General features: G+C 73.1%; 52 protein-coding genes and 1 riboswitch (2 of these 53 cut by a window edge). Of the genes, 22 read left to right on the top strand and 30 right to left on the bottom strand.

Features of this window, described 5'->3' with window-relative positions:
• Window positions 1-1,063: the 5' portion of a glycoside hydrolase family 20 protein gene (locus ACIBCJ_RS27065; protein ID WP_365980479.1), read on the bottom strand. It extends 554 nt beyond the left edge of the window; 1,063 of the gene's 1,617 nt are visible here — the first part of the coding sequence; it begins with the start codon at window positions 1,061-1,063; the stop codon falls past the left edge of the window.
• Between the two features lie 212 nt (window positions 1,064-1,275).
• Between ACIBCJ_RS27065 and ACIBCJ_RS27060 the strand changes: the two genes are divergently transcribed.
• The 9 genes from ACIBCJ_RS27060 (at window position 1,276) to ACIBCJ_RS27020 (ending at window position 7,799) form a co-directional block, all read left to right on the top strand.
• The gene (locus ACIBCJ_RS27060) at window positions 1,276-1,803 is read left to right on the top strand and encodes a 2-oxo-4-hydroxy-4-carboxy-5-ureidoimidazoline decarboxylase (RefSeq protein WP_399283472.1); all 528 of its coding nucleotides are present in this window, start codon (window positions 1,276-1,278) and stop codon (window positions 1,801-1,803) included.
• A 222-nt stretch (window positions 1,804-2,025) separates the two neighbouring features.
• Window positions 2,026-2,406 carry a succinate dehydrogenase, cytochrome b556 subunit gene (gene sdhC, locus ACIBCJ_RS27055; protein ID WP_133887798.1) on the top strand — a complete coding sequence of 127 codons (381 nt, stop codon included), beginning with the start codon at window positions 2,026-2,028 and terminating at the stop codon, window positions 2,404-2,406.
• A gap of 5 nt (window positions 2,407-2,411) precedes the next feature.
• Entirely contained in the window at window positions 2,412-2,894 is a 483-nt protein-coding gene (locus tag ACIBCJ_RS27050) for a succinate dehydrogenase hydrophobic membrane anchor subunit (RefSeq protein WP_365980478.1), read from the top strand.
• A gap of 19 nt (window positions 2,895-2,913) precedes the next feature.
• Window positions 2,914-4,668, top strand: a complete 1,755-nt coding sequence (gene sdhA / locus ACIBCJ_RS27045; protein WP_007444153.1) for a succinate dehydrogenase flavoprotein subunit — start codon at window positions 2,914-2,916, stop codon at window positions 4,666-4,668.
• Window positions 4,668-5,441 (top strand): succinate dehydrogenase iron-sulfur subunit, encoded by a 774-nt coding sequence (locus ACIBCJ_RS27040; RefSeq protein WP_362103573.1) that lies wholly within the window; start codon window positions 4,668-4,670, stop codon window positions 5,439-5,441. Before sdhA ends, ACIBCJ_RS27040 begins: the two co-directional genes overlap by 1 nt.
• Before the next feature lie 191 nt (window positions 5,442-5,632).
• Window positions 5,633-6,043 carry a VOC family protein gene (locus ACIBCJ_RS27035; RefSeq protein ID WP_362103572.1) on the top strand — a complete coding sequence of 137 codons (411 nt, stop codon included), beginning with the start codon at window positions 5,633-5,635 and terminating at the stop codon, window positions 6,041-6,043.
• Window positions 6,044-6,140: 97 nt separating this feature from the next.
• Window positions 6,141-6,548: a hypothetical protein gene (locus ACIBCJ_RS27030; protein WP_362103571.1), complete on the top strand. Its 408-nt coding sequence runs from the start codon at window positions 6,141-6,143 to the stop codon at window positions 6,546-6,548.
• 4 nt (window positions 6,549-6,552) lie between these two features.
• Window positions 6,553-7,041 (top strand): DCC1-like thiol-disulfide oxidoreductase family protein, encoded by a 489-nt coding sequence (locus tag ACIBCJ_RS27025; RefSeq protein WP_362103570.1) that lies wholly within the window; start codon window positions 6,553-6,555, stop codon window positions 7,039-7,041.
• A gap of 11 nt (window positions 7,042-7,052) precedes the next feature.
• Window positions 7,053-7,799: a TetR family transcriptional regulator gene (locus ACIBCJ_RS27020; RefSeq protein WP_362103569.1), complete on the top strand. Its 747-nt coding sequence runs from the start codon at window positions 7,053-7,055 to the stop codon at window positions 7,797-7,799.
• Here ACIBCJ_RS27020 and ACIBCJ_RS27015 read toward each other — a convergent pair.
• Complete coding sequence (locus tag ACIBCJ_RS27015) at window positions 7,790-9,220, bottom strand: metallophosphoesterase (protein WP_365980477.1); 1,431 nt, start codon at window positions 9,218-9,220, stop codon at window positions 7,790-7,792. The two genes, ACIBCJ_RS27020 and ACIBCJ_RS27015, sit on opposite strands and share 10 nt — an antisense overlap.
• Before the next feature lie 54 nt (window positions 9,221-9,274).
• Entirely contained in the window at window positions 9,275-9,514 is a 240-nt protein-coding gene (locus ACIBCJ_RS27010) for an SCO4848 family membrane protein (protein ID WP_133887790.1), read from the bottom strand.
• 172 nt (window positions 9,515-9,686) lie between these two features.
• Between ACIBCJ_RS27010 and ACIBCJ_RS27005 the strand changes: the two genes are divergently transcribed.
• Window positions 9,687-10,970, top strand: coding sequence for a D-alanyl-D-alanine carboxypeptidase (locus tag ACIBCJ_RS27005; RefSeq protein WP_362103566.1), 1,284 nt, complete (start codon window positions 9,687-9,689; stop codon window positions 10,968-10,970).
• Here the strand turns inward: ACIBCJ_RS27005 and ACIBCJ_RS27000 are convergent.
• The 4 genes from ACIBCJ_RS27000 to ACIBCJ_RS26985 are packed head-to-tail and all read right to left on the bottom strand — an operon-like array spanning window position 10,918 to window position 13,812.
• Entirely contained in the window at window positions 10,918-11,841 is a 924-nt protein-coding gene (locus tag ACIBCJ_RS27000) for a YihY/virulence factor BrkB family protein (RefSeq protein WP_362103565.1), read from the bottom strand. The genes ACIBCJ_RS27005 and ACIBCJ_RS27000 overlap by 53 nt on opposite strands.
• Window positions 11,829-12,335: a GtrA family protein gene (locus ACIBCJ_RS26995; protein ID WP_365980476.1), complete on the bottom strand. Its 507-nt coding sequence runs from the start codon at window positions 12,333-12,335 to the stop codon at window positions 11,829-11,831. The genes ACIBCJ_RS27000 and ACIBCJ_RS26995 overlap by 13 nt, the downstream gene beginning before the upstream one ends.
• On the bottom strand, window positions 12,329-13,261 hold the full coding sequence (locus tag ACIBCJ_RS26990) for a decaprenyl-phosphate phosphoribosyltransferase (RefSeq protein WP_365980508.1): 933 nt from the start codon (window positions 13,259-13,261) through the stop codon (window positions 12,329-12,331). Before ACIBCJ_RS26990 ends, ACIBCJ_RS26995 begins: the two co-directional genes overlap by 7 nt.
• A gap of 44 nt (window positions 13,262-13,305) precedes the next feature.
• Entirely contained in the window at window positions 13,306-13,812 is a 507-nt protein-coding gene (locus ACIBCJ_RS26985; RefSeq protein WP_362103563.1) for a phosphatase PAP2 family protein, read from the bottom strand.
• Between the two features lie 133 nt (window positions 13,813-13,945).
• Here ACIBCJ_RS26985 and ACIBCJ_RS26980 point away from each other — a divergent pair, with 133 nt between their 5' ends.
• Both ACIBCJ_RS26980 and ACIBCJ_RS26975 read left to right on the top strand, forming a co-directional pair.
• Window positions 13,946-15,352 carry an FAD-binding oxidoreductase gene (locus ACIBCJ_RS26980; protein WP_365980475.1) on the top strand — a complete coding sequence of 469 codons (1,407 nt, stop codon included), beginning with the start codon at window positions 13,946-13,948 and terminating at the stop codon, window positions 15,350-15,352.
• Between the two features lie 34 nt (window positions 15,353-15,386).
• On the top strand, window positions 15,387-16,142 hold the full coding sequence (locus ACIBCJ_RS26975; RefSeq protein ID WP_362103561.1) for a decaprenylphospho-beta-D-erythro-pentofuranosid-2-ulose 2-reductase: 756 nt from the start codon (window positions 15,387-15,389) through the stop codon (window positions 16,140-16,142).
• A 148-nt stretch (window positions 16,143-16,290) separates the two neighbouring features.
• Here ACIBCJ_RS26975 and ACIBCJ_RS26970 read toward each other — a convergent pair whose 3' ends face one another.
• Both ACIBCJ_RS26970 and trpS read right to left on the bottom strand, forming a co-directional pair.
• Entirely contained in the window at window positions 16,291-16,869 is a 579-nt protein-coding gene (locus ACIBCJ_RS26970) for a 2'-5' RNA ligase family protein (RefSeq protein ID WP_362103560.1), read from the bottom strand.
• 174 nt (window positions 16,870-17,043) lie between these two features.
• Complete coding sequence (gene trpS / locus ACIBCJ_RS26965; protein WP_133887781.1) at window positions 17,044-18,057, bottom strand: tryptophan--tRNA ligase; 1,014 nt, start codon at window positions 18,055-18,057, stop codon at window positions 17,044-17,046.
• Window positions 18,058-18,168: 111 nt separating this feature from the next.
• Here trpS and ACIBCJ_RS26960 point away from each other — a divergent pair, with 111 nt between their 5' ends.
• Window positions 18,169-18,828, top strand: coding sequence for a hypothetical protein (locus ACIBCJ_RS26960; RefSeq protein WP_399283462.1), 660 nt, complete (start codon window positions 18,169-18,171; stop codon window positions 18,826-18,828).
• A gap of 12 nt (window positions 18,829-18,840) precedes the next feature.
• On the opposite strand, the gene ACIBCJ_RS26955 is transcribed toward ACIBCJ_RS26960, so the two are convergent.
• The 4 genes from ACIBCJ_RS26955 to ACIBCJ_RS26940 form a co-directional block, all read right to left on the bottom strand.
• Window positions 18,841-20,286 carry a glycine hydroxymethyltransferase gene (locus ACIBCJ_RS26955; protein ID WP_362103559.1) on the bottom strand — a complete coding sequence of 482 codons (1,446 nt, stop codon included), beginning with the start codon at window positions 20,284-20,286 and terminating at the stop codon, window positions 18,841-18,843.
• A gap of 29 nt (window positions 20,287-20,315) precedes the next feature.
• Window positions 20,316-20,402: riboswitch (ZMP/ZTP riboswitch) on the bottom strand.
• A 116-nt stretch (window positions 20,403-20,518) separates the two neighbouring features.
• Window positions 20,519-21,703 (bottom strand): glutathionylspermidine synthase family protein, encoded by a 1,185-nt coding sequence (locus ACIBCJ_RS26950; protein WP_365980473.1) that lies wholly within the window; start codon window positions 21,701-21,703, stop codon window positions 20,519-20,521.
• A gap of 8 nt (window positions 21,704-21,711) precedes the next feature.
• On the bottom strand, window positions 21,712-22,074 hold the full coding sequence (locus ACIBCJ_RS26945; protein ID WP_362103557.1) for a hypothetical protein: 363 nt from the start codon (window positions 22,072-22,074) through the stop codon (window positions 21,712-21,714).
• 78 nt (window positions 22,075-22,152) lie between these two features.
• Complete coding sequence (locus ACIBCJ_RS26940) at window positions 22,153-23,553, bottom strand: PLP-dependent aminotransferase family protein (protein WP_365980472.1); 1,401 nt, start codon at window positions 23,551-23,553, stop codon at window positions 22,153-22,155.
• Window positions 23,554-23,600: 47 nt separating this feature from the next.
• On the opposite strand from ACIBCJ_RS26940, the gene ACIBCJ_RS26935 reads away from it, so the two are divergent.
• Genes ACIBCJ_RS26935 through ACIBCJ_RS26925 form a run of 3 tightly spaced genes read left to right on the top strand, consistent with a single transcriptional unit; the run spans window position 23,601 to window position 25,293 of the window.
• Window positions 23,601-24,119, top strand: coding sequence for a carboxymuconolactone decarboxylase family protein (locus ACIBCJ_RS26935; RefSeq protein WP_362103555.1), 519 nt, complete (start codon window positions 23,601-23,603; stop codon window positions 24,117-24,119).
• Window positions 24,116-24,562: a carboxymuconolactone decarboxylase family protein gene (locus ACIBCJ_RS26930; RefSeq protein WP_365980471.1), complete on the top strand. Its 447-nt coding sequence runs from the start codon at window positions 24,116-24,118 to the stop codon at window positions 24,560-24,562. The genes ACIBCJ_RS26935 and ACIBCJ_RS26930 overlap by 4 nt, the downstream gene beginning before the upstream one ends.
• Window positions 24,556-25,293, top strand: coding sequence for an isocitrate lyase/phosphoenolpyruvate mutase family protein (locus ACIBCJ_RS26925; protein ID WP_362103553.1), 738 nt, complete (start codon window positions 24,556-24,558; stop codon window positions 25,291-25,293). The genes ACIBCJ_RS26930 and ACIBCJ_RS26925 overlap by 7 nt, the downstream gene beginning before the upstream one ends.
• Window positions 25,294-25,296: 3 nt before the next feature.
• Here ACIBCJ_RS26925 and ACIBCJ_RS26920 read toward each other — a convergent pair whose 3' ends face one another.
• From ACIBCJ_RS26920 to ACIBCJ_RS26880, 9 genes are all read right to left on the bottom strand, one after another.
• Window positions 25,297-26,253, bottom strand: coding sequence for an ABC transporter substrate-binding protein (locus ACIBCJ_RS26920; RefSeq protein WP_365980470.1), 957 nt, complete (start codon window positions 26,251-26,253; stop codon window positions 25,297-25,299).
• A 1-nt stretch (window position 26,254) separates the two neighbouring features.
• Window positions 26,255-28,201 (bottom strand): ABC transporter permease subunit, encoded by a 1,947-nt coding sequence (locus ACIBCJ_RS26915; protein ID WP_365980469.1) that lies wholly within the window; start codon window positions 28,199-28,201, stop codon window positions 26,255-26,257.
• A complete protein-coding gene (locus tag ACIBCJ_RS26910; protein ID WP_365980468.1) occupies window positions 28,201-29,412 on the bottom strand; it encodes a glycine betaine/L-proline ABC transporter ATP-binding protein in 1,212 nt (403 codons plus the stop codon). Before ACIBCJ_RS26910 ends, ACIBCJ_RS26915 begins: the two co-directional genes overlap by 1 nt.
• Window positions 29,409-30,941 (bottom strand): GMC oxidoreductase, encoded by a 1,533-nt coding sequence (locus ACIBCJ_RS26905; RefSeq protein WP_365980467.1) that lies wholly within the window; start codon window positions 30,939-30,941, stop codon window positions 29,409-29,411. The genes ACIBCJ_RS26910 and ACIBCJ_RS26905 overlap by 4 nt, the downstream gene beginning before the upstream one ends.
• Window positions 30,942-30,997: 56 nt before the next feature.
• Window positions 30,998-32,527: an aldehyde dehydrogenase family protein gene (locus ACIBCJ_RS26900; protein ID WP_365980466.1), complete on the bottom strand. Its 1,530-nt coding sequence runs from the start codon at window positions 32,525-32,527 to the stop codon at window positions 30,998-31,000.
• A gap of 234 nt (window positions 32,528-32,761) precedes the next feature.
• On the bottom strand, window positions 32,762-33,751 hold the full coding sequence (locus tag ACIBCJ_RS26895) for a malate dehydrogenase (protein ID WP_362103547.1): 990 nt from the start codon (window positions 33,749-33,751) through the stop codon (window positions 32,762-32,764).
• Between the two features lie 412 nt (window positions 33,752-34,163).
• Window positions 34,164-35,573 (bottom strand): DUF2690 domain-containing protein, encoded by a 1,410-nt coding sequence (locus ACIBCJ_RS26890; protein ID WP_365980465.1) that lies wholly within the window; start codon window positions 35,571-35,573, stop codon window positions 34,164-34,166.
• Between the two features lie 455 nt (window positions 35,574-36,028).
• Window positions 36,029-36,745 (bottom strand): DUF3017 domain-containing protein, encoded by a 717-nt coding sequence (locus ACIBCJ_RS26885; protein WP_365980464.1) that lies wholly within the window; start codon window positions 36,743-36,745, stop codon window positions 36,029-36,031.
• Window positions 36,735-37,589: a bifunctional methylenetetrahydrofolate dehydrogenase/methenyltetrahydrofolate cyclohydrolase gene (locus tag ACIBCJ_RS26880; RefSeq protein ID WP_003974148.1), complete on the bottom strand. Its 855-nt coding sequence runs from the start codon at window positions 37,587-37,589 to the stop codon at window positions 36,735-36,737. The genes ACIBCJ_RS26885 and ACIBCJ_RS26880 overlap by 11 nt, the downstream gene beginning before the upstream one ends.
• 295 nt (window positions 37,590-37,884) lie before the next feature.
• Here ACIBCJ_RS26880 and ACIBCJ_RS26875 point away from each other — a divergent pair, with 295 nt between their 5' ends.
• The 4 genes from ACIBCJ_RS26875 to ACIBCJ_RS26860 all read left to right on the top strand — a co-directional run bounded on the left by ACIBCJ_RS26875 (window position 37,885) and on the right by ACIBCJ_RS26860 (window position 41,496).
• Window positions 37,885-38,469 carry a proline-rich domain-containing protein gene (locus ACIBCJ_RS26875; protein WP_362103544.1) on the top strand — a complete coding sequence of 195 codons (585 nt, stop codon included), beginning with the start codon at window positions 37,885-37,887 and terminating at the stop codon, window positions 38,467-38,469.
• Window positions 38,470-38,600: 131 nt separating this feature from the next.
• Complete coding sequence (locus ACIBCJ_RS26870) at window positions 38,601-39,347, top strand: FHA domain-containing protein (RefSeq protein ID WP_362103543.1); 747 nt, start codon at window positions 38,601-38,603, stop codon at window positions 39,345-39,347.
• The gene (locus ACIBCJ_RS26865; RefSeq protein ID WP_365980463.1) at window positions 39,344-40,927 is read left to right on the top strand and encodes a protein kinase; all 1,584 of its coding nucleotides are present in this window, start codon (window positions 39,344-39,346) and stop codon (window positions 40,925-40,927) included. The genes ACIBCJ_RS26870 and ACIBCJ_RS26865 overlap by 4 nt, the downstream gene beginning before the upstream one ends.
• 98 nt (window positions 40,928-41,025) lie before the next feature.
• Window positions 41,026-41,496, top strand: coding sequence for a hypothetical protein (locus ACIBCJ_RS26860; protein WP_362103541.1), 471 nt, complete (start codon window positions 41,026-41,028; stop codon window positions 41,494-41,496).
• A gap of 96 nt (window positions 41,497-41,592) precedes the next feature.
• Here the strand turns inward: ACIBCJ_RS26860 and purH are convergent, their stop codons facing one another.
• Both purH and purN read right to left on the bottom strand, forming a co-directional pair.
• The gene (gene purH / locus ACIBCJ_RS26855) at window positions 41,593-43,170 is read right to left on the bottom strand and encodes a bifunctional phosphoribosylaminoimidazolecarboxamide formyltransferase/IMP cyclohydrolase (RefSeq protein WP_362103540.1); all 1,578 of its coding nucleotides are present in this window, start codon (window positions 43,168-43,170) and stop codon (window positions 41,593-41,595) included.
• Entirely contained in the window at window positions 43,167-43,814 is a 648-nt protein-coding gene (gene purN / locus ACIBCJ_RS26850) for a phosphoribosylglycinamide formyltransferase (protein ID WP_362103539.1), read from the bottom strand. The genes purH and purN overlap by 4 nt, the downstream gene beginning before the upstream one ends.
• 295 nt (window positions 43,815-44,109) lie before the next feature.
• On the opposite strand from purN, the gene ACIBCJ_RS26845 reads away from it, so the two are divergent.
• Window positions 44,110-44,892, top strand: a complete 783-nt coding sequence (locus tag ACIBCJ_RS26845) for a hypothetical protein (protein WP_362502721.1) — start codon at window positions 44,110-44,112, stop codon at window positions 44,890-44,892.
• Between the two features lie 138 nt (window positions 44,893-45,030).
• On the opposite strand, the gene ACIBCJ_RS26840 is transcribed toward ACIBCJ_RS26845, so the two are convergent.
• Window positions 45,031-46,812 carry a DUF6350 family protein gene (locus tag ACIBCJ_RS26840; protein WP_365980462.1) on the bottom strand — a complete coding sequence of 594 codons (1,782 nt, stop codon included), beginning with the start codon at window positions 46,810-46,812 and terminating at the stop codon, window positions 45,031-45,033.
• 96 nt (window positions 46,813-46,908) lie between these two features.
• Between ACIBCJ_RS26840 and ACIBCJ_RS26835 the strand changes: the two genes are divergently transcribed.
• On the top strand, window positions 46,909-48,219 hold the full coding sequence (locus ACIBCJ_RS26835) for a helix-turn-helix domain-containing protein (protein WP_365980461.1): 1,311 nt from the start codon (window positions 46,909-46,911) through the stop codon (window positions 48,217-48,219).
• 95 nt (window positions 48,220-48,314) lie between these two features.
• Here the strand turns inward: ACIBCJ_RS26835 and sucD are convergent, their stop codons facing one another.
• From sucD to ACIBCJ_RS26810, 5 genes are all read right to left on the bottom strand, one after another.
• On the bottom strand, window positions 48,315-49,199 hold the full coding sequence (gene sucD / locus ACIBCJ_RS26830; RefSeq protein WP_030145560.1) for a succinate--CoA ligase subunit alpha: 885 nt from the start codon (window positions 49,197-49,199) through the stop codon (window positions 48,315-48,317).
• A 28-nt stretch (window positions 49,200-49,227) separates the two neighbouring features.
• Window positions 49,228-50,412 (bottom strand): ADP-forming succinate--CoA ligase subunit beta, encoded by a 1,185-nt coding sequence (gene sucC, locus ACIBCJ_RS26825; protein WP_362103535.1) that lies wholly within the window; start codon window positions 50,410-50,412, stop codon window positions 49,228-49,230.
• 908 nt (window positions 50,413-51,320) lie between these two features.
• Window positions 51,321-52,319 (bottom strand): hypothetical protein, encoded by a 999-nt coding sequence (locus ACIBCJ_RS26820; protein WP_365980460.1) that lies wholly within the window; start codon window positions 52,317-52,319, stop codon window positions 51,321-51,323.
• A 165-nt stretch (window positions 52,320-52,484) separates the two neighbouring features.
• Window positions 52,485-53,792: a VWA domain-containing protein gene (locus tag ACIBCJ_RS26815; RefSeq protein ID WP_365980459.1), complete on the bottom strand. Its 1,308-nt coding sequence runs from the start codon at window positions 53,790-53,792 to the stop codon at window positions 52,485-52,487.
• Window positions 53,789-56,362 carry the 3' portion of a DUF5682 family protein gene (locus ACIBCJ_RS26810; protein ID WP_365980458.1) on the bottom strand. Its footprint extends 24 nt past the window's final position, so 2,574 of the gene's 2,598 nt are visible here — the last part of the coding sequence; the start codon falls outside the window, past its right edge; the stop codon is at window positions 53,789-53,791. Before ACIBCJ_RS26810 ends, ACIBCJ_RS26815 begins: the two co-directional genes overlap by 4 nt.

The raw sequence follows: 56,362 nt of genomic DNA, 5'->3' as shown, positions 1-56,362 counted from the left end.
CGGCCAGCGTCGGGTAGGACGCCTCCGGGTTCGGCACCACGAGTGCCTGGTACTCGTCGGCGCCCAGGTGGAACTGGGAGCCGGGGAAGAGGTCGGCGTACTCGTTCAGCAGGTCGTCGACGATCTTCGCGGCCTCCGGCTCGGAGATGTCGATGGCCCCGCGGGTGGCCGTGCCCTGCGCGTTGCGCAGTTGCAGGTCGGGGTGGGCGGCGATCACGGCGCCGAGGTGTCCCGGCGAGTCGATCTCGGGGACGACGGTGATGTGCCGCGAGGAGGCGAGATCGATGATCTCCTTCATCTCGGCCTTGGACAGGTGCTCGTCCGAGACGATCTCGGGGTGCGAGTCGGACTCGATGCGGAAGGCCTGGTCGTCGGAGAAGTGCAGACCCAGCTCGTTGTACTTCAGGTCGCCCAGCTCGCGTATCCGGTCCTTGATCCAGTCGGCGTCGTAGTGCTTGCGGGCGATGTCCAGCGAGAAGCCGCGCTTGGGTTTGGCCGGCTCGTCGCGCACCACACCCTCGGGCACGGTGCCGCCGCCGTCCGCCGCCTGCTTGACGGTGCGGGTGCCGTAGTAGACGCCGGCCTCGGAGGGCCCGGTGACGGTGACCCGGCCGTCGCGCACGGTCATGGTGTACGACTCGGGGTTCGCCCCCTTGTCGGCCTTGACGTCGAGCAGCAGGTCCCCGGCCCGCTCGTCGTCCTTCTCCCCCGCGTACGTCATCCCCAGGTCGCCGGCGATCTGCTTCCCCTCGTCGGCGAGTCCGGCGTCGGCGACCACCACCCGATGGTCCTCGGCGGGCTGCCAGCCGGGACCGCGGGCCGCGGTGTGCTCGCGCACGGCGGGTATGGTGCGCGGCTCCTTGGACAGCGGGTAGGAGCGGCTGGGGCTGGGCGCGGCCGCCTCGTCCGTCCGGGTCGCCGCACCCTGTGGGCCGCCGCCGTCGCCGTCTCCGTCGGCGGCCCACAGCCCGGCTCCGACGCCCAGCGCGGCGACGACCGCGCCGGCTATGACGGCCCGCTGTCTCGTCTTGTGTGCCGGTGACCGGCTTCCGTGCTGGCTCACAGCGTCAACTTAAGGTCGCCGTTGCCATCATGCGTCCACCACATGTTCTGAAACTCTCCCGTTCGGGTGAAATTCGGGCATCGGACGGACACGTGTTGCCGTCACTCGATAACGTGACGCCACATCTTTCGCACAATCCCCTGCCGACACACACGTGAAGCCCACGAGGACCCACGCTGCCTGCGCACCGTCTCCCAGACCTCCCCCGCCGAGTGGCCATACCGGTACCGGAGCAAACACGCGCCACACCGGTGACGGCCACACCGCTGGGGCGCTTCAACACGGCATCCGCCGAAGAGGCCGCCCGGACCCTTCTCGCCTGCCTGAGCAGCCGCGCCTGGGCCCACCGTCTCGCCTCCCACCGCCCGTACCCGGACCTGCCCGCCCTCCTGGCGGCGGCGGACGAGGCGGCCTACGACCTCTCCCCGGACGACCTGACCGAGGCCCTGGCGGCGGAGACGCTGCCCGCCCTGCCCGAGGACACGTACGCGGCCGCCCACACGGCCCTGAGCGCGGCCCACGCGGCCTACGAGTCCCGCTTCGGACACGTGTTCGTCATCAGCCTGGCCGGCCTGTCCCCGGACGAGACCCTGGACCACGTACTGACAGCCATCCGGTCACGTTTGAACAACGACCCGGACGAAGAACGCCTGGTAGCGGCGGAGGAACTCCGGCACCTGGCGAGAGGCAGATTGATCAGCACGCTCAGGGGCGCGGGGAACTGCGCGACCAGCCACTGACCACCCGCACCCGGCAAACCACCCAAACCCCCGCCCCAGTGGCCGCCCGGCACCCACCCCACTGCTCCTTTGAGTGCAACTTTGATCACACAAGCAGGCCCCCCGTAAGCACCGCAGGTACACGTCGCTACCATGCTGGGGGCCGGTGGACCGTACCCGGCCGGGCCCGACCGACAAGGAAAGCCGGCGCGGCCCCAACCCCCGCTCCCGGAGGAAATTTCCGTGCCGGCTGGAACGCTGTACCGCGGCCGGGAAGGAATGTGGTCCTGGGTGGCTCACCGAGTCACCGGCGTCCTCATCTTCTTCTTCCTGTTCGTTCACGTGCTGGACACCTCTCTCGTACGGGTGTCCCCCGAGGCCTACGACACCGTCGTGGCCACGTACAAGACGCCGATCGTCGCGCTGCTGGAGTACGGCCTCGTCGCCGCCATCCTCTTCCACGCGCTCAACGGCCTGCGTGTCATCGCCGTCGACTTCTGGGTCAAGGGCGCCCGCTACCAGAAGCAGATGCTCTGGACCGTCGTCGCCCTGTGGGTCGTGCTGATGCTCGGGGCGATCTACCCCGTCCTCGGCCACGCCGCTCGTGAACTGTTCGGGAGCTGACGCCAATGTCCACGACTGAATCCCCCGCTTCCGGGATCGGCCCCGTCGAGGGTGCCTCCCTCTACTCGGCCGACAACCCGGCGCTGCTCATCGAAGCGCCCCGCGCCCGCACGAAGAAGTCCCCGAAGTCCACCCGGGGCAACTTCGAGATGGCCGCCTGGCTCTTCATGCGCCTGTCCGGCGTCGTGCTGGTCGTCCTGGTCCTCGGCCACCTGCTGATCCAGCTGGTGCTCGACGGCGGTGTCTCCAAGATCGGCTTCGCCTTCGTGGCCGGCCGCTGGGCCTCCCCGTTCTGGCAGGTCTGGGACCTCCTGATGCTCTGGCTCGCGATGCTGCACGGCGCGAACGGCCTGCGCACGGTCATCAACGACTACGCGGAGCGTCCGAACACCCGCCTGTGGCTCAAGGGCCTGCTCTACACCGCCACGGTGTTCACCATCCTGCTGGGCACGCTGGTGATCTTCACCTTCGACCCGAACATCCGCTAGGCACGGGGCTGCGAAAATCATGAAGGTACACAAGTACGACACCGTCATCGTCGGCGCCGGTGGCGCCGGCATGCGCGCGGCCATCGAGTCGACCAAGCGCAGCCGCACCGCCGTGCTGACGAAGCTCTACCCCACCCGCTCCCACACGGGCGCCGCGCAGGGCGGCATGGCCGCCGCGCTGGCCAACGTGGAGGAGGACAACTGGGAGTGGCACACCTTCGACACGGTCAAGGGCGGTGACTACCTGGTCGACCAGGACGCCGCCGAGATCCTGGCGAAGGAGGCCATCGACTCGGTCCTCGACCTGGAGAAGATGGGCCTGCCGTTCAACCGGACCCCGAACGGCACGATCGACCAGCGCCGCTTCGGCGGGCACAGCCGCAACCACGGTGAGGCCCCGGTCCGCCGGTCCTGCTACGCGGCCGACCGCACCGGTCACATGATCCTCCAGACGCTGTACCAGAACTGCGTGAAGGAGGGCGTGGAGTTCTTCAACGAGTTCTACGTCCTCGACCAGCTGATCACCGAGGTCGACGGCGTCAAGAAGTCGGCCGGTGTGGTGGCCTACGAGCTGGCGACCGGCGAGATCCACGTCTTCCAGGCGAAGTCCGTGATCTACGCCTCCGGCGGCACCGGCAAGTTCTTCAAGGTGACCTCCAACGCGCACACCCTGACCGGTGACGGCCAGGCGGCCGTGTACCGGCGCGGGCTGCCGCTGGAGGACATGGAGTTCTTCCAGTTCCACCCGACCGGCATCTGGCGCATGGGCATCCTGCTGACGGAGGGCGCCCGCGGTGAGGGCGGCATCCTCCGCAACAAGGACGGCGAGCGCTTCATGGAGAAGTACGCGCCGGTCATGAAGGACCTCGCGTCCCGTGACGTCGTCTCGCGCTCCATCTACACGGAGATCCGCGAGGGCCGCGGCTGCGGTCCCGAGGGCGACCACGTCTACCTGGACCTCACCCACCTCCCGCCGGAGCAGCTGGACGCCAAGCTGCCCGACATCACGGAGTTCGCGCGGACCTACCTCGGCATCGAGCCCTACACGGACCCGATCCCGATCCAGCCGACCGCGCACTACGCCATGGGCGGCATCCCGACCAACGTCGAGGGTGAGGTCCTCGCGGACAACACCACCGTCGTCCCCGGCCTGTACGCGGCCGGCGAGGTCGCCTGCGTGTCCGTGCACGGCGCCAACCGCCTGGGCACCAACTCGCTGCTCGACATCAACGTCTTCGGCCGCCGCGCGGGCATCGCCGCCGCGGAGTACGCGCAGAAGGCGGACTTCGTCGAGCTGCCCGAGGACCCGGAGTCCCTGGTCGTCGAGCAGATCGAGCGGCTGCGCTCGTCCACCGGCACCGAGCGGGTGGCGACGATCCGCCGCGAGCTTCAGGAGTGCATGGACGCCAACGTCATGGTGTTCCGCACCGAGCAGACGATCAAGACGGCCGTCGAGAAGATCGCCGAGCTGCGCGCCCGCTACAAGAACGTGTCGATCCAGGACAAGGGCCGGCGTTTCAACACCGACCTGCTGGAGGCCGTCGAGCTGGGCAACCTGCTGGACCTGGCCGAGGTGATGGCGGTGTCCGCCCTCGCCCGCAAGGAGTCGCGCGGCGGCCACTACCGCGAGGACTTCCCCAACCGCGACGACGTCAACTTCATGCGCCACACCATGGCGTACCGCGAGGTGGGCGACGACGGCGCCGAGTCCATCCGGCTCGACTACAAGCCGGTCGTCCAGACCCGCTACCAGCCGATGGAGCGTAAGTACTGATGGCTACCCCTGTCATGGAGAAGAGCGACAAGGCCCCCGAGCCCGGCTTCGCCGACTCCCCGTACATCACGGTCACCTTCCGCGTCCGGCGGTTCAACCCCGAGGTCGCCGCCGACGCGACCTGGGAGGACTTCCAGCTGGAGATCGACCCGAAGGAGCGCGTCCTCGACGCGCTGCACAAGATCAAGTGGGACCTGGACGGAAGCCTGACCTTCCGCCGTTCCTGCGCGCACGGCATCTGCGGCTCGGACGCCATGCGGATCAACGGCAAGAACCGTCTGGCCTGCAAGACGCTGATCAAGGACCTCAGCCCCGAGAAGCCGATCACGGTCGAGCCCATAAAGGGCCTGACGGTCCTCAAGGACCTGGTCGTCGACATGGAGCCGTTCTTCCAGGCGTACCGGGACGTGATGCCCTTCCTGATCACGAAGGACACCAACGAGCCGACGCGTGAGCGCCTCCAGTCCGCCGAGGACCGTGAGCGCTTCGACGACACGACCAAGTGCATCCTGTGCGCCGCCTGCACGTCGTCGTGCCCGGTGTTCTGGAACGACGGCCAGTACTTCGGTCCGGCCGCGATCGTCAACGCCCACCGCTTCATCTTCGACTCGCGCGACGAGGCCGGCGAGCAGCGGCTGGAGATCCTGAACGACCGCGACGGCGTGTGGCGCTGCCGTACGACCTTCAACTGCACGGACGCCTGCCCGCGCGGCATCGAGGTCACCAAGGCCATCGCGGAGGTGAAGCGAGCGCTGATCACGCGCCGCTTCTGACGTCCGTCCGGCCGTAGCCGCCGCAGGGCCCCGTCTCCCGCCGGAGACGGGGCCCTGCGGCGTTCCCGCGGCCTCCTGGGGCCCGGCCGCGCCGTCCCCGCCGCCGTCGCTGCGGCCGGACGGCGTAAGCCCGCAGCGGGCTCGCAGGGGCAATCAGCCGTTCCGGCCGACGATCGTCCTAGCCTGACGCCATGTCAGATGACGAGTCGTACGAACTGCTCGGGTTCGACAACGTGCTGCTGCCCGTCGGGGACCTCGGCGAGGCCGTCGGGTTCTACGAGCGGGCCGGCTTCCCGGTCGCCTACCGGCTCGACGAGGCCGGGATCGCGCTGCTGAAGGCGGGCGTGGAGACACCGGGGCTGCTGCTGCGGGCGGAGGAGGAGTTCGGCCGGCAGCCCCCGATGTGGCCCTCGGCGCGGGTGTGGCTGGAGGTCACCGACGCCCGCCTGGCCGCCCGCGCGCTGCGCGAGGCGGGGGTGCGGCCGCTGGACGAGCCGTTCCCCGTGGCCACCGGCTGGACCGTCGAGTTCGCCGATCCGTGGGGCAACGTCATCGGCCTCACCGACTACTCGAAGCGGCCGGAGCTGGGCCGCCGCCCCTGAGCCGCCCACGTCGGCGAATTCGGGCTTGAACGTGTTCAAAAACAGGTCTACAGTCCTTCCCGTCAGCGTTTTGAACGCGTTCAAGAAGGGGTGGGGCATGGACCGCACCGTCATCGCCTACGTCATCTACCTGGTCGTCAGCATCGGTCTGACCGTCTGGGTGGCCCGCACGCTCAGCCGCAACGGACGGGTCTTCCTCTCCGACGTCCTGCACGGCAACGAGAAGCTCGCCGACGCCGTCAACCACCTCCTGGTGGTCGGCTTCTACCTCGTCAACCTCGGCTTCGTCGCCCTCTACCTGAGCGGCGACGACACCATCGCCGACACCCGGGGCATCTTCGAGGCGCTCTCGACCAAGCTCGGCGTGGTGCTGCTGGTGCTCGGCGTGATGCACCTGGGCAACGTGTACGTGCTCAACAAGATCCGGCGGCGCGGCCTGATGGAGCGCGAGCAGCTGCCCCCCGTCCCGCCGCAGGGCTGGGTGGCCCCGACGGCCGGGGCCTGACCCGATGGCTCCCGCTCCGGGGACGACGGCCGGCGCCCCCGTGCGCCGGCTCACCGTCCTCTACGACGCCGAGTGCGCCCTGTGCGTCCACGTGCGGGACTGGCTGCTGCGCCAGCCCCGGCTGGTGCCGCTGGAGCTGGTCCCGGCCGCGTCCGCCGAGGCCCGCCGGCGCTTTCCCGGGCTCGACCACGGCTCCACCCTCGACGAGGTCACCGCCGTGGGCGACGCCGGGCAGGTGTACCGGGGCGCCGCCGCCTGGGTGGTCGTCCTGTGGGCGCTGCGCGGGTACCGCAGGCTCGCCCACCGCCTCAGCACGCCCAAGGGCGCCCTGCTGGCCCGGGGGGCCGTCCTGGCCGCCGCCAAGTGGCGCGCCGGGCAGCGGCAGTGGGGCGGCAACGGGTACCGCCGGGCCGACGGCTGGGTCTACGAGCCGGGTCTAGGGTGGATCTACGCCGGGCCGGGCTGTGACGACGGCACCTGCGCCACTGGATAGGCTCTGGACCCGTGCCTGCGACCAACGACGGCCCCGACGACGGCGCCCACCTCAGCAAGTCCGAGCAGACCCGCGCGCTGATCCTGGAGACGGCCATGCGGCTGTTCCAGGAACGCGGTTACGACCGGACCACGATGCGGGCCATCGCCCAGGAGGCCGGGGTCTCCGTCGGCAACGCGTACTACTACTTCGCCGGCAAGGAACACCTGATCCAGGGCTTCTACGACCGGATCGCCGCCGAGCACCGGGCGGCGGTCCGCGAGGTCCTGGCCAGGGAGACCGATCTGGAGGCACGGCTGGCGGGCGTGCTGAAGGTCTGGCTGGACATCGCCACGCCGTACCACGAGTTCGCGGTGCAGTTCTTCAAGAACGCCGCCGACCCGGACAGCCCGCTCAGCCCCTTCTCGCCGGAGTCGGAGCACGCGCGCGTGGAGGCCATCGGCATCCACCGCGCGGTCCTGGCCGGGGCGAGGACCAAGGTGCCCGACGAGCTGCGGGACATCCTGCCCGAGCTGATGTGGCTCTCCCAGATGGGCCTCGTGCTGTACTGGATCTTCGACCGCACCGAGGGCCGCGAGCGCAGCTACCGTCTCGCCGAGCGCGGCGCCCGGCTCACCGCCCGGGGCGTCGTGCTGGCCCGCTTCCGGGTGCTGCGCCCGCTGGTGCGCGAGGTGCACGAGCTGTTCACTGACTTCCTGCCGGGCATGACCAAGGCGTTTCCCGACCCGGCCGGCCGCAGGCCCGCGGATCAGGCCTGACGGGACGCCAGCTCGATCACCGTGATGTCCGAGGGCGCCCCCACACGCGTGGGCGGGCCCCAGGCGCCCGCGCCGCGGCTGACGTAGAGCTGCGTGTCGCCGTAGCGCTCCAGCCCGGCCAGCGTCGGGTTGGCGGCGCCCGCGATGAGGTTGCCGGGCCAGAGCTGGCCGCCGTGGGTGTGGCCGGAGAGCTGGAGGTCGACGCCGTGGTCGACGGCGTCGTGGATCTGCACCGGCTGGTGGGCGAGGAGCACGCAGGCGCGGGAGCGGTCCCGGTCGCCGAGGGCCTTGGCGTAGTCGGGGCCCTGGCCCTCGTCCTCGCCCGCCACGTCGTTGACGCCGGCGAGGTCGAAGTGGGGCAGTTCGGTGCGGGCGTTCTCCAGCGGGAGCAGCCCGAGCCGCCGCACCTCGGCGACCCACTGCTCGGCGCCGGAGAAGTACTCGTGGTTCCCGGTGACGAAGTACGCGCCGTGCCGGGCCTGCAACCCGGACAGCGGCGCGGCGGCCGGGCCGAGGTCCTTCACGCTGCCGTCGACCAGGTCGCCGACGACGGCGATCAGGTCGGGCTGCGTGGAGTTGACGGTGTCGACGACCTTCTGGGCGAAGCCCCGCCCGAGCACCGGGCCCAGGTGGATGTCGCTGACGACGGCGATGCGGAAACCGTGCGCCGCGCGCGGGAGCTTGGCCAGCGGCACGGTGACCCGCTTCACCTTCGGGCCGCTCAGCACGCCGTACGTGCCGTAGCCCACCGTGCCGACGGCCGCCGCCGCGGCCGCGCCGGCGACGACGCGGGAGACGAACAGGCGGCGGGAGGGGAGGGCCAGGGGGCTCGGAGAGCCGCTTCCCGGGGCGGGGTCCGGCGCGTCGAGCACGTCTGGCGTGTCCGGCGTGTCGGTCTCCGGCGTGTCGGTCTCCGGCGTGTCGGTCTCCGGCGTGTCGGTCTCCGGCCTGCCGGGCTCGGGCGGATCGGACGTCTCGCGTGCCTCGGATGCCCCGGACGCCCCGGACGCCTTCGGCGGGGCCGCTCCCCCCGCCGTTATGCGCTCCGCGTCAGCGGCGGCCGACGGCTCCGCCGCCTCCCCGGTCCGCCGCGCGGCCGCCCGGCGTTCCAGGAGCCGCAGCAGCAGCGGCCGGACGACCTCGCCCGCGATCACCGCGAGCAGCAGGTAGATCGACAGGGCCAGCCACAGGAAGCCCGGCCAGGCGAGGACCCGCTGGAGCCAGAACGGGGCGCCGGTGCGCTCGGCGACCAGGGCTCCGACCGCCAGCACCCAGCCTCCGGCGATCACGGCCGCGCCGATCCGGCGCGCGGGGCCCCCAGCGCGGGTCGTGTCACGGAACAGGCGCAGCCACAGGTACCGGTTGGCCGCCACGAGGACGCCCACCACCAGCAACGCGACCAGCACGAAGACGACCACCATGCCGTCGTATCCCCTCGGTTGTGACGCCCGGGACGCCCGGGACGTCCTCGACGCCTATGACGTTCGGCGCAGTGCGCGCACCCCGCGCAACCCGATGATCCCGACGACCGTCCCCAATACGAAGGAGACGATCGCGAGCAGCAGGTGCACCCAGAAGTAGGCCGTCGGGTCGCCGTCCTCAAAAGCGAGCCCGCTGCCGTCCTTGACCAGGTTTTTGACGAAAGTGATCCAGATGATCCAGCTCCACACCCCGAAAGCGAGCAGGAACCAGGAGACGGGGCGGCTGAGCTTCACAAGAACGGACCTTTCCTCAGAACGCCGTGCACCCGCGACCGGCCGGGGGTCCGGGGGTGGTCCCCCGGATGAGCACGGCACGGGTTCAGTATCTCCGCCGCGTGTCCGGAACCGTACGCGGGGTGGGGAGGGGGCTGGGACGGCTCCGCCCGCGGAGGGTACGTTTCCGCTCGTGCCCGCTCCCAAGAAGGCCCTCAGGCGCTCCCTGACGGTCACCTCCGCCGCCCTGACCGCTCTGGCCGTCCTCTCCCCCGCCGCGCTCGCCGCACCCGACCCGTCGGCGAGTCCGTCGACGAGCCCCTCGGCCACTCCCCCGGCGTCGATGTCGACGGTCGGCGGCCCGCGGCTCGGAAAGCCCGGGACGCAGGTGGGGCTGGCGGGCGGTGCGCCCGTGCTGCCGAAGGACCTCACCGCCCGGTCGTGGATCGTGGCGGACGCCGAGTCGGGCGACGTGCTGGCCGCGCACAACGCGCACTGGCGGCTGGCTCCGGCGAGCACCCTGAAGATGCTGTTCGCGGACACGCTGCTGCCGAAGTGGCCCAAGACGACGAAGCGCAAGGTCGAGGTCTCCGACCTCGCGGGCATCGGCGCCGGGTCCAGCCTGGTCGGGGTCAAGGAGGAGGAGACCTACACCGTCCACGACCTGTGGCTCGGGGTCTTCCTGCGCTCCGGCAACGACGCGGTGCACGTCCTGTCCGCCATGAACGGCGGTGTCGACCGGACCGTCGACGACATGAACGCCCACGCCGAGGAACTCCAGGCCCTCGACACCACCGCCGTCAGCCCCGACGGCTACGACATGCCGGGGCAGGTGTCCTCCGCGTACGACCTCACGCTGTTCGCCCGTTCGGGGCTGCAGAAGAAGGACTTCCGCGAGTACGCCTCCACCGTCCGGGCGAAATTCCCGGGCGTGACGGAGAAGGACAAGAAGGGCAAGACGTCCCGCAAGCCCTTCGAGATCCAGAACACCAACCGGCTCCTGTCCGGCGACTACGACATCGACGTCTACCCGGGCATCGCGGGCGTGAAGAACGGCAACACCACCAACGCGGGCTCCACCTTCACGGGCGTCGCCGAGCGCGACGGCCGGGTGCTGCTCGTCACCGTGATGCATCCGGCGAAGGACGAGCACAACGAGGTCTACAAGGAGACCGCCCGGCTCTTCGACTGGGGCTTCGAGGCGGCCGGCAAGGTGCAGCCGGTGGGGCAGCTGGTGGGCCCCAGGAGCGCCGGCCAGGGAAGTCCCGCGCCGGACGCCTCCGGGGAGGCCGGGGGCACCGGCAGGGGCTCCGCGGGCACGAAGCCGGTGGCGGCGACGACCGGGGGCGGGGCCGGCGGGGTCGGGATCGCGGCGGGCATCACCGCCGGGGTGCTGGTGCTGCTCGCGGGCGGCGTGTTCCTGATCAACCGGAAGTGGCCGCTGCCGGACCTGGTCCGCCGCCGCTCCCGTCCGTGACCCCGTCGTCCGCGACCTCCTCCCGCTTGCTGCCCGTCGCCGTCCAGGAGGCGCAGTACAGCACCAGCTTCGCGGTGAAGTTGATCCACAGCAGGAGGGCGACGGGGACGCCGAAGGCGCCGTACATGCTCTTCGCCGCGACGCCCTGGATGTAGCCGCTGATCAGCAGCTTCAGCAGTTCGAAGCCGATCGCTCCGGTCAGCGCGGCCACCACCAGGCGGCGGCGTTCGGGCTGGACGCCGGGGAACAGGGTCAGCACGTAGAGCAGCAGCAGGAAGTCGGCCAGCACGGCGACGGCGAAGGCGGCGACGTAGAGCAGGACGCCGCCGAAGCCGCCCTCGGCGAGGCCGAGGGTGCGGATGATCCAGCCGACCAGCGCCGAGGCGACGGTGGAGATGCCGACGGTGATCAGCAGGGCGCCGCCGAGGCCGAGGAGGACACCCCCGTCCTTGACCCGGTGCAGGATCGGGTTGTCCTCCTCGTCGGGCAGCTCCCAGACGGCCCGCAGGCAGTCCCGGGTGGCCTCGACCCAGCCCATGCCGGTGAACAGCAGCAGCAGGGCGGAGATCACGCCGACGGTTCCGGCGTTGTCGACGAGGCCCTGGATGTTCAGCTGGTCGGAGATGCCGGGGATCTGGTCGGCGAGCTTGTCCTGGAGCTTGTCCTGCTGCTCCTTGGTGAGCGTGGCGGCGGCGACGGCGGCGGCCAGGCTCAGCAGCGGGAAGAGCGCGACGAAGCTGGTGAAGGTCATGGCGGCGGCCAGCCGGGTCCACTTGACCCGGTCGAGACGCTCGTACGAACGCCACGCGTGCGTGATCATCAGGCGCGCGATCCAGGGCCCCACGACGGGGATCTTCTTCAGCCAGTCCATGATCCGACCCTGCCCCCGCTCGTCCCGTTCCATGATCCCGTCCGGCCGCCGGACCGGCCGCCGGATCCGCCGACGCACCCGGCGGGAGCGGTCCCGGACCGGAAGACCAGTGTCCTTGTGCCCCAGAAGCGCAGGATCGTGCCCAGGAACATGCCGACCCCTGCGCCGGAGACCGTGTCGGCGCGCTGCGAGGTGAGACCGAGCCCGTAGTGGCTGACGACCAGGCAGAGCAGCTGTACGGCCGCGCCCGCGGCGTTCACGGCGAAGAACACGGCGCAGGGGCGCAGGCCGCGGGGGCGGCGGACGTGGCGGTAGGTGCCCAGCGCGTTGCCCGCGTAGGCGACCGAACAGGCGGCGACGAAGGAGAGGGCCTTGGCGGTGAGCGGGCCGAGGCCGGCCGGGCCGCGCAGGCAGGTGAAGAGGCCGAGGTCGACGGCCCAGGCGAGCAGACCGACGGAGGCGAAGCCCAGCAGTTCGCGCCGGCCGGCTACCAATTGGCCACCGCCAGGCCGTACATCGCGAGCCAGACCGCGCCGATCAGCGCGAGAGCGCGGTCGCGCAGGACGACGTCCTCGGGCTCGCCCGCGGTGCCGCGGTCGGCGAAGACGGCGTAGCGCAGGACGGCGAGGACGAAGGCCACCATGGACAGCTGGCGCCAGGGCAGCACGCTGGTGTGCGGGACGCCGCCCTCCTCCATGGCCCACAGGCAGTAGCCGAGCACGGCGACGCCGGCGGCGAGCTGCCAGACGAAGCGGAGGTAGCCGGTGGTGTACTCGGTGAGCAGGGCGCGGGTGGCGCCCGCCTTCCCGGCCATCTGCACGGCTTCGGAGTACCGCTTGGCGGCGACCATGAACAGGGCGCCGAAACCGGTCGTGATGAGGAACCAGCGCGACAGCGGGATGCCGAGCGCGAGCCCGCCGATCATCGCCCGCATCAGGAAGCCGGTGGTGACGACGGCGAGGTCGACGACCAGGACGTGCTTGAGGCTGACGCAGTACGCCAGTTGCATCACCAGGTAGGCGGTCAGCAGGGCCGCGACGGGCGGCGGGCACAGCCAGGCCGCGGCGACGGGCGCGAGGAGGCCGAGGACGCCGCCGACGGCGTAGGCGAGCGGCACCGGGACCTGACCGGCGGCGACCGGGCGGCGCCGTTTGACGGGGTGGGCGCGGTCGGCCTCGGCGTCGCGGGCGTCGTTGACGAGGTAGACGGCGGCGGCGCAGGCGGTGAACAGCACGAAGACGAGTGCGAGGCGGGTCAGGGCGTGGACGGAGAACAGCTCGCCCGCGGCGGCCGGGGCGGCGACGACCAGGACGTTCTTGACCCACTGGCGGGGGCGTGCGGTGCGCAGCAGCCCGGCCGGGACGCCTCCCTTGCGGGGCGGCGCGGGCTTCCGTCCCCGGTCCGAGGCACGTGGGGGCAGGACGGCGGTGTCGGTGGGGGCCGTGTCGGCGAGGGTCGTGTCGGTCAACGGGTGCCTCCGCGCATCCAGTCGGCGCCGAGCCGGGCGGTGAGCGCGCCGAGGGCGGCGCCCGCCGCGACGTCGGAGGGGTAGTGGACGCCGGCGACCAGCCGGGAGGCGCACACGGCGGCGGCGAGCGGCCAGGCGGCCCGCACCCCGAGCGCCCCGAAGACGACGGCGGCCGCGGTGGCCGAGGTGGCGTGGGAGCTGGGGAAGGAGTGCCGGCCCGCGGTGCGCACCAGGGGCACGACGTGCGCGGGGCGGGGGCGGCGTACGACGCGCTTCACCCCCATGCTGACGAGGTGGGCGCCGGCGGTGAGCGCGGTGCCGCGCAGCCAGGCCGTGCGCCGGGGCGCGTCCACGGCGGCCGCGGTGAGACCCGCCGCGAGCCACAGCGCCCCGTGCTCCCCCGCCCAGGACAGGGCGCGCGCCGCGCCCGCGACGCGCGGGTCGGTGCCGCAGGCCCTGAGCGCGGTGACGATCCGGTGGTCCATGTCGTCGAGGTCGTCCATGTGGACTCACTGTTCCCGCCCGCGCCACGGGAAGGTGGGCACTCCGGAGCGACATACCATTAATCACCCGTTTCAGGGACGGCCTGAATGTTTTGGAACTAATCATTCACATAGGGGCGATACGGTCACCGCCATGTCTGCCGACACCGTTCCCGACACCGACCGGGACCCCGGCGCCCACCGCCCCGACGCCGACTGGGGCACCGTCACCGGCTGGGGCCGCACCGCGCCCACGGGGGCGCTCGTCGTCCGTCCGCGGACGTACGAGGAGGCGGCCGTCGCCGTCCGGGACTGCGGGGCGCGCGGCGGCATCGCGCGCGGGCTCGGGCGGGCGTACGGGGACGCGGCGCAGAACGCGGGGGGCGCCGTGCTCGACATGACGGCCCTGGACCGCGTGCACGCGATCGACGCCGCCGGCGGCACCGTGCTGTGCGACGCCGGGGTCTCCCTGCACCGGCTGATGGAGGTGCTGCTGCCGCTCGGCTGGTTCGTGCCGGTGACGCCCGGCACCCGTTACGTGACGGTCGGCGGGGCGATCGGCGCGGACATCCACGGCAAGAACCACCACGTGTCGGGGTCCTTCGCGCGGCACGTGCTCTCCCTGGAGCTGCTCACCGCCGACGGCACGGTCCGTACCGTCACCCCGGGCACCCCCCTGTTCGACGCGACCGCGGGCGGCATGGGGCTGACCGGGGTGATCCTCACCGCGACGCTGCGGCTCCAGCCGGTCGAGACGGCCCTGATGTCGGTGGACACCGAGCGGGCCGCCGACCTGGACGACCTGATGGCCCGGCTGACCGCCACCGACCACCGCTACCGCTACTCGGTCGCCTGGATCGACCTGCTCGCCCGCGGCAGGGCGACCGGCCGCGCGGTGCTCACCCGCGGCGACCACGCCCCGCTGGACGCGCTGCCGGCCCGCTCGCGCGCCCGGCGGGCGCCGCTGGCCTTCCGCACCTCCCGCCTGCCGGCCGCCCCCGACCTCGTGCCGGACGGACTGCTCGGCCGGACGACGGTGGGCCTGTTCAACGAGGTCTGGTACCGCAAGGCCCCCCGGGTGAGCCGGGGCCGGCTCCAGCGGATCTCCACGTTCTTCCACCCGCTGGACGGCGTCCCGCACTGGAACCGGGTCTACGGCCGGGGCGGCTTCGTGCAGTACCAGTTCGTCGTCGGGCACGGCCGGGAGGAGGCCCTGCGCGCGATCGTGCGGCGCATCTCCGCCCGCCGCTGCCCGTCCTTCCTCGCCGTCCTCAAGCGCTTCGGCGAGGCCGACCCGGGCTGGCTCTCCTTCCCCGTCCCGGGCTGGACCCTCGCCCTCGACATCCCGGCCGGGCTGCCCGGCCTCGGCGCGTTCCTGGACGAGCTGGACGGGGAGGTCGCGGACGCGGGCGGCCGGGTCTACCTCGCCAAGGACTCCCGGCTGCGCCCCGAGCTGCTCGCCGCGATGTACCCGCGCCTGGACGACTTCCGCGCCCTGCGCGCGGAGCTGGACCCGCGCGGGGTGTTCGTCTCCGACCTGGCCCGCCGCCTCGCGCTGTGACGCCCCTGCCCGCACCGACCTGTCTGGAGCAGTCGTGAAGGACGCCTTCGGCCTCCCCCAGTCCCTCCTCGTCCTCGGCGGTACGTCCGAGATCGCGCTCGCCACGGTGCGCCGCCTGGTGGCCCGCCGCACCCGCACGGTGTGGCTGGCCGGGCGGCCCTCCCCCGCCCTGGACGCGGCCGCCGAGCAGCTGCGCGGCCTCGGCGCCGAGGTGCGCACCACCGCCTTCGACGCGCTGGACCCCGAGTCCCACGACGCGGCGCTCGGCAAGGTGTTCGCCGAGGGCGACATCGATCTGGTGCTGCTCGCCTTCGGCATCCTCGGCGACCAGGCGCACGACGAGCGCGAGCCGCTGAACGCCGTGCGGGTCGCGCAGACCAACTACACCGGCGCGGTCTCCGCCGGGCTGGTCGCCGCCCGTTCACTCCAGGCGCAGGGGCACGGTTCGCTGGTGGTGCTCTCCTCCGTCGCCGGGGAGCGGGCCCGCCGCGCCAACTTCATCTACGGCTCCAGCAAGGCCGGCCTGGACGCCTTCGCGCAGGGTCTGGGCGACGCGCTGCACGGCACGGGCGTGCACGTCATGGTCGTACGCCCCGGGTTCGTTCGGTCGCGGATGACCGAGGGGATGGAGGAGGCGCCGCTCGCCACGACGCCCGAGGCGGTCGCGACGGCCATCGAGCTGGGGCTGCGCCGGCGCTCGGAGACGGTGTGGGTGCCGGGGGCGCTGCGGGTGGTGATGTCGGCGGTGCGGCACCTGCCGCGGGCGGTGTTCCGGCGGCTGCCGGTGTGAGGCGCCGGACGGCTACCCGGCGGCTGGCAGTGCTGCAGTGGGCGGCCTTCCGGCGGCGGGCGGTGTGAGGCCGCGAGGGCGGTCTTCGGGGCGGCTGGCCGGCCGAGACCGCGGGCGGTGCTGCGACGGCGGGCGGTGCGAGGCGGGGCTACCGCGTCGGCAGGGTGCCGGTCTCCACGCGGCCGGCCTGCGGGGGCACGGTGGCGCTGCCGAAGGGGAACTCGCGCAGCTTGCGCCAGACCGCGTCGGGCCCCTGCTCGTACAGCGCGAAGCCGGTGCAGGGCCACTGGGCCTCGTAGTCGGACAGCTCCTCGTGGGCGCGGTCCATCGCCGCCTCGTCGATGCCGTGCGCGACGGTGACGTGCGGGTGGTACGGGAACTGCAGTTCGCGGGGGACCGGGCCGGACGCGTCGCGCACCCGCTTCTGCAACCAGGAGCAGGCCGCCGCGCCCTCGACCACCTGGACGAAGACGACGGGCGAGAGCGGGCGGAAGGTCCCGGTGCCGGACAGCCGCATCGGGAAGGGCCGGCAGCGCGCCGCCACCTCCGCGAGGTGCGCCTCGACCGCGGGCAGCGCGCTGCCGTCGACCTCGGTCGGCGGCAGCAGGGTGACGTGCGTGGGGATGCCGTGAGCAGCGGCGTCGCCGAAGCCCGCGCGCAGCTGCTGGAGCTGGCTGCCGTGAGGCTCCGGGACCGCGATCGACACGCCGATCGTTACGGTCCCCACTTCGTCTCCTGTCGTTGTGTGTCCTTCGGTCGGACACCCGGATATCGACTGTACGGCCACCGCCGTGCCCTGGGCAGGCGCAACCGGAGTGATGTGCAGCGCTACCGCGTCATGCCGGGGCGCACGGGCGGTCGTCCGGCCGGCCGCCCCGGGCGGCGGGGCGGCCGGGGCGGGTCAGTGCTTGGCGGGGAGGAAGCCCACCCGGTCGTACGCCCGGGCGAGGGTCTCCGCGGCGACGGCCCTGGCCTTCTCCGCACCCTTGGCGAGGATCGCGTCGAGCGTCTCCGGGTCGTCCAGGTACTGCTGGGTGCGCTCCCGGAAGGGGGTGACGAACTCCACGACGACGTCGGCGAGGTCCGTCTTCAGCGCGCCGTAGCCCTTGCCCTCGTACTTCTGCTCCAGCTCGGCGATCTCGGCGCCGGTGAGGGTGGAGTAGATCGACAGCAGGTTGCTGACGCCGGGCTTGTGCTCGCGGTCGAAGCGGACGACGGTGTCGGTGTCGGTGACCGCGCTCTTCACCTTCTTCGCGGTGGCCTTCGGCTCGTCGAGGAGGTTGATCAGGCCCTTCGGGGTGGCCGCCGACTTGCTCATCTTGGCGGTCGGGTCCTGGAGGTCGTAGATCTTCGCCGTCTCCTTGAGGATGTAGGCGCTCGGGACGGTGAAGGCGTCGCCGTAGGTCTGGTTGAAGCGGTCCGCGAGGTCGCGGGTTAGCTCCAGGTGCTGGCGCTGGTCCTCGCCCACGGGGACCTGGTCGGCCTGGTAGAGCAGGATGTCGGCGACCATCAGCATGGGGTACGTGAACAGGCCCACGGTGGTGCGGTCGTTGCCCTGCTTGGCGGACTTGTCCTTGAACTGCGTCATCCGGGACGCCTCGCCGAAGCCCGTGATGCAGTTCATCAGCCAGCCGAGCTGGGCGTGCTCGGGGACGTGACTCTGCACGAACAGGGTGCAGCGGTCCGGGTCGAGGCCGGCCGCGAGCAGCTGGGCGGCGGCGACGCGCGTGTTCTGGCGCAGCTCTTCCGGGTCCTGCGGGACCGTGATCGCGTGCAGGTCGACGACCATGTAGAACGCGTCGTGGGTGTCCTGCATGTCGACCCACTGGCGGACGGCGCCGAGGTAGTTGCCGAGGTGGAACGAGCCGGAGGTCGGCTGGATACCGGAGAGCACACGGGGACGTTCAGAGGCCATGAGGCCATTCTCTCAGGCTTCGCGGGCCGGTCGGGCACGGGTTCGGGTACAGGGGGCTCCGATGCGGGCCCGCGGGTGTACCAAGGGTGGGGACGAACGGGAGGGACACGGGTGGGGCGACGGTGGGTGTGTGCGCTGGCGGTGGCCGGGGCGGCGTGGTGGACGGGCACGGCGGGGACCGCGGCAGCGGCGGCCGGGGACGCCGACGAGCCGGACGTGGCGGTGGTCGTGTGGGCGGGAGCCGGGCGCACCGCGTCCTGGCACGCCGGCGAGGGGGACTTCGACCGGCTGCGGAGCCTCCTCGGCCCGGACCGCACGGATACGGAACGGGTCCCGGAGGCCTGGACGGAGGGGCGGCGGCCCCCGGTGCGGTTCACCGTGCTGTGGGGGCTGACCGGGGTCGGGGGATGGCCGCAGACGCAGCGGGCGCCGGGCGGGGACGTGGCCATGCTGCGCCAGGACCAGCTGTTCCTGGCCGAGGACGGCACCCCGTGGGTGCGCACCGACCTGGCGCCGGACGTGACGGACGACGACATCCGCTGGCACCGCGTACCCCGGGACACCTACGAGAGGCTCGCCGGCGAGGGCTTCCTCGCGGCGGACGCGACCGGCGCGGAGGAGGACGGCGGCGAGCGGGACGGGCTGTGGTGGGCCGGGGCCGCCGGGCTCGGGGCGGGCGTGGCGGGGACGCTGCTGGTCCGCCGCGCGGCGGACCGGTACCGTGCCGGACCGCCGCGCGGGGAGCCGCGTCAGGAGCTGATCGACCTGTAGCGCGCGGGCGGGTCAGCCCAGGTCGATCTCGGGGTACAGCGGGAAGCCGGCCACCAGGTCGGTCGCGCGGTGGGAGATCTCGTCGGCGACCTTCGCGTCGAGGACGTGGGAGGCCTTGGACGGGGCGCCGGACTTGGTGGTGCCGGGCTCCGTCGTGGTCAGGACGCGGTCGATGAGGCCCGCGACCTCGTCCATCTCCGCTGTGCCGAGGCCGCGCGTGGTCAGCGCCGGCGTGCCGATGCGGATGCCGGAGGTGTACCAGGCGCCGTTCGGGTCGGCGGGGATGGCGTTGCGGTTGGTGACGATGCCGGAGTCGAGCAGGGCCGCCTCGGCCTGGCGGCCGGTGAGGCCGTAGGAGGACGCCACGTCGATCAGGTTGAGGTGGTTGTCCGTGCCGCCGGTCACCAGGGTGGCGCCGCGGCGGGTCAGGCCCTCGGCGAGCGCGCGGGCGTTGTCGACGATGCGCCGGGCGTAGTCCTGGAACGCGGGCTGCCGGGCCTCGGCGAGGGCGACGGCCTTGGCGGCCATGACGTGCGGGAGCGGGCCGCCGAGGACCATCGGGCAGCCGCGGTCGACCTGGTCCTTGAGGGAGTCGTCGCACAGCACCATGCCGCCGCGCGGGCCGCGCAGGGACTTGTGCGTGGTCGTCGTCACGATCTGGGCGTGCGGGACCGGGTCGAAGTCGCCGGTGAGCACCTTGCCCGCGACCAGGCCGGCGAAGTGCGCCATGTCGACCATGAGGGTCGCGCCGACCTCGTCGGCGATCTCGCGCATGATCCGGAAGTTCACCAGCCGGGGGTACGCGGAGTAGCCCGCGACGATGATCAGCGGCTTGAACTCGCGGGCGGAGGCGCGCAGGGCCTCGTAGTCGATGAGGCCGGTGGCCGGGTCGGTGCCGTAGGAGCGCTGGTCGAACATCTTGCCGGAGATGTTCGGGCGGAAGCCGTGGGTGAGGTGGCCGCCGGCGTCCAGGGACATGCCGAGCATGCGCTGGTTGCCGAAGGCCTGGCGCAGCTCGGCCCAGTCGGCGTCGGTCAGGTCGTTGACCTGGCGGACGCCGGTCTTCTCCAGGAAGGGCACCTCGACGCGGGCGCCGAGGACGGCCCAGAAGGCGACCAGGTTGGCGTCGATGCCGGAGTGCGGCTGGACGTAGGCGTGGCGGGCGCCGAACAGCTCGCGGGCGTGCTCGGCGGCGAGGGACTCGACGGTGTCGACGTTGCGGCAGCCGGCGTAGAAGCGGCGGCCGACGGTGCCCTCGGCGTACTTGTCGCTGAACCAGTTGCCCATCGCCAGGAGCGTGGCCGGGGAGGCGTAGTTCTCGGAGGCGATCAGCTTGAGCATCTCGCGCTGGTCGGCGACCTCCTGACCGATGGCGTCGGCCACCCGGGGCTCGACGGCGCGGATCGCCTGCAGCGCGGCGCGGTAGGCGACGGACTCGGGGGTGAGGTCTGCGGACACGGGGGCCTCCGGACGTTGGAATCAGCGTTCAGGTCGGCCCAGGCGCTCGGCACTTGTCGTTCGGGCCGCTTCCCGATGGTTCGTCCCATCCTTGCGCGCCAGTCACGGCCCGGGGCCAGGCTACCGGAAAGCGTCTGCGGGGTCGCTGTCCGTCGCGGAGTGCGGCTTCGTCCGGCTGGTCGCGCAGTTCCCCGCGCCTCTTGAAGGCCCCTGCGGGGCCGATCAAGGGGAGTCAGAGGATCACGTGGGGCAGGAAGCGGGCGTACTCGTCCGTGATCAGGCCGCTCGACTCCCTGATGCCCAGGCCCGCCGACTCGTCCTCGACCACCCAGGCGCCCAGGACGACGCGGTTGCCGTCGAAGTCGGGGAGGGGGGCCAGTGCCTGGTAGCAGCAGGGCTCGGGGCGGGGGGCCGGGTCGGTGCCGGGCTGGTGGATCGTGACGCCGGCGCCCTCGCGGCCCAGGAGGGGCTTGGCGACCCAGCCGGTGGTGGTGGCGAGGTCGCGCGGGCCGTCGAGGTGGGCGGGGAGCAGGTTGGGGTGGCCGGGGTACAGCTCCCAGAGGATGGCGAGCAGCGCCTTGTTGCTGAGCAGCATCTTCCAGGCGGGCTCGATCCACAGGGTGGTGCCGGTGCCGCCGCCGTTGTCGAGGGTGTCCAGGACGTGGCCGGCGAAGCGGTCGGTGGTGAGCCACTCCCAGGGGTAGAGCTTGAAGAGGCTGCGGATGAAGCGCAGCCTGTTGTCGACGAAGCGTCCGGAGAGGCGGTCCCAGCCGATCTCCTCCATGGAGATCCAGTCGGTCTCCAGGCCGGCCTGTTCGGCGGTCTCCTTGAGGTAGGCGACCGTCATCAGGTCCTCGCCGAGCTCGTCGTCCGAGGAGTGCGCGAAGTACAGGGGGTTGCCGGGCGGCAGCAGCCCGGCCTGCTTCTTCCAGGCGTCGACGAGACGTTCGTGGAGGCTGTTCCACTGGTCGGCGCCCGGGAAGCGGTCCTCCATCCAGAACCACTGCGGGGACGCCGCCTCGACCAGCGAGGTCGGCGTGTCGGCGTTGTACTCCAGGAGCTTGGCGGGACCGGTGCCGTCGTAGCGCAGGTCGAAGCGGGCGTAGACGGAGGGGAGTTCGGCGCGGCGGTGCCAGGCCTCGGTGACGGCGCGCACGACGCGCGGGTCGGTGATGCCGAGGTCGGCGAAGCGGTCCTCGGCGACGATGTGCCCGGCGGCCGCCAGGCACATGCGGTGGAGTTCCTCGACGACCTCCTCCAGCGCCTCCACCTCGGGCAGGGAGAAGACGTAGTAGGCGCTCTCGTCCCAGTAGGGGCGCAGGGAGTCGTCGGGGTAGCGGGTCAGGGGGTAGATCAGCCCCTGTTCCTCGACGGTCCGCTGCCAGCCGGGGCGGGGTTCGGTGGTGCGGCGTTCCATGGCCGTGCTCAGCCGCCGCCGCTGCCGGAGCCCGAGCAGCCGAAGCCGCCCCGGTCGACGGCCTCGGACCGGCTGAAGGTGCCGGAGTCGGCCCGGCCGTTGCTGACGTCGCCGTCGTAGTACCAGTCGGCGTCGCCCACGGACCTCGACGCGCCCTTCTTCTTGCCGCCCTTGCCGTAGGAGCTGCCGGACGAGCCCGACTTGCAGTTCTTGTCGGCGACGACCTTGTAGCCGTTCAGGTAGTCGTAGCTGTCGCGGTCCACGCAGCGGCGGTCGGGGTCCGACCCGCACGCGCTCAGGGCCGCCGCGAGCACTCCCATGCCGCCGAGCACCACGGTGCTCGACCGCAGCCGTCGCCGGGTCTCCGCCATGTCCGTCTCTCCCCGTTGTCCGTGCGGTTGTACGGCGGTTGGGCCGGTCGAGTGTACGGCCCCCGCCGCGGACGGACTTTACGGCAGCGCGCGGCACAGGGCGTCCAGCGCCCCCGCCCAGGCGTGGTCGGGCGGGGTGCCGTAGCCGACGACCAGGGCGTCCCGCGGCGGGAGGGCGGCTTCGGGGTGCCGGAACATGGACAGGCCGTGCACCGCGAGCCCGTGCCAGGCGGCGGCACGGACGGTCTGCCGCTCGGTGCCGGGCGGCAGTTCGAGGACGGCGTGGAGTCCGGCGGCGATGCCGCTGACACGGACCCCGGGGGCCCGTTCGGCGAGTGCGGCCACCAGGGCGTCGCGGCGGCGCCGGTAGCGCAGGCGGGCGGAGCGGACGTGGCGGTCGTAGTCGCCGGAGGACAGGAACGCGGCGAGGGTCAGCTGGTCGAGGACGCCGGGGGCGCGGCCCGCCATGGCGTCCATGGCCTCCTCGACGAGCGCGGGCGGCAGCACCATCCAGCCCAGCCGCAGGGCGGGGGCCAGGGACTTGCTGGCGGTGCCCAGGTAGACGACGCGGTCGGGGTCCAGGCCCTGGAGGGCGCCGACGGGCTGGCGGTCGTAGCGGAACTCGCCGTCGTAGTCGTCCTCCAGGACCAGGCCGCCGGTGCGCCGGGCCCACTCGATCAGGGCGGTCCGGCGCTCGGGGAGCAGGGGGAGACCGAGGGGGAACTGGTGCGAGGGGGTCAGCAGGACGGCGTCCGCGGCGGCCCGGTCCTCGGGTGAGCCGTCGGGCGGGAGGGTGCCGCGGTCGTCGAAGGGCAGCGGGGGCGTGGCGCAGCCCGCGTTCTCGAGGAGCCGGCGGTGGTGGGGCAGGCCGTAGGACTCGACGGCGACGGTGTCACCGCCCCGGCGGCGCAGCAGTTCGGCGAGGACGCCGAGGCCGCCGAGGAAGCCGGCGCACACCACGATCCGGTCGGGGTCGGCGTGCACGCCCCGGGCGCGGGACAGGTATCCGGCGAGGGCGGTGCGCAGCTCCACGCGGCCGCGCAGGTCGCCGTAGCCGAGGGCCTGGTCGGGGGCGGCGGCCAGGGCGCGGCGGGCGGCCCGGAGCCAGTGGGTGCGGGGGAAGGAGGCCAGTTCGGGCGTGCCCGGGACGAGGTCGTAGGCCGGGCGGGTGCGCTCGCGCGGGTGGGGTGCCCGGCGCCGCTCGGGGGTGGCGGGGGTGCGGTCGGCGACCCGGGTGCCGGAGCCCTGGCGGGCGGCGAGCCAGCCCTCGGCGATCAGGTCGGCGTAGACCTCGGCGACGGTGTTGCGGGCCACGCCCAGGTCGGCGGCGAGCGAGCGGGTGGAGGGCAGCCGGGTGCCGGGCGCCAGCCGGCCGCCGCGGACGGCCTCGCGCAGTGCTTCGGTGAGTCCCCGGCGCAGGCCGGGGCCCGACCGGTCCAGATGCAGGTCGACGCCGAAAGTGGCCCATGATTCCACCATGGGAATGGACCATACCCTTGGGCTGCATCGCTTCTAGGGTCGGTGCCATGACCACGAACACGACGACCGAAGAGAACACGGTCCCCGAGCCCTTCGCCGCCGAGCACGCGCCCCGCCTGGAGTGGGCCAAGCACGCACCCGAGGTCTGGAAGGCGATGCTGCGCCTGGAGAAGGCCGCCGCGCAGGGCCTCGACCCGAAGGTGCGGGAGCTGGTGAAGATCCGCGCCTCCCAGCTGAACCACTGTGCCTTCTGCCTGGACATGCACACCAAGGACGCGCTGGCGGCCGGCGAGAGCGTGGAGCGGATCGTGCAGCTCGCGGCCTGGGAGGAGTCGCGGCACTTCTACACGGAGCGGGAGCTGGCGGCGATCGAACTCACCGAGGCCGTCACCGTGCTGACCGACGGTTTCGTGCCGGACGCGGTGTACGAGCGGGCCGCCGCCCACTTCGACGAGGCCGGGCTGGCGCAGCTGATCGCCGCGATCACGGTGATCAACGCCTGGAACCGCTTCGGGGTGGCCTGCCGGCTGACGCCGGGCCACTACACGCCGGGGCAGTACGCGTGACTCCACGCACGACCCGCCTGGACGCCGGCGTCCGCTCCGCACTGCGGGCGGTGGGCGCCGCCGCCAAACGGGGCCTGGCCGACCCGGATCTGGCCGAGCTGGTGCAGATCCGGGCCTCGCAGCTCAACCACTGCGCCTTCTGCCTGGACATGCACCTCGGCGTGGCGCGCGAGCAGGGCGTGAGCGAGGGCCGGCTGGACCTGCTGGCCGCCTGGGAGGAGGCCGGGGAGGTCTTCGACGCGCGGGAGCGGGCCGCGCTGGCGCTGACCGAGGCGGTGACGGTGCTGACGGAGGGCTTCGTGCCCGACGCGGTGTACGAGGAGGCCGCCCGGCACTTCGACGCCGACGGGCTGGCCCACCTGCTGGCGCTGATCGCGGCGATCAACGGCTGGAACCGGCTGATGGTCGCGCGGCGGATCCCGGCGGGGAGCGCGACGTGGTGACGGCGGGGGCCGGGCGGTTCCGCGCGCTGCACCACGGCCGGCCCCCCGAGGAGCCCCTGGTCCTGCCCGGTCCGTGGGACGCGGCGAGCGCCCGGGTGTTCGCGCAGGCCGGGTTCCCGGCGCTCGCGACGCCGAGCGCCGGGGTCGCCGCCTCGCTCGGGTACGCGGACGGGGCGACCCCGGCCGACGAGATGTTCGCGGCGGTCGCGCGGATCGCCCGGGCCGTGGACGTACCCGTGTCGGCGGACGTCGAGGACGGCTACGGGCTGGCTCCGAAGGAGCTGGTGGAGCGGCTCCTGGAGGCGGGCGCGGTCGGCTGCAACGTGGAGGACTCCGCGGACGGGGTGCTCAAGGACCCGGCGGAGCACGCCGAGTGGCTGGCCGAGGTGCGCCGGGAGGCGGGCGACCGGCTCTTCCTGAACGCCCGGATCGACACGTTCGTCCGGGGCGTCGACGATCCGGGGGCGACGATCGAGCGGGCCGCCGCGTACGTCGCCGCGGGCGCCGACTGCGTGTACCCGATCGCCGCGCCCGTCGCCGTGCTGCCGTTGCTGCGGTCCGGCATCCAGGGGCCGGTGAACGTGCTCGCCCGCCCCGGCCAGGGCCCCTCGCCCGCGGAACTCGGCGGACTCGGGGCCACCCGGGTCACGTTCGGACCGGGTCTCCAGCGGCACGCGGAGGACGCGGCGCGGGAGCTGGCGCGACGGCTCGCGGACCGGCGCACGGAGTGAGGGTCAGGGCAACCACTTCTTCCAGACGGACTTGTGGCTGTCCACCCACTTCTCCGCCGCGACCTGGGGCCGCATCTTCTTCTCGGCGATCATCAGGGAGACCTGGTTCTGGTCCTCGGTGGTCCACCTGAAGTTCTTCAGGAACCGGGCCGCGTCGCCGCCCTTCTTCTCGAAGTCGGCGTTGAGGTACTTCTGCAGCGGCGTGACCGGGTAGGCGCAGTCGACCTTCTCGGGGTCGGCGTCGCAGCCCTCCTCGTACGGCGGCAGCTTCACCTCGGTCATCGGCACCTTCTCCATCAGCCACTGGGGTGTGTACCAGTAGCTCAGGAAGGGCTTCTTCTCCTTGGCGAACTGCTGCATCTGGGTGATCTGGGCTGCCTCGGAGCCGGCGAAGACGACCTGGTAGTCCAGGTCGAGGTTCTTCACCAGCGCCTTGTCGTTGGTGACGTAGGACGGGGAGCCGTCCATGAGCTGGCCCTTGCCGCCGCTCTCCGCGGTGCGCAGCAGGTCGGCGTACTTGTTCAGGTTCTTCCAGTTCGTGACGTCCGGGTGCTTCTTCGCGAAGTACGTCGGGACGAACCAGCCGATGTGCCCGGTGACGCCGAGGTCGCCGCCGGCGGCGATGGTCTTCTTGTCCTGGACGTAGCGCTGTTCCTGCTCGGGGTGGCCCCAGTCCTCCAGGATGGCGTCGACGCGGCCCTGGCTGAGCGCGTCCCAGGCGGGGACCTCGTCGACCTGGACGGTGTCGACGCGGTAGCCCAGCTCGTGCTCCAGCAGGTACTGGGCGACGGCCACGTTGGCCTGGGCGCCGACCCAGGACTGCACGGACAGGGTGACGGTCCGCGCGCCCTGGGCGTTGGCGAACGGGGACGCCTGCTTGGTCATGTCGGCGGCGCCGCAGCCGGTGAGCAGCATCAGCGCGGCCACGCCCGCGATCGCGGAGGTCGTGCGCAGTCGCATGTCAGGCTCCCTTCCTGGTCGTACGGCGTTCGGTGGGCTGGGTGACCCGGTCGAGCATCAGGCCGAGGCAGACGATCGCGGCGCCCGCGACCAGGCCGGTCGCCAGGTCGCCCTGGGCGAGGCCGAAGACGACCTGGTAGCCGAGGGCGCCACCGCCGACCAGGCCGCCGATGATGACGACGGCGAGGACCAGGACGACGCCCTGGTTGACGGCGAGCAGCAGGGCCGGGCGGGCCAGCGGGAGCTGGACCTGGCGGAGCTGCTGGCCGCTGGTGGCGCCCAGCGAGCGGGCCGACTCCAGGGCGGCCGGGTCGACCTGGCGCAGCCCCTGGGCGGTGATGCGGACGACGGCCGGGAGGGCGTAGACGACGGCCGCGGCCACGGCGGGCGCGCGGCCCACGCCGAACAGGGCGACGACCGGGATCAGGTACACGAACTGCGGCATCGTCTGGAAGACGTCGAGCACGGGCCGCAGCAGGCGTTCGAAGCGGTCGCTGCGGGCGGCGGCGACACCGGTGGCGAAGCCGACGACCAGGGTCACGGCGACGGCGGCGAGCACCTGCGAGAGCGTGTCGAGGGACGGGTCCCACACGCCGAGCACACCGATCGCGGCCATGGCGAGGACGGCGGTGAGCGCGGTGCGCCAGGTGCCGATCAGCCACGCGAGGGCGGCGACTGTCAGGAGTACGGACCACCAGGGCAGCCACTGGAGGCCGTCCCGCAGCGGGTTGAGGACCCAGCTGGTGAAGTGCGCGGCCCAGTCGGCGGTGCCGCCGACGACGGGGACGCCGGAGTACAGGTGGGCGGTCATCCAGTCGACGGCCCGGTTGACGGGCTCGGCGATGTTCACCTTCCACCCGTCGGGCCAGTCGAGGAAGCCGGCCAGTCGCCCGGCGAGCGCGACGGCCGCGGCGACGACCAGCGCGTACAGCCAGGTCACCGGGGACTTCCCGGACTCGCCGAGCCGCTCCCCCGCCGCGCCGGTCACGCGGTCCAGGACGACGGCGAGCAGCACGATCGGGATGCCGGCCGCGAGGGCGGCACCGACGTCGACCGAGGCGAGCGCCTGGTAGACGCGGTCGCCGAGGCCGCCGGCGCCGATGACGGACGCGATGACGGCCATGGACAGCGCCATCATGATCGTCTGGTTGACGCCGAGCAGGAGTTCCCTGCGGGCCAGCGGGATGCGCGCGGTGAGCAGCCGCTGGCGCGCGGTGGTGCCGAGGGACTCGACGGCCTCCAGCACCTCCTTGTCGGCGCCGCGCAGGCCGAGGGCGGTGAGCCGGGCCATGGGCGGGGCGGCGTAGACGACGGTGGCCAGGACGGCGGCGGGAACGCCGATGCCGAAGACCAGGACGACGGGCAGAAGGTAGGCGAAGGCGGGCAGCACCTGCATGGTGTCGAGCACCGGGCGCAGCACGCGGTCCATCCGGCCGGACAGGCCCGCGGCCAGGCCCAGCAGGGCGCCGACGGCCACCGAGGCGAGGACGGCCACGACCATGAGCGCGAGGGTCTGCATGGTCGGCACCCACATGCCGAGCAGGCCGCAGGCCAGGAACGCGGCGGCGGTGCCCGCGGCGAGCTTCACGCCGGCCACCCGCCAGGCGACCAGGGCGCCGATCGCGGTGACCCCGGCCCAGCCGACGGCGAGGAGGGCGAGGTACACGGCGCGGACGGCGAGGACGACGACGTTGCTGACGTGGCCGAGGAAGTAGAGGAACAGCGGGTGGCTGTCGCGGTTGTCGATGATCCAGTCGCTGGCCTTGCCGAGCGGTTCCGAGACGTCGACGGTGAGGGCGGTGGGCCAGGCGGCGCCGGGCCACTGCGTGATCGCCAGGGGCACGAGGATCGCCGCCGCGAGGGCCAGGACGAGGAGCTTGCGGACGGCTCTGTTGGTGAGGATGCCCGGCGGGGCGGGCTTTCGGGCCGTGGCCGTGATCGTTGCCATCAGACCGGCTCCTCGGTGGTGGGCTCGGCGGGGGTGGTCGGCTTGCGGCGCGTGGCCGGTGCCCCTGCGCCCACCCGTGCCGCCCCGGAGGCACGACTGCCCGCAGGGGCGGCACCGTCCGCCGCGGCGGGCGCGTCGGTCGTGCCCGCCACCACCGACAGGAGGTCGGTCGCGTCGACCACGCCAAGGCAGCGGCCTTCGTCCATGACACGGGCCGGGGAGCCTGCCCGGGCCACGGCCTCGATGGCCTCCGAGACCGTGGCTCCCGGGCGGATCGCGGGGCCGGTGCCCGCCTCGTCGGCGGAGGCGGCGGGTCGCATCGCCGTGCGCACGGTGAGGACCTGCTCGCGCGGGACGTCGCGGACGAACTCGCGGACGTAGTCGTCGGCGGGCGCGCCGACGATCTCCTCAGGGGTGCCGAGCTGCACCACGCGGCCGTCGCGCATCAGGGCGATGCGGTCGCCGAGTTTGAGGGCTTCCTGGAGGTCGTGGGTGATGAAGACCATCGTGCGGCCCTCCTCGCGGTGCAGCCGGACGACCTCCTCCTGCATGTCCCGCCGGATCAGCGGGTCGAGCGCGCTGAACGGCTCGTCGAAGAGCAGGACCTCGGGGTCGACGGCGAGGGCGCGGGCGAGGCCGACGCGCTGGCGCTGGCCGCCGGAGAGCTGGCCGGGGCGGCGGTGCTCCAGCCCGTCGAGACCGACCTTGGCGACGAGGGCGGCGGCGCGCTCGCGGCGCTCGGCGCGGCCCATGCCCTGGACCTCCAGGCCGTAGGCCACGTTGTCCAGGACGGTGCGGTGCGGGAGCAGGCCGAAGTGCTGGAAGACCATCGCGGCGCGGTGCCGGCGCAGTGCGCGCAGCCGGGACCTGTCCATCGCCCGGACGTCCTCGCCGTCGATGGCGATGGATCCGGCCGTCGGCTCGATGAGGCGGGTCAGGCAGCGTACGAGGGTGGACTTGCCGGAGCCGGACAGGCCCATGACGACGAAGACCTCGCCCTTGCGCACGTCGAAGGAGACGTCGGCGACGGCGGCGGTGCAGCCGGTGCGGGAGCGCAGCTCGGCCGGGCTCAGGGCGGTGAGGTCCGGGTCGGCGGGGACGCGGGCGGCCTTGGGGCCGAAGACCTTCCACAGGCCGTCGACGGAGAAGACCGGCGGGCGCTCGGCCACGGTGTCGGTGGCGGCGGCGGTGTCCTTGGCGGTGGTGCTCATCGGGCGTCACCACCGATCATCTCGACGGCACGCTCCCCGACCATGAGGACGCCGATCATCGGGTTCACGGCGGGCATGGTCGGGAAGACGGAGGCGTCGGCGATGCGCAGGCCCGAGAGGCCGCGTACGCGCAACTCGGGGTCCACCACGGCCTGTTCGTCGGTGGCGGCGCCCATGCGGCAGGTGCCCGCCGGGTGGTAGACGGTGTGGGCGACCTTGCGGGCGTACTCGCTCAGCTCGTCGTCTCCGGTCACCTCCGGGCCCGGGCAGACCTCGCGCTTGAGCCAGCCGGCCAGCGGCTCGGTCTGGGCGACCTCCCGGGCGATGCGGATGCCGTCGACGAGGGTGCGGCCGTCGTAGTCGTCCTCGTCGGTGAAGTAGCGGAAGTCCAGGGCGGGCTTCGCGGCCGGGTCGGCGCTGGTCAGGTAGAGGCGGCCGCGGGACTTGGGCTTGGGGATGTTCGGGGTCATGGAGACGCCGAACTCCGGGCGCTCGTAGCCCAGTCGCTCCGGGTTGTCCGTGAAGGGGATCTGGTAGAAGTGGAACATCAGGTCGGGGCCCGCGTGTTCGGGGTCCCGGCGCACGAACAGACCGGCGTCGGAGTCCATCGCGGAGTTGTCCGGGATGGGGCCGTTCGTCTCCCACACGATCACCGACTCCGGGTGGTCGAGCAGGTTCTCGCCGACGCCGGGCAGGTCGAGCACCACGGGTATGCCGAGGGCCTCCAGCTGGTCCTTCGGGCCGATGCCGGAATGCAGCAGCAGACGCGGGGAGTCGACGGCCCCGGCACTGAGGACGACCTCGTTCCTGGCCTTGACCAGGATCTCCTCGCCGTCCTTGGTGCGGACGTGGACGCCTTCGGCGCGGGTGCCGTCCAGCTCCAGCCGGTACGCCCAGGTCTCCAGCATGAGCGTCAGGTTGGGACGCTCGTCCATCACCGGGTGAAGGTACGCCACCGACGCCGACGAGCGCTTGTTGTTCTCCGGGTGGTAGGCGAGGTCGAAGAAGCCGACGCCCTCGGTGAACGGCTTCTTGTTGAAGCCCTCGACCCGGGGGACCTCCAGCGTCTTCTGCGCGGAGTCGACGAAGTCGCGGGCGATGGCGTTCCGGTCCTTCTCGTCGACCGGGACGATGTTGTTCTTCAGCCGGGCGAAGTACGCCTCCATCTGTACAGCGCCCCATCCCTCGGCGCCGGCCGCCTCCCACTCGTCCCAGTCGGACGGCAGCGGCTTGAAGGCGATGAGGGTGTTGTGCGAGGAGCAGCCGCCGAGGACGCGGGCGCGGCTGTGCCGGATGTGCGAATTGCCGCGCGGCTGCTCGGTGGTCGGGTAGTCGTAGTCCAGCTCGCCGCCGAGCAGGCCCATCCAGCGGCGCAGGGTCAGCACGTCGTCGCGGCCGACGTCACTGGGGCCGCCCTCGATGACGGCGACGGTGACGTCCGGGTTCTCGGTGAGACGGGAGGCGATCACGGAGCCTGCCGTACCGCCGCCGATGACGACGTAGTCGTAGACGTGAGTGGTTTCTGGCATGGGGGTACTCCAGTGGGGCGAGCGGATGGTGCGGGGACGTACGGAGACGGGAGTGGTCAGCCGGTGAACCAGCGGACGGGCTTGGGCGCGAGGTTCTGGTAGACGTGCTTGCTCTCGCGGTACTCGGCGAGGCCGGCGGGGCCGAGTTCGCGGCCGACGCCGCTCTTGCCGAAGCCGCCCCACTCCGCCTGCGGCAGGTAGGGGTGGAAGTCGTTGATCCACACGGTGCCGTGCCGCAGCCGGCCCGCGACCCGGCGGGCCCGTCCCGCGTCGGCGGTCCAGACGGCACCGGCCAGACCGTACTCGGTGTCGTTGGCGAGGGCTACGGCCTCGTCCTCGGTGCGGAAGGTCTCGACGGTGAGGACGGGGCCGAAGACCTCCTCGCGCACGACCCGCATCCCGCGGTGGCAGTGGTCGAGGACGGTCGGTTCGTAGAAGTAGCCGGACTCGGGCCGCTCGGGCGAGGGCTCGGGACGCTTGCCGCCGCAGCGCAGTTCGGCGCCCTCGGCCAGGGCGGAGGCGACGTAGTCCTCGGTCCTGGCGCGCTGCTGCTCGGAGACGAGCGGCCCGCACTCGACGCCGTCCTCGGTGCCGCGACCGAGGCGGATCCTGGTGGCCCGGCGGGCGAGTTCGGCGACGAAGCGCTCGCGGACCGACTCCTCGACGATGAGGCGCCCGCCGGCCGAGCAGACCTGGCCGCTGTGGATGAAGGCGGCGTTGAGGGCCTGGTCGACGGCGGTGTCGAAGCCCTCCTCGGTCTCGCAGGCGTCGGCGAAGACGACGTTGGGGTTCTTGCCGCCGAGTTCGAGGGCGACCTTCTTGACGGTGACGGCGGCGGCCTGGGCGACCTTGGTGCCGCTGACCAGACCGCCGGTGAAGGACACCAGGTCGACGTCGGGGTGCTCGGCGAGCCGGGCGCCGACGGTGTGTCCGGGGCCGGTGACGATGTTCGCGACGCCGGTGGGGAGGCCGGCCTCAAAAAGCAGGTCGATCAGGGCGACCGTGGTGAGCGGGGTGATCTCGCTGGGCTTGATCACGAAGGTGTTGCCCGCGGCGAGCGCGGGGGCGATCTTCCAGCTGGCCTGGAGCAGCGGGTAGTTCCAGGGCGTGATCATGGCGCAGACGCCGACCGGCTCGTGCACGACGACGCTGTGGATGTCGGGCGAGCCCGCGTCGACGACCCGGCCGGGGGCCTCCCCGGCGACCAGGTCGGCGAAGTAGCGGAAGGCGTCGGCGACGCAGTCGATGTCGACGCGGCCCTCCTCGACGGTCTTGCCCGCGTCGCGGCTCTCCAGCAGGCCGAGCCGCTCGCGGTCGCGCACGAGGAGGTCGGCGACGCGGCGCAGCAGGGCGGCGCGCTCGGCGACCGGGGTGTGCGGCCAGTCGCCGGCGTCGAAGGCGCGGCGGGCGGCGGCCACCGCGAGGTCGGTGTCCTTCTCGTCGCCCTCCGCGACCACGGCGAACGGCAGGGCGTCCGCGGGGTCGAGGATCTCGCGCGTGGCGCCGGAGGACGCCGCGAGCCATTCGCCTCCCGCGTGGATGGTCCGGTGCGCCCGCTCCGCCGGGGTGGGTGTGCTGTTCGCCATGGCCGGTGTTGCCTTCCGTTCCTGATCGATCCCCCTGTGTCACCCGCACGTCACTCTCGGGGACCGTGAGCCCCTGCCCCGCCGCCCTGTTTGCATGCCGAATCACCGGTCGAAAGTGTGGTGCATCACGGAGAAAAGGGGCGGGCGGGGCATAACGGGGCACGGAAACGGGCACGGGCCCCGTCCCGGTCGTGCGACCGGAACGGGGCCCGTGCGGGGCTGTGGGGGCCGGGCTCAGATGAGGCCGAGACCGCGGACCGCCTCGCGCTCCTCCGACAGCTCCTTGACGGAGGCGTCGATGCGGGCGCGGGAGAAGTCGTTGATCTCCAGACCCTGGACGATCTCGTACTTCCCGTCCTTGGTGGTGACGGGGAAGGAGGAGATGATGCCCTCCGGCACGCCGTAGGAGCCGTCCGACGGGATGCCCATGGAGGTCCAGTCGCCCTCGGCGGTGCCGTTGACCCAGGTGTACACGTGGTCGATGGCGGCGTTGGCGGCGGAGGCGGCCGAGGAGGCGCCGCGGGCCTCGATGATGGCGGCGCCGCGCTTGGCGACGGTCGGGATGAACTCGTCGGCCAGCCACTTCTCGTCGTTGACGGTCTCGGCGGCGTTCTTGCCGGCGACGGTGGCGTGGAAGATGTCCGGGTACTGGGTGGCGGAGTGGTTGCCCCAGATGGTCAGGCGCTTGATGTCGGCGACCGTCGAGCCCGTCTTCTTCGCGAGCTGGGTCAGCGCGCGGTTGTGGTCCAGGCGCGTCATCGCCGTGAAGCGCTCGGCCGGTACGTCCGGGGCGGCGGCCTGGGCGATCAGGGCGTTGGTGTTGGCCGGGTTGCCGACCACGAGGACCTTGATGTCGTCCGCGGCGTGGTCGTTGATGGCCTTGCCCTGCGGCTTGAAGATGCCGCCGTTGGCCTCGAGGAGGTCGCCGCGCTCCATGCCCTTGGTGCGGGGGCGGGCGCCGACGAGGAGGGCGACGTTGGCGCCGTCGAAGGCGACGTTCGGGTCGTCGGTGATCTCGATGCCCTGGAGGAGCGGGAACGCGCAGTCGTCCAGCTCCATCGCGGTGCCCTCGGCGGCCTTGAGCGCCGGAGTGATCTCCAGGAGGCGCAGCTTGACCGGCACGTCCGCGCCGAGCAGCTGGCCGGAGGCGATGCGGAAGAGCAGGGCGTAACCGATCTGGCCGGCCGCGCCGGTGACGGTGACGTTCACGGGAGTGCGGGTCATGGCGTTCTCCGTATGACAGCTGGCGGTGGGGCGTCCCTGCCCCGGGCGTTTGATCGATCTCTTGGTATCAAGAGATCGATCCAGCGGTCAGGCTATCGCGCCCGCGGTGTCCGGCACGTCCGGGTCGGTGTGGCCCGTCCCACAGGACGACGGCGGGCTCATCCGTTCGCCGGGAACGGAGGCACACGAAAGAGGCGGCCGCCTGTCCGGGAGAGGGGGGACTGAGGCGACCGCCGCTCGGGGATACCGTTGCCGGACTCCCGTGGGGGTACCTTTCGCGTGCCCGGGAGGACGCGGGGCATGCCTGTCGCGACGGATTTTCTTCGCCGGCCCGCCCGGCGCCTGCCGCGGGGCCCCGCTCTGCGGCTGCCGTACGGCGTCTGCTCCGCGCCTGCCGCGGGCCCGCGCGCCGCTACCGCGTGCAGCCCTCCGTGCCCGATGCCAGCGTCGCGCACGCGGTGGCGTCGGCGACGGACTTCACGGCGACCATCGTGGTGTACGCGGCGGTGTCGCCCGCGGTGCCGACCGTCGCCCGCTGCTCGTTCGCGCCACCGGCGCTCACCTTGACCTCGTCGCCCTGCGCGGCCTGGGTGACGCGGGCCCACGCGGCTCCGCAGACCTTGCTGTAGCGGACCTCGACGGCGGCCGTGCCGACGACGGCGGACGCGCCGGTGGTCACCAGGTCGCCACCGCAGCCCATCTGCTCCGGGTCCTTGCCGGTGCAGGCGTCGCCGCTGCACTTCACGCCCGGGGGCAGCTGCGCCTCGCTGGTCACGGTGGGCGACGGGGAGGGTGCGGCGCCCTCGTTCTTCCGGTCGTCTCCGCCCTTCAGGAAGAAGAAGGCGCCCGCGGCCACGACGAGCACGCCGACGACTCCCGCGACGAGCGCCGTCGTCCGCTTGCTGCCGCCGCCCGGGGACCGCCGGGGCGGACGCGGACGGCCGCCGTGCGGGGGCTCGCCGTACGCGGGTTCCCGGTAGGCGGGCGCACCGTGCGAGGGCCCGCCGTACGAAGCTCCGCCGTACGCGGGTCCGTCGTACGTGCCCGCGGGGCCGGTGACCGGGCCCGAGGGTCCGTCGTACGTGCCCGCGGGGCCGGTGGCCGGGCCGGGGCCGTGCGGCTCGGCGCGGCCGGCCGGTTGGGCCGACTCCCCGGTGCCGGTCCGGGGCCGGGAGCGGGCCGCGCGGTTGCCGGTCGGCGCGGGCCCCCGGTATCCGGCGAGCCCCCACGAGTTGCCCTCGGTCGCTCCGCCGGGGGACGGCGAGGAGGAGGCCCCGGGTGCGTCGTCCCGGACCGGGCCGAGGGCCGAGTCGGGGCTGTCGGCGGCCGTCGGCTGTGCCGGGACGGCCGGCGGCAGCGTGGGCGACGCACCGGCCGGTCCGGCGGCCCCGGACCCGGCCGACGCGCCGCCGCCGTGACGGCCGGGCCGGCTTCCCCTGCCGTTCTTTGCGCCGCCGCCCGGCTCGGCCGCGGAGCCGCCCGACGGGGCCGCGGACGTGCCCGGTTCGCCGAGCGCGGCCCGCGCCTGCGAGATCCGGATGGCTTCCATGGTCATGTCGTGGCGCATCTCCGAACGGCTCCAGGCACGTTCGGCCAGCTCCCACAGGGTGGTCAGGTGGACCGGGTTGGTCTCCGTCACCTCGGCCAGGGCCACGACGGCACCCTTGGGCGCCAGCAGCCGGCCGTTCAGATACCGCTCCCAGGACGTCTTGCTGTAGCCCGTGGCGTCGGCCACCGACGCGACGCTGAGCTCGCTGCGGTCCACGAGCCGACGCAGCTGACCGGTGAACTCCGCGATCTGCGGATCGAGTTCATCCGGCAAGGCCTTCCAACGAGGCACTGCTTCCCCCTCTTCCCCCGGTGACGTGCTGGTCGTTCCCCCGCTGGTCACCGCGCGGCGTCCGGCGCACGATGCCTGGTTCTGGCTACCCACCGGGATGCGCCCGCCCGGGATCTCGGTTCCCGGGGTGGGGGCGCACAGGAGCACAGAGGCCCAGGCGGTGCACAGTCGCACGCCCGCGGACCCGTGGTCCAGTGTCCCACCGGAGCCGCCGCGTCCGAACGGAACCCCCGGCACCGGGTCCGCGTAGCCGAGTAGCGGAACGGTCACTTCCGTGCCACAGCGCCCTGACAGCCGTTGAACAGGGCGTTCCGCATGCAGGAGGGTTGATCCCGGCGACGGCCCGTCCTCCCACGGGGGTGGGGACGGGCCGTCGCGCCGGGGACCTTCCGGGTCCGGTCAGATCTTCCGGGTCCGGTCAGATCTTCCGGATCCGTCTAGCTGACCGTGAAGTGCAGGGTGTCCTTGAGGAACGGGATCTCCAGCACCGGTTTCGGCTGCGCCATCAGCGCCAGCAGGGCGATGGAGAGACCGAGGACGGCGTACGTCGTGATGTCCGTGAAGCGGGAGCGCACGGCGAGCATGCCGACGTCGGGCACCATCCAGCGCAGCACCGCACCGCCCAGGAGCGCGACGCCGATCAGCACCGTCCCCCAGCGGAACACGTCCAGCGCGGTCAGCAGCAGGCCGAGTCCGACCAGCAGCACCACCACGAGCACCGGCCACTGCCGGGCGGGCGCCGGGGCGTCGCGGGCCGCGGCCCGGCCACCGCCCTCGGGGCGGGCGGTGTCGCGGGTGAAGAGCGGGAACCGGCGCGTGACACGGCGGGGGCGTCCCGTGGCGTCGGGCGCGCTGACGGGATCGCGGACGGTGATGTCCTCGGGGTGCTCCGTGCGACGTCCCTCCGAGTCCCCTGAGGCGCTCGTGTCCCTTGAGTCCTTCGGGTGTCCTGGAGCCCCGTCGGCCTCATGAGCCTTCGATTCCTCCGGAGCGTCCGAAGCCGTCGGGGCGTCCGAAACCTTCGAGGCGTCCGAGTCCTTCGGGGCGTCCGAATCCTTCGAGCGGCCCGGGGTCCCCGAGGCGTCCGGGGTCCCCGTGCTGTCCGGGGCCCGCGTGCCGGCCGGTCGCGCGGCGTTGGTCTCCTCAGCCGGCACTGCGCTCCGCCGCCTCCACCACGTTGACGAGCAGCTGGGCCCGGGTCATGGGGCCGACACCGCCGGGGTTCGGGGAGATCCAGGCGGCCACCTCGGCCACGCCGGGGTGGACGTCGCCCATGATCTTGCCCTCGGCATTGCGGGAGACGCCGACGTCGAGGACGGCGGCGCCCGGCTTCACGTCCTCGGGGCGGACCAGGTGCGGGGAGCCGGCGGCGGCGATGACGATGTCCGCCCGCTTGAGGTGGGCGGCGAGGTCGCGGGTGCCGGTGTGGCACTGGGTGACGGTGGCGTTCTCGCTGCGCCGGGTGAGCAGCAGCGGCATCGGGCGGCCGATGGTGACACCGCGGCCGACGACCACGACCTCGGCGCCCTTGATCTCGACGCCGTAGCGGCGCAGCAGGGTGAGGATGCCGTTGGGGGTGCAGGGCAGCGGCGCCGGCTCGTTCAGCACGAGGCGGCCCAGGTTCATCGGGTGCAGGCCGTCCGCGTCCTTGTCCGGATCCATCAGTTCGAGGATGCGGTTCTCGTCGATGCCCCGGGGCAGCGGCAGCTGGACGATGTAGCCGGTGCAGGCCGGGTCCTCGTTCAACTCGCGGACGACCGCCTCGATCTCCTCCTGCGTCGCCGTGGCCGGCAGTTCGCGCTGGATGGAGGCGATGCCGACCTGCGCGCAGTCACGGTGCTTGCCGGCGACGTACTTCTGGCTGCCTGGATCGTCGCCGACCAGGACGGTGCCGAGGCCGGGGGTGACACCCCTCTCCTTCAGCGCCGCCACGCGGGCGGTCAGTTCGGACTTGATCGCGGCTGCGGTGGCCTTGCCATCGAGAATCTGGGCGGTCATACCCCCATCCTCGCGGATGACCGGCCCCCGGTTCCAATCAGGTCGCCATGCGGGCGGCGCCCCGGGACCTTCCGGACGCCGTGGGACACGTCCGGTCCTGTCCGCTCATGACCGGCGGTGTTGCACTTGCACAACGCATCGCGGGCGGGCTGGACAAGTAAGAGTTCGGTCAAGAACGATTGGACGGCACAGTGCCGCGGGGCCGTACCGGGGGGACGAACCGCTTACGAACAAGCTCCTCCGCGTCGGGCCGCGCGTCGTCCCCGCACCTGACAGCGACGGAGGAAGACCCGCCATGAGTTTCGGCGATCCGAACAACCCCTACGGCCAGCCCCAGGGCGGCCAGCAGCCGAACTACGGCTACCCCCAGCAGCCCCAGGGCCAGCCCGGCTACGGGTACCCGCAGGCGCCTCCGGTGCAGCAGCCGTACGGCGGTTACGGGCCGGGCCCGACGGAGATGCCGGGCATCACGCGCGCGGCGCAGATCATGCTCGCCGTGATCGCCGCCGCCCACCTGATAGTCGCCGCGGTCTACGCCTACAACCTGTCCCAGTGGGACGAGGTGATGCTGGAAGCCGGTGTCACCGGGGACTCGGAAGCGGAACGATTCGCCGACCTGGGCAAGGGCATCGTCGTCTTCTTCCTCGCGCTGGCCGCCGTCTACGCGATCCTGGGTCTCGTGCTCGTGTTGCAGTACGCGAAGGGCGGCAACGCGGTCCGGGTCTGCTCGATCGTCTACGGCTCCCTCGCGATCGTCACCGGCATCTTCACCCTGGCCGTCTACGGTCTCGGCCTGCTGATCATGATCGTGTCGATCCTGCTGATCGTGTTCGCGGCCAAGCGCGCCACCGCGGAGTGGTTCAGGCGGCCGCGCTACTGAACGGCCGTCCGGCACGGCACAGTTCTCGCCAATCACGTCACAGGGCCGTGTCTCACCCGTACGAGGGGGGCACGGCCCCGGTGCGTCGCCCTAGTCTGAGCCGGTAGCCGTCAGGCACGGGGAGACGCACCTTGTACAGCATCATCGTGGTACCTCCGCCGACCACGGGGGACGAGGACAGCAGCACCCAGTTCCGGCTCGCGCCCGGCGAACGGCTCGTCTTCGGACGGTCCGTGCCCGAGGGCGGCCTGCTGATCGGGCACGACGGGGTGTCCCGCAGAGCCGGTGAGATCGCGGCCCACGGCACCTTCTGGACGGTGAGCAACCTCTCCGCCCACCAGACCTACGTGGTGGAGAACCCGGAGGGGGCCGGCGAGCACATCAAGGTGGCTCCGGGCCGGCTCGACGCCCCGGTGCCGTTCGAGTTCTCGCGGATCGTGCTGCCCGCCGCCGGCGACCTGCTGCCCGTCGAGGTGTGGGCGCCGCGCCACGACTACCTGCGCGGCGAGGACGGCACCGACGGCGAGCCGACCGCGCCGGCCTTCTCCGTCGACCGCACCAAGCGGTACTTCGCGGTGCTGGCCGCGTTGTGCGAGCCGCGGCTGCGCGGGGCGCCGCACGCGCCGCTGCCGACCACGGACCAGGTCGTCGAGCGGCTCCGCCCGGCCTGGCCGGCCGCCTCCCGTACGTCGGTGCAGTGGAACATCGACTACCTCGCCGTGAAGCTGCGGCTCAAGCCCGGCCCGGAGACCGCCGAGCCGGGTCCCCGGCTGAACGGCAAGAAGGAGTCTCTGGTCTCGCTCGCGCTCCGGTTCGACCTGGTCCGCGAGGACGACCTGGTGGTCCTCGCGGCGCCGTCCGGACAGGCGCTGCGGTGACCGAGTCGTACGCCGTCCCGGTGCCCAGGGGGTACCGGGTGGGCGTGTGGGAGGTGCGCGAGCCGCTCGCGACCGGTGCCTTCGGCAGCGTGTACGCCGCCCGCCGCGTCGGCGCCGCCACCGACGGGACGCGTGCCGACGGGGGCCTGCCGGAGACGGCCGCGTTGAAGTTCCTGCCCACCGGCACCGGCACCCCGCGCCGGCTGTCGCACCTGCGGGACCTGGTCGAGCGGGAGGTGGGACTGCTGCGCCGGCTGCGGCGGCCCCGGCTGATCCGGATGTACGAGACCCTCACCGTCGACGACCCGGGTCACCCCCGGCTCGACGGCGCCACCGTCCTCGTCCTGGAGCGGGCCGAGGGCTCACTGTCCGTCCTGCTCACGGCCGCGCCCCGGCCGCCCGCCGGGCCCGCGCTGCTCGCGCAGGTCTGCGAGGGCCTGCACCAGCTGCACCGGGCGGGCTGGGTGCACGGCGACCTGAAACCGGCCAACGTGCTGCTGATGGCGGACGGTTCGGTGCGGCTGGCCGACTTCAACATGGCCGCCGAGCTGGAGGGCACCCACGCCTACACGCCCGCCTTCTCCACCCCGGACTACACGCCGCCCGAGCTGCTGTGGTCGGAGATCGGCGAACGGGGCCGCCGCATCCGTCCCTCCACCGACATCTGGGCCTTCGGCGTGCTGGCCCACCTGGTGCTCACCGGGTCGTTCCCGCTGCCCGGCGGCACCCCGGCCGCCCGTCGCGACGCCGCTGTCGCGTACGCCCGCGGCACCCAGGAGCTGCGGCTGTCCCCCGAACTGCCGCCGCCCTGGCGGGAGATCGTGCGGGCCTGTCTGACCCGTACGCACGCCGACCGGATCGGCACCGACGCCCTGCTGCGCCGGGTCACGGCCGCGTCCGGGGGTGCGAGCGGCCCCGCGAGGTTCTCGCTCCGGTCCCGCGCGCGCCCCCGGCGCAGGGCCCTGGCCGCCGGGTCCGTGGGGCTCGTCGCCCTCGCCGCCCTGGTCCTCGGCGTGCTCCGCTGGTCCGACGGCGGCCGCGCGCCCGCCGCGGCTCCGGGCACCGGCACCGCCGCGAGCGTCGCCGCCGCCTCCTACGGCGCGGCCGAACTGCGCACCGACCGGGACGTGCCGCCCGCCTACCGTCTGCTGATCGTGGAGACGGCACACGACTGCGACCGCGAGGAGGTCAGCCCGGCCCTGCTCGCGGCCATACTCAAGGTCGAGAGCGACTTCGACCCGGACCTGGCCGACCCGGCCAGGGACGAGTACGGCATCGCCCGCTGGACCCCGAGTGTGCTGCGCTGGTGGATGAACGAGGACGGCACGCCCGGCGAGACCGTCCCGGAGCCCCCGTTCCCGCCGGCCGAGTCCATCCCGGCGATGGGCCGCTACCTGTGCTGGATCGCACCCCGCCTCGGCGCCGGCCTGACGGGCGACCGCAGCGTGCTGGTCGCGGTCGCCTACCGGACGTCGTACCGGAAGGTGAACGACGCGGGCGGAGTTCCCCCGAAGTACCGCGACTACGCCGACCGCGTCGCTCACCACCTCAAGGAGTACACGCCTCCCGGCGGTACGTGACCCTGGGAGTTCCGAGGTACCGCCCGGCCGGCGTCCGGGGCACGGTGTGGGCACACCGCTTCGGCGGCACGACACCGAGATCCACGGGGGATCGAACGATGAACATCCTGAAGCCCGCAGCACTCCTCCTCGCGGCCACGGCCCTGGCCGCGAGCTCGACGGTCGCGGCCACGGCCGACGACAGCCCGGGCGGTACCCGGGTGACCGGCCTCCAGCAGAAGGCCGAGCGGGTGCTGGCCGACAGCCCGGCGCCCCGCCGCGTGACCGCCGACGCGGTCGAGTACGAGGGCCTGACCGTGACCGACGCGCCCAGGACCAGGAGCGCCCAGGACCTGGCCTGCGACTACGGCCACCTCTGCATGATCGTCAACGGCACGAAGTTCGACTTCTACCGGTGCCAGACGTGGAACCTGACCAACTGGACCGGCAACGGCCCGTTCACCAACAACCAGACGCCGGGCACGGTCGCCAAGTTCTTCAACCGGGACGGCAGCGTCCGCTGGACGTCGACGGCCTACCAGGCCGGCACCGCGACCTGGGACCCGATCTGGTCGCTGCGCCCCTGCTGATCCGCGCACCGGGCCCGCCGGGCCCGACACCGCGGCGGCCCCCGGTCCCCTTCACGGAGGGGACCGGGGGCCGCCGTTCGGCCTTCGGGGCGAGCGTCAGTGGAAGAAGTGCCGCGTCCCCGTGAAGTACATGGTCACGCCGGCCTTCTTCGCCGCCTCGACGACCAGCTCGTCGCGGACCGAACCGCCGGGCTGGACGACGGCCTTCACGCCGGCCGCGGTGAGGATCTCCAGGCCGTCCGGGAAGGGGAAGAAGGCGTCGGAGGCCGCGTACGCGCCCTGCGCGCGCTCGGCGCCGGCCCGCTCCACCGCGAGCTTCGCGGAGTCGACCCGGTTGACCTGGCCCATGCCGACGCCGACGGAGGCACCGTCCTTGGCGAGGAGGATGGCGTTGGACTTGACGGCCCGGCAGGCCTTCCAGGTGAAGGCCAACTCGGCCAGCTCCGCCTCGGAGAGCGCCTCGCCGGTCGCGAGGGTCCAGGTGGCCGGGTCGTCGCCCTCGGCCTGGAGGCGGTCGGCGACCTGGAGCAGGGCGCCGCCGTCGATGGGCTTGACCTCGACCGGTGCGGCGGGGGCCTCAGGGGCGCGCAGCACGCGGATGTTCTTCTTCTTGGTGAGCGCTTCGAGGGCGCCGTCCTCGTAGTCCGGCGCGACGATGACCTCGGTGAAGATCTCGGCGACCTGCTCGGCCATCTCCTTGGAGACCGGACGGTTGACCGCGATCACGCCGCCGAACGCGGACAGCGGGTCGCAGGCGTGCGCCTTCCGGTGCGCCTCGGCGACGTCCGCGCCGACGGCGATGCCGCACGGGTTGGCGTGCTTGATGATCGCGACACAGGGCTCGGTGTGGTCGTACGCGGCACGGCGGGCGGCGTCCGTGTCCGTGTAGTTGTTGTACGACATCTCCTTGCCGTGCAGCTGCTCGGCCTGGGCCAGGCCACCGCCCTCGGGGGAGGTGTAGAGCGCGGCGGGCTGGTGCGGGTTCTCGCCGTAGCGCAGGGTGTGGGCGCGCTCGTAGGTGGCGCCGAGGAAGTCCGGGAAGCGGGACTCGTCGACGGGGGCGTACTCGGCGGCGAACCAGGAGGCGACGGCCACGTCGTACGCGGCGGTGTGCTGGAAGGCCTCGGCGGCCAGCCGCTTGCGGGCGGCCAGGTCGAAGCCGCCGTCCTTGACCGCGGAGAGCACGTCGGCGTACCGGGCGGGGCTGGTGACGACGGCGACCGAGGGGTGGTTCTTCGCCGCGGCGCGCACCATCGACGGGCCGCCGATGTCGATCTGCTCGACGCACTCGTCGGCGGTGGCGCCGGAGGCGACGGTCTCGCGGAACGGGTAGAGGTTGACCACGACCAGGTCGAACGGGGCCACGCCCAGCTCGTCGAGCTGCTGCCGGTGGCTGTCCAGGCGCAGGTCGGCGAGGATGCCGGCGTGCACCTTGGGGTGCAGGGTCTTGACCCGGCCGTCCAGGCACTCGGGGAAGCCGGTCAGCTCCTCGACCTTGGTGACGGGGACGCCGGCGGCGGCGATCCGCCCGGCGGTCGACCCGGTGGAGACCAGCTCGACGCCGGCCTCGTGCAGTCCGCGCGCGAGCTCCTCGAGCCCGGTCTTGTCGTAGACGCTGACGAGCGCGCGACGGATGGCCCGCTTGTTGCTCCCGGCGGTGGCGGTGGCGGTCACTGGATAACTACCTTTCGTCCCTCAATGCGATAGCCGTTGCGGGCGAGCCGCCCCACGACATCGACGAGCAGCCTTCGCTCGACTTCCTTGATGCGCTCGTGCAGAGCGGCACCTTCGTCTTCGTAGTCCTCGTCCCGGACCTCCACCACGCCCTGCGCGATGATCGGCCCGGTGTCGACGCCGTCGTCGACGAAGTGGACGGTGCAGCCGGTGACCCTGGCGCCGTACGCGAGCGCGTCCCGCACACCGTGGGCTCCCGGGAAACTGGGGAGGAGGGCGGGGTGGGTGTTGACGAGGCGCCCACCGAACCGCGCGAGGAACTCCTTCCCCACGATCTTCATGAACCCGGCCGAGACGACCAGGTCCGGCTCGTGGGCGGCGACGGCATCGGCGAGCGCCGCGTCCCACTCCTCGCGGGTCCCGTAGTCCTTCACCTTGCGGACGAAGGTCGCCACCCCGGCACGCTCGGCGCGGGCGAGCCCCTCGATGCCGTCGCGGTCGGCGCCGACGGCGACGATCTCGGCCCCGTAGGTCTCGACGCCGGCGGCGGCGATCTCGTCGAGGAGTGCCTGGAGGTTGGTGCCGGATCCGGAGACCAGCACGACGAGGCGCTTGGCTCGCCGGTCCGCGGGCTTGGCGGCCACGGTGGGGGCCTTTCTCGGGACAACGGATCTGTTTGTACGGTCGTACGAATGCGTCGCATCCCGGGATACGGGGAAGTCTACGAAGCGGCCGACCGTCAGCAACGATACCGGCACACCGGACGGCCCCCTCGGGACGGGGGCGTGGCCGGACGGTAGCGTCTGCGTGGAGCGGGAGCGGGAACGCCGCCCGCGCGCCACGCGTTCAGCAGATGTGCCGACCGGTGCGGGCGTTCCACCAGCTCGCCCGTTCCACCAGCCGCTTGTTCATCGTCGCCAAGGGGAAGACGCTCAGTTGATGCCGGACCGCAGCCCGCGACTGCTCACGCTCCCCCAGCAGTCGGCGCAGCCAGGGGCCCGCAGCACCGTGCTGCTGCGGGAGCGCCCCTCGTCGCCGCCCGACTCGCCCTCGGACCGCAGGACCGGCGGCGAGCAGGACGGCTCCTCCGACCAGGACAATCCGTTCGCTCCGCCTCCGGAGGGCACGCCGGACCGTCCGTGGCAGCCGCGGCACCCGTCGGGCGACAGCGGCGACGCCCAGGGCGACGGCGACCGCTCCCCCTGGGGCGGCCGGTGGAGCGACCGGCAGCCCGGCAGGTCTCCCGGCGGCTTCGGCGAGCGCCCCGGCGGTTCGGGCGGCCCCGAGGGTCCGGCCGGCGGCCCGGCTCCGCGCTGGGACCCGACGGACCCCGCCCAGCGGCGTGCCCGCTACGCCCTGCTGAGCGGCATGTGGGCCCTCTTCTTCGCCCTCTTCACCTGGCCGTACGTGGCCCTGCTGCTCGGCGTCCTGGCCCTGTACTGGGGCATCAGCGCGCTGCGCGCCAAGCCCCGCACCGCCTCCGACCCGGAGAGCCCGGCCCCGCCCCCCGAGCAGACCGGCCGCCCGCAGCGCACCGCCGCGATCAGCGGCCTGGTCACGTCGTCGCTGGCGATCGTCCTGGTCGCCGCGTCCTTCGGCACCCAGCTGATCTACAGCGACTACTACACCTGCCGCGACGACGCCCTGACCAACGCGGCGGAACAGTCCTGCGAACGCCACCTCCCCGAACAGCTCAGGGACCTGCTGGGCTCGGGCGACTGAGGCGCCCGTCAGCCCGTCCGGCGTTTGAGGACGAGGCCGTTCAGGCCGAAGCGGGGGTCTGGGGGCGGCAGCCCCCAGGGACGGGAAGGGAAGGGGCGGCGGGGGCGAGGAAACCTCCCCGCCCCACCGCACCGACCGTCACTCCCCACTGCGAGGCGACTCCCCAGACCCGTCGGCCGGGAGAAGGTCGTACGCGCCCCCGCCGTCCTCGTCCTCGTCGTCGTACAACCCGAACGGCACCGCGTCCTCGTCCACCTCGCCCTCACCCCCCGCACCCACCACACCCTCGGCTCCCTTCGCCCCCCGCTTCCGCCACCGCGCCACCGAGAACACGGAGGACACGGCGGACACGGCGGACACGGCAGAGCCGGCAGAGGCAGAAGACACAGCGGACCCAGAGGACACAGCAGACGCGGAGGACACGGCGGACGCAGCAGGCAGCCGCCGCCCCGGCATCGCAACCGCACCACCCCCACCCTCCCGCACCGCACCACCCCGACAGCGCCACGCCCGCGCCGTCACCGCAACCGGCACCGCCACCACCCCGAGCCACGCCAGCGTCGCACCCCCGGCCTGCCACCACACCGGCCCGAACCGGGCGAGCGCGGCGCTGCCCAGCGGGCCGCCGGCGAAGCCGGCCAGCAGGGCGACGAGGACCGCGCACAGCACGGCGGCCACCACGGCGGCACCGGCGGTCCGCCGCCACGACCAGGCCCCGTCGGCCGGGTCCCCCGCGCCCGCCGCCCCCTCCGCGGCCATTCCCGCCGAGGCCATTCCCTCCGCGGCGCCCTGCGCCGTAGCCGCCCGTGCCGTGAACCACCCGACCACCACCCCCGCCACCAGCGGCACCGCCCCCGCCGCCCAGTGCAGCGCCGTGCCGGGACCCGCGTCCGGCACCGCGGCCAGCAGCGGGAACGGCGGCAGCAGCGGCGCCGGGGCCGAGGAGGCGGGCGCCACGACGTGCCCGGCGCCGAGCACGAAGCCGGGCCCGAGGGCGTACACCGCGGCCCACACCGCCGCGTTGGGCACCAGCGCCAGACAGAGCAGCAGCACGGCGAACCTCCCCGACCACCCGCCGGTCAGCCGCAGGAACGCCTCCCCCGCGGCGGCCCCGTGCCACACCAGCGACACCGCGAGCAGCAGCGCGCCACCCCCGACGAGCACCGCCGCACCGGCGCCCGCGGCGCGCGTCGCGGCGCCCAGGCGCGCGTCCGGCTCCACCATCAGCTCCCGCAGCTTCCGGGGCAGTACGCGCAGCGCCCGCCCCACCGGGCCGCCCGGCCGGCCGAACGCCGTCCACACCCCGGCGCCCGCCGCACCCATGGCGACCAGCGGCAGACACACCACCGCCCACCACGACGAGGGACGCAACGCGCCCCCCTGCGCGTACAGGACCACGGGCGCGGCGACGGCGAGGTGACCGAGGACGACCCCGGCCCAGGCCATGCGCGCGGAGACGGGCGGCGGACCGGCGTCCGGCACGCCCGCCATCCACGCCGGGCGCGCCCCGGCCCCCGGCTTCGGGGCCGCACCGACGGCCACCCCGACCCCGTCCCCGGGGTCCGTGGCGTCCCGGGCGGCGCGGTGCAGCAGCCACACCGGCAGCAGGAGGAACAGCAGCGGGGTGACGCCGAGGGGCGCGGGGGTGCCGGAAAGCGTGTCGGTACGCACCAGTTCGGCCCCGTGCGCCAGCACCCACAGCGCCGCGGCGACGTGGAGGGCACCGCCGGGCCCGCTGTCCGGGTACGGCGAACTGATCCACAGCAGTGTCACGAGCGCGGCGCACCCGGCCAGCCCGAGCAGCGCCGCGAAGACGCCGCCCAGGAGGCCGGCGGCCAACCCGGGTGACCGGTCGAGCCACCGGGTGCGCAGCTGGGAGAGCGGGGTCGGACGAGCGGTCGTCTGCATCACGCCCGCCATGCTCCCAACGACACGCGCTTTCACGGCGTAACGGGCGAAGCCCCGCTGTGTCGCTCAATATATGTTTATGTACTTTTTCGTACGGAGGGGTACCCAGTGACTCGCCGCCCCGCAACCTCGCTCCCACCCCCCAAGCTGCGCCGACGCCTGCGCGAGGCCGCCGCGCTGACGCAGACTCAGCTCGCGTCACGGGTGGGCGTCACTCCCGGGACGGTCCGCGCGTGGGAGAGCGGCCGCACGACCCCGCGAGGCCGGAAACGGGAGGCGTACGCGAAGCTGCTGAAGACGCTGGCCGAGGAGGACGCGGCACGGCAGGCGGAACGGTCGCCGCAAGGGGGACGGGACACCGGGCCGGCATCCGCCTCGCAACCGAAGGCTCGCCCCGTACCGGTGGTGGTGGCCGTCGGCCCGGGCGGGGACGCCAAGCACGAGACCTCCGAGGCCGTCGACGGCCCCGTACTGCCCGCCAAGCCGCTCACGGAGATCGCCGCAGAGCCGGACACGGCAACGGGACAAGACCCCGGCCCGGGACCGGGACCGGGGCCGGGACCGGGGCCGGGGCCGGGCAGGCGAACGGAACCCGGACCCGAACCGGTGCCCGGGCCGGCCGCGCTGACGCCCGCTCAGGCGTTCGACGCCCTGTACGAGTTCAGCGCCCCCGCCCTCGTACGGCAGACCTACCTGCTGACCGGCCGGCGCGAGCAGGCGCGCGAGTCGGTGGAGCGGGCCTTCCAGACCGCCTGGGAGCACTGGCCCGAGGTGGCCCGCGACCGGGACCCGGTCGGTTGGGTACGGGCGACGGCGTACGAGTACGCGCTCTCCCCCTGGCAGCGGTTCCGACCGCGTCACCGGCATCCGGAGCCGCCGCCCGCCGACCCGGGCGACCGCACCCTGCTGAACACCCTGCTCAGGCTTCCCCCGAGGCATCGCCGCGCCCTCGTGCTGTACGACGGGGTGGGCCTGGACCTGCCCGAGACGGCGGCGGAGACGGAGGCGAGCACCCCGGCGACGGCGAACCGGCTGCTGCACGCCCGCGAGGCGGTCGCCGGCCGGCTGCCCGCGCTGGCCGACCCCGAGGTGCTGCACCAGCGGCTGGCCGAGCTGGCGTCGAACGAGCGGCTGCGGGCGGGCCCGCCGACGACGGTGCGCCGGGGCGGCGAACGCCGGGCACGGTTCCGGACACGGGCGGCGATCGCGTTCACCGTCGCCCTCATCGGGACCACGGCCCTGACCGTGCACACCGCGCCGACGCACTACGAACCGCCCGTGTCCCCCGGGGTGACGGTGCGCGGGGTACCGCCCAGGGTGGTGCAGGGCGCGCTGTCGGACGAGGAGCTGGAGCTGCGGCGGAAGCTGCGGGACCAGGCGCAGGACGGCCCGGAGCGGCTGAGCCCGAAGGCCGAGTGACGCGGCGAGGCCGCCGGAACGCCGAGTGGCCCGCCCCCTGCGGACAGGGGGCGGGCCACTCGGTGGCGAGCAGGCGCTCGGCCGACGGGGCGGTGTCAGCCGGCCAGGATGGCGCGGGCGAGCTTCGCCGTCTCGGTCGGCGTCTTGCCGACCTTGACGCCGGCGGCCTCCAGGGCCTCCTTCTTCGCCTGGGCGGTGCCGGACGAACCGGAGACGATGGCGCCGGCGTGGCCCATGGTCTTGCCCTCGGGCGCGGTGAAGCCCGCGACGTAGCCGACGACCGGCTTGGTCACGTTCTTCGAGATGTACTCGGCGGCACGCTCCTCGGCGTCGCCACCGATCTCGCCGATCATGACGATCAGGTCGGTCTCGGGGTCGGCCTCGAACGCGGCGAGCGCGTCGATGTGCGTGGTGCCGATGATCGGGTCGCCACCGATGCCGACGGCGGTCGAGAAGCCGATGTCACGCAGCTCGTACATCATCTGGTACGTCAGCGTGCCGGACTTCGAGACCAGGCCGATGCGGCCCGGCTTGGTGATGTCGCCCGGGATGATGCCGACGTTGGACTGGCCCGGGGTGATGATGCCGGGGCAGTTCGGGCCGATGATCCGGGTCTTGTTGCCCTTCTTGCCGGCGTACGACCAGAAGGCGGCCGAGTCGTGCACCGCGATGCCCTCGGTGATGACGACGGCCAGCGGGATCTCGGCGTCGATGGCCTCGACGACGGCGTCCTTGGTGAACTTCTCCGGCACGAAGATGACGGAGACGTTGGCGCCGGTCTTCTCGATGGCCTCCTTGACGGTGCCGAAGACCGGTACCTCGGTGCCGTCGAAGTCCACGGTGGTGCCCGCCTTGCGCGGGTTCACGCCGCCCACGACCTCGGTGCCGTCACCCAGCATGAGCTTGGTGTGCTTCATGCCGGTGGCGCCGGTCATGCCCTGGACGATGACCTTGCTGTCCTTGTTGAGCCAGATAGCCATGGTGTGTTGGTGTCCTCGTCCTGAGTGCTTACTTGGCGGCGGCGTGAGCCAGCTCGGCGGCCTTGTCGGCCGCGCCGTCCATGGTGTCGACGCGCTGGACCAGCGGGTGGTTGGCGTCGGTGAGGATCTTGCGGCCCAGCTCGGCGTTGTTGCCGTCGAGACGGACGACGAGCGGCTTCTCGACCTTCTCGCCGCGGTCCTCCAGGAGCTTCAGCGCCTGGACGATGCCGTTGGCGACCTCGTCGCAGGCGGTGATGCCGCCGAAGACGTTGACGAACACGGAGCGGACGTCCGGGTCGCCGAGGATGATCTCCAGGCCGTTCGCCATGACCTGGGCGGAGGCGCCGCCACCGATGTCCAGGAAGTTGGCGGGCTTGACGTTGCCGTGCGCCTCACCGGCGTAGGCGACGACGTCGAGGGTGCTCATGACGAGACCCGCGCCGTTGCCGATGATGCCGACCTCGCCGTCGAGCTTGACGTAGTTGAGGTTCTTCTCCTTGGCGGCGGCCTCGAGCGGGTTGGCCGCTGCCTTGTCGTGGAGGGCCTCGAAGTCGGGGTGACGGAACTCGGCGTTGTCGTCCAGCGACACCTTGCCGTCGAGAGCGAGGACGTCACCGGAGGCGACCTTGGCCAGCGGGTTGACCTCGACCAGGAGGGCGTCCTCCTTGATGAAGGTGTCCCACAGCTTGACCAGGATGTCGGCGACCTTGTCGGCGACCTCGGCCGGGAACTTCGCGGCCTCGACGATCTCGCGCGCCTTCTGGGGCGTCACACCGTCGATCGCGTCGATCGGGGTCTTGGCGACGGCCTCCGGACGGGTGGCCGCCACCTCCTCGATCTCCATGCCGCCCTCGACGGAGGCGATGGAGAGGAAGGTGCGGTTGGCACGGTCGAGGAGGAAGGAGACGTAGTACTCCTCGACGATCTCGGGGGCGGTCTCGGCGATCATCACCTTGTGGACCGTGTGGCCCTTGATGTCCATGCCGAGGATGTCCGTCGCGCGGGCGACGGCCTCGTCCGCCGAGGCGGCCAGCTTCACGCCACCGGCCTTGCCGCGGCCACCGACCTTCACCTGGGCCTTGACGACGGACTTGCCGCCCAGACGCTCGGTGATCTCGCGCGCCGCCTCAGGCGTGTCGATGACTTCACCGGCCAGCACCGGTACATCGTGCTTGGCGAAGAGGTCCCTCGCCTGGTACTCGAACAGGTCCACGCGCTTCCGTCCCTATCAGTGATCTCGCGGTTCGTTGGATGCGTGGGCGTGCCGCGAAGGGCAACGTGACGTCCGCTGTGAGTCACAAGGGGGGCGCACACGGTGTCCGAGCGCGCGGCATGTCCGTCTCGCAGGTTATCGCCGCTTGCGGGGGGTCTCTAAATCGTGGGTCACACCTGAGCGGTGATGCCTGTCACATGATGCCGCGCTCACTGGCACGCGGTGCCGGAGGTGAGCCCGAACCGGGGGGCTCTCCGGGGGACGGCGAAGGGCCTCACCGGGCTGGGGTTGGCCCGGTGAGGCCCGTGGGCGTCCCGGCGGCCGCACGGGTGCGGTCCGCCGGGGCGCGGGCGGTGCGGTCCCCACCCCAATGGGGACCTGACCGCCCGGACCGCGGGGTTTCGGCCGGACGGAGGCCGACGGATTTCGGCCGTCCGGGGCCTGTCGCCCCGCGGGGTCTGTGCTGCCCGCGGAAGCCGGGGCAGGAAGTGTGGTGCCGGTGGGCCGGTGGCTTGCGCCGGGCCCGGCCGGGGGCGGAGAGGGGCGCCGCTGAGCCGCTCGGGTCGTGGTGAGGACGTGCCCGGCTCCGACCGGCACCCCCCGGTCCCCCAGTACCTCCGGTACGTCCTGGGCGAGCCGGACGTACCGGGGTGCCGGTCCGTCCCGGGCGAGCCGGACGTACCCGGGTGCCGGTCCGTACCGGTCCGTCCCGGGCGTCCTGGGCCCTCCAGGGCGTCCGGTGCGTCCGGTGCGTCCGAACTGCGAGACGGCGTCTGGGCTCGGGCTGCGGAGGTGCGGGCGGCGGGGGTCGACCCGAGGGCACGGCCCGGGGGACGTACCGGCGGCGCGGCCGGCTCACGTCGGCTGCACGGCCGGGCACCCGCCGGGGCGCGGCGCGGGGTGCCGTTCTAGGCGGGAGAGACGGGGATGTCCCGGTACGACTCCCGGAGCCCGGCCGCGTCGGCCCGTTCCGGGTTGCCGGGTACGAGGCGGAACGCGATCCGGTACTGCGGGGTGACCGCGCACGCGTCGCCGTGGCGCGGCGTCCCGTGGTCGGCGCCGGACGCGGTGCCGAGGGCGCCGTCGGGGTCGCCGCCGGGCACCGGGCGGACAGGGGCGTACCCGGTGGGGCCGGTGCGCTCGGACGCTGCTCGGTGTGCGCCGGCGTGCGCGGTGGGCGCGGTCGGCGTCACGGGTGCCGTTCCGGGGCCGGACCGGGGTCCGTACCCGGCGATGGGGGCCCGGCTCCGGGCTCCCTCGGCGTCAGCGTCGGCGTCGGCGGCACCGGACGCGTCGGCCGCGGTCGGGGCCGGCGCGACTTCGGTTCCGGTCGCGGATCCCGTCGCGGGACCGGTTGCGGCACCGGTCGCGGATTCGGAGGGGGAGGCCGATGCGGACTGCTGCTCCGACTCCGAAGGCTGTGCGTTTCCGGTCAGGTCACCGATCACCGACGGGTCGGGCAGCACCGGCAGCGGCGGCGCCTCGGCCCCGGTCCCGGTCCCGTTCCCGTTCCCGGTGCCCGCGACCGCCTCCAGTCCTGCGGTCACCGTCGCCACCACGTCACCGACCGGTCGTACGACCCGGTCCTCCACCGTCCGGACGATGTGCTCCGAGACGGAACGGAGACCCGGCAGCACCGGTCCGGAGCCCTGCCCCGAGCCGGTTCCGGCCTGCTGGGCTCGAACGGCGTCCGGTGGGCTCTGTGCCCCGTCGGCAACGCCGAGCACCCGGCCGACCGTGTCCCGCAGGGGTGCCGGTGCTTCGTCGGCCGCCTGGGCCCGCCCTCCGCAGAGCAGCCCGAGGACGAACAACCCGCCCACGAGCAGTGCCACGTGCAGCGCACGCCGCCCGGCCGCGACGCGCAGGACGCGTGAGGCGGCACCGGGCAGGGCTGCTGACCAGATCAAGAGGGGAGCTTCCTCCGTGCGGTGGAACGAGCCGCGCGTCGCACATCGCATCGACACGCCGCGCGATACTCGCACGGAGGTGTGGATATTGCGCAAGTCCAGTGGCGCCGACGGCCCGTCATATCCGCCCTTGCCGGTCGCAATCGGGTCACCCGGATCGACGCGTCATCGGCCGGCGTCCGGTATCGGCAGGGGCCGCCCTTCGATCGCCGCCGCCATCACCTCCGGGAAGAGATCGGGCGTGCAGGCGAAGGCCGGTGCGTCGAGTGCCGCGAGCGCCGCCGCGTGTTCCCGGTCGTAGGCGGGCGCCCCTTCGTCGGACAGGGCCAGCAGCGTCACGAACCGCACCCCCGCCGCCTTCATCGCCGCGACCCTCTTGAGCATCTCGTTGCGTATGCCTCCCTCGTACAGGTCACTGATCAGCACGACCACCGTGTCCGCGGGCCGGGTGATCCGCGACTGGCAGTACGCCAGCGCGCGGTTGATGTCCGTACCGCCGCCGAGCTGCGTACCGAAGAGCACGTCGACCGGGTCGTCGAGCCGGTCGGTGAGATCCACGACCGACGTGTCGAAGACGATCAGCCGGGTGTCGATCGAGCGCATCGACGCCAGCACCGCCCCGAACACGGACGCGTACACGACGGACGCCGCCATCGACCCCGACTGGTCGACGCAGAGGACGATCTCCTTCCTCACCGAACGGGATGCCCGCCCGTATCCGACGAGCCGCTCCGGCACGACCGTGCGGTGCTCCGGCAGGTAGTGCTTGAGGTTGGCCGCGATCGTGCGGTTCCAGTCGATGTCCCGGTGACGGGGCCGGCCGGTGCGGGCGCTGCGGTCCAACGCGCCGGTCAGCGCGGCGCGGGTGCGGGGGGCGAGCCGCTTCTCCAGGTCCTCGACGACCTTGCGCACCACGGCCCGCGCCGTCTCCTTCGTCGTCTCCGGCATCGCCTTGTGCAGGGAGAGCAAGGTGCCCACGAGGTGCACGTCGGCCTCCACGGCCTCGAGCATCTCCGGCTCCAGCAGGAGCGTGGCGAGCCCCAGCCGGTCGATCGCGTCCCGCTGCATGACCTGGACGACGGAGGAGGGGAAGTAGGTGCGGATGTCCCCCAGCCAGCGGGCCACGGCCGGCGCCGAGGCCCCGAGTCCCGCCGTACGGTCCCGCCCGGCCCGCGAGGCGTCCTCCTTGCCGTAGAGCGCGGTGAGCGCGCCGTCCATCGCCGCGTCCCGTCCGCCGAGGGCGTGGCCGGTTCCGTCGGCCGGATCGCCACCGAGGACGAGACGCCACCGCCGCAGCCGCTCCTTCCCGGGCGCTTGACCGGGCGCTTGACCGGTCGTCTGATCAGGCGTCTGATCGGCCGTCTGAACAGCCGTCCGGTCATCGACCGCCCCTTCGGTCGCAGGTCGGGCCGGAGGTTCGGTCACGCGTCCGGTCGTGGGATGAGTCGTGGGATGAGTCCTGGGCTCGGTCATGTGGCCGCCTCCGCCAGCTCGTTGTCGTCCGGTGCCGGGTCGCGGCCCAGCAGCAGCCGGACGACCGGCAGCACCGCGTCGGCACGCCCGGTGTCGATGTCGGCCGCGAAGCCCGGTACGGCGGCGCCGGTCGTCGTGACGCTCGCCCGCGCCTCCGGTCCGCGCCTGACCAGCTCGCCGAGTTGGCGGCGCACCCCCGGCTCGTAGGCCGAGAAGGTGCGGCGCAGCAGGGGCAGGACGTCCGTGAACGCGTCCCCCGGTACGCCGGTCAGCCACGCGTCGATCAGGGCGAGCAGCCGCTCGTCGTGCAGGAGGAGCATGCCGCCGCCCGAGCCGCCGCCGACGAAGCCCTCGATCCAGGCGGCCGCGTCCGCCGGTGGCGTCCCCGGGGACAGCACCAGGCCCAGGAGCCGCGCCGCCTCGTCCGGTGCCAGCTCACCGCCGTCCAGCAGGATCCGTACGGCACGCCCGCGCACGACGCCGGGCACGGTGTCCCGCGCGCCCAGGGTCCGCAGCACGGCCCGCCACCGGGCCCGCAGGTCGCCGTGGCCCGGTGCGCGGGCGTCGCCGAGCAGGCCGACGGCCGTGTGCACGGCGTCCACGTGCCGGCGCATCTCCTCGGCCGCGTCGGCGTCCAGGGCGGCGCAGGCGGCGGGCAGGCCGACGAAGACGCGCTCGGCGAGACCCGCGGCGACCTCGGCCAGCGCGCCGGTGTCCGTGCCGCGCACATCGCCGTAGCGCAGCGAACGCACGAGGGCGGGCAGGGCCTCGGCGAGGTGGCCGACGTCCGTGTCGAGCGCCGCCCGGTCGGCGAGGATCCGCATCACCGGCGTGAGCGCGTCCGGCAGTTCGGCCAGCAGGCAGCGCTCGGCGAGCGCGGTGACCTCGGCGAGCCCCCGCGCGGCGACGGCGTCCGCCTCGGCTCTCGCGGTGGCGGCGGAGAGCACGGTCGTGCCCCACACCCCTGCCTCGGCGACCCGCACCGACAACTCCGGCTCCCACCGCAGCCGCCACGTCTCCCGGAACGTGCCCGTGCTGCGCGAGGCGACCGGCTCTCCCCAGCCGACGCCGAGCAGCCGCAGCCGGTGCAGGAGTCTGCTGCGCCCGGCGTCGGTCTCCTTGCGCAGGTCGAGTTCCAGCTCTCTCTCCCGCGCCTCGGGCTTGAGCCGGAGCCGCCGCTGGACGCGGGTCAGGTCCTGCTGCAACGGCACGGCGGGCGCCCCGGCGGGAACCTCTCCGAGCACGTCTCCCACCACCAGGCGGTCGTGGATCAGCGTCAGCGGCACGTCCGAGCCGTCGCACAGCACCGCCCGCACGGCGTCCGTCGTCTCGCCCAGTCCGGGGAGCGGGCGGCCACGGATCGTCGCGAGCGTCCCGGCCAGCCGTGCCGCCTCGATGACGTGGGCCGGGGAGACGATCCTGCCTTCCTCGCGCAGCAGTCCGGCCACCCTGGTCAGCCAGCGCTCGACGGGCCGGTCGGCCGCGGTGAACAGATGCCCGTACCAGCCCGGTGACTCGATGCCCGCCCCGTACCCGCCGGCCCGGGACAGCCTGCGATGGGTCCAGGGCACCCAGGTCATGTCCACCTTGGTCCTGGGCAGCCCCTTCACCAGGGCCCGGTCGGCGCCGACGGCGACCCTGCGCCGCAGCGCGGGCACGTGCCAGGCCCCGCAGACCACGGCGACGCCGTCGGCGAACTCCTGCTCCGCGTCCCGGAGTCGGAGCCGCATGTGAGCTTCCCGCACGAGCTCCCGGTCCTGCGGACCGCCCGGCCCGCCGTCGCACTCCCTCTCCCCCTCGGTCTCCCGCAGCGCCGTCATCGCCTCCTCCAGCGCCTCGAACGGGGCGAACGCGTCCCCCTCTCCCCCGCCGCGGTGCTCGATCACGTCCTCCCACCAGCGCTCGGGGTCGTCGTGTCCGGCCGCCGCGGCCAGGACCGCGAGCGGATCACCCCGGACGTCGGGCTCGGTCGCACCGGGGCCGGCGTCCGCACCCCGGCCGTCCGCCTTTCCGTCCCCCCGGTCGTCGGCTGCCTGCCATGCCAGCGTGTGCGTGGCCGGGAGGTCGATGAAGCGGGCCGGGACACCGTGCTCCAGGGCCCACCGGAGGGCCACCCACTCCGGGGAGAACTCGGCCAGCGGCCAGAACGCCGAGCGGCCGGGCTCGTCCACGGCGTGGGCGAGGAGCGCGACCGGCGGTCGCATGTCCTCGTCGGCGGCCAGCGGGACGAGGGCGTCGGCCTCCGGCGGCCCTTCGATCAGTACGACCCCCGGCCGGGCCGCCTCCAGTGCGGTGCGCACCGCGCGGGCCGACCCCGGCCCGTGGTGCCGCACGCCGAGCAGCAGCGGCCACCCACCCGCGTCCCCCACACCACCCGGCCCGCCGAACACACCGCCCCCGGCACCGCCCAGCCCACCGGCCGCGCCGCCCTCAACACCGCCCACCCCACCGGGCACACCGCCCCCGGCACCGCCTGCTCCTCCGGCCGCACCACCCGCTCCTCCGGCCGCACCGCACACGGCCCGGTCAGTGCCCGACACGCCGTCCCCCTCGCCGGCGGGTCCAGCTCG

Origin of the sequence: Streptomyces sp. NPDC051136 (assembly GCF_044455745.1) — a bacterium.
Lineage (GTDB): Bacteria > Actinomycetota > Actinomycetes > Streptomycetales > Streptomycetaceae > Streptomyces.
Note: the sequence above shows the minus strand (reverse complement) of the source record. Positions and strands in the feature narration are given on the sequence as shown.

Bases quoted from the DNA above. Each gene is read 5' to 3' on its own strand.
- ACIBCJ_RS27050 (WP_365980478.1), top strand. From the start codon at position 2,412: ATGTCCACGACTGAATCCCCCGCTTCCGGGATCGGCCCCGTCGAGGGT.
- sdhA (WP_007444153.1), top strand. From the start codon at position 2,914: ATGAAGGTACACAAGTACGACACCGTCATCGTCGGCGCCGGTGGCGCC.
- ACIBCJ_RS27040 (WP_362103573.1), top strand. From the start codon at position 4,668: ATGGCTACCCCTGTCATGGAGAAGAGCGACAAGGCCCCCGAGCCCGGC.
- ACIBCJ_RS27035 (WP_362103572.1), top strand. From the start codon at position 5,633: ATGTCAGATGACGAGTCGTACGAACTGCTCGGGTTCGACAACGTGCTG.
- ACIBCJ_RS27030 (WP_362103571.1), top strand. From the start codon at position 6,141: ATGGACCGCACCGTCATCGCCTACGTCATCTACCTGGTCGTCAGCATC.
- ACIBCJ_RS27025 (WP_362103570.1), top strand. From the start codon at position 6,553: ATGGCTCCCGCTCCGGGGACGACGGCCGGCGCCCCCGTGCGCCGGCTC.
- ACIBCJ_RS27015 (WP_365980477.1), bottom strand. From the start codon at position 9,220: ATGGTGGTCGTCTTCGTGCTGGTCGCGTTGCTGGTGGTGGGCGTCCTC.
- ACIBCJ_RS27000 (WP_362103565.1), bottom strand. From the start codon at position 11,841: ATGGACTGGCTGAAGAAGATCCCCGTCGTGGGGCCCTGGATCGCGCGC.
- ACIBCJ_RS26985 (WP_362103563.1), bottom strand. From the start codon at position 13,812: ATGGACGACCTCGACGACATGGACCACCGGATCGTCACCGCGCTCAGG.
- ACIBCJ_RS26980 (WP_365980475.1), top strand. From the start codon at position 13,946: ATGTCTGCCGACACCGTTCCCGACACCGACCGGGACCCCGGCGCCCAC.
- trpS (WP_133887781.1), bottom strand. From the start codon at position 18,057: ATGGCCTCTGAACGTCCCCGTGTGCTCTCCGGTATCCAGCCGACCTCC.
- ACIBCJ_RS26950 (WP_365980473.1), bottom strand. From the start codon at position 21,703: ATGGAACGCCGCACCACCGAACCCCGCCCCGGCTGGCAGCGGACCGTC.
- ACIBCJ_RS26945 (WP_362103557.1), bottom strand. From the start codon at position 22,074: ATGGCGGAGACCCGGCGACGGCTGCGGTCGAGCACCGTGGTGCTCGGC.
- ACIBCJ_RS26940 (WP_365980472.1), bottom strand. From the start codon at position 23,553: ATGGTGGAATCATGGGCCACTTTCGGCGTCGACCTGCATCTGGACCGG.
- ACIBCJ_RS26935 (WP_362103555.1), top strand. From the start codon at position 23,601: ATGACCACGAACACGACGACCGAAGAGAACACGGTCCCCGAGCCCTTC.
- ACIBCJ_RS26920 (WP_365980470.1), bottom strand. From the start codon at position 26,253: ATGCGACTGCGCACGACCTCCGCGATCGCGGGCGTGGCCGCGCTGATG.
- ACIBCJ_RS26915 (WP_365980469.1), bottom strand. From the start codon at position 28,201: ATGGCAACGATCACGGCCACGGCCCGAAAGCCCGCCCCGCCGGGCATC.
- ACIBCJ_RS26910 (WP_365980468.1), bottom strand. From the start codon at position 29,412: ATGAGCACCACCGCCAAGGACACCGCCGCCGCCACCGACACCGTGGCC.
- ACIBCJ_RS26905 (WP_365980467.1), bottom strand. From the start codon at position 30,941: ATGCCAGAAACCACTCACGTCTACGACTACGTCGTCATCGGCGGCGGT.
- ACIBCJ_RS26900 (WP_365980466.1), bottom strand. From the start codon at position 32,527: ATGGCGAACAGCACACCCACCCCGGCGGAGCGGGCGCACCGGACCATC.
- ACIBCJ_RS26895 (WP_362103547.1), bottom strand. From the start codon at position 33,751: ATGACCCGCACTCCCGTGAACGTCACCGTCACCGGCGCGGCCGGCCAG.
- ACIBCJ_RS26880 (WP_003974148.1), bottom strand. From the start codon at position 37,589: ATGACCGCCCAGATTCTCGATGGCAAGGCCACCGCAGCCGCGATCAAG.
- ACIBCJ_RS26875 (WP_362103544.1), top strand. From the start codon at position 37,885: ATGAGTTTCGGCGATCCGAACAACCCCTACGGCCAGCCCCAGGGCGGC.
- ACIBCJ_RS26860 (WP_362103541.1), top strand. From the start codon at position 41,026: ATGAACATCCTGAAGCCCGCAGCACTCCTCCTCGCGGCCACGGCCCTG.
- ACIBCJ_RS26845 (WP_362502721.1), top strand. From the start codon at position 44,110: ATGCCGGACCGCAGCCCGCGACTGCTCACGCTCCCCCAGCAGTCGGCG.
- ACIBCJ_RS26840 (WP_365980462.1), bottom strand. From the start codon at position 46,812: ATGGCGGGCGTGATGCAGACGACCGCTCGTCCGACCCCGCTCTCCCAG.
- sucD (WP_030145560.1), bottom strand. From the start codon at position 49,199: ATGGCTATCTGGCTCAACAAGGACAGCAAGGTCATCGTCCAGGGCATG.
- ACIBCJ_RS26815 (WP_365980459.1), bottom strand. From the start codon at position 53,792: ATGACCGAGCCCAGGACTCATCCCACGACTCATCCCACGACCGGACGC.